This is a genomic window from Pseudoalteromonas sp. MER144-MNA-CIBAN-0113 (assembly GCF_040308965.1).
GTDB lineage: Bacteria > Pseudomonadota > Gammaproteobacteria > Enterobacterales > Alteromonadaceae > Pseudoalteromonas > Pseudoalteromonas tetraodonis.
Genome location: NZ_JBEOOG010000023.1, coordinates 1 through 54,751, shown reverse-complemented (window position 1 = coordinate 54,751; position 54,751 = coordinate 1). Strand labels below are relative to the sequence as shown.

Below are 54,751 nucleotides of genomic sequence, written 5' to 3'. Positions count from 1 at the left end.
TTGAAAAAACGATTTATAATCGAAACGGTGAATGATCAATTGAAAAACATTTCTTACATTGAACACTCTAGACACCGCAGTATGCATGGCTTTATGCTAAATTTACTTGGTGGATTAATTGCCTATTGCCTAAAAGAGGAAAAGCCGTCATTAGATTTAACATCGCAAGAACTTGAAATTTTAGAGAGTAATAATCTAATGTTGGCTTAACCAGATCTCAGGTTGATTAAAAATAAAAAAACCGCCTAGGCGGTTTTTTATTTTTAAATATATCGTTTAAATTACTTTTTCACTTTTGCGTTAGCAAAGGCGTCAGCAAAGGCATTCCCCATCATCGCATTGCCTGTATCGCGTTTAGGTTTAGGCGCTCGTGCTTGGTTGGTATTATTGCTGCGAGGCTTTTGCGGTGCCGCAGCAGCTGCTTTATTGCTGGTGTCTATGTCGTCATCTAGGCGCATAGTAAAACTAATGCGTTTACGGGCAGCATCGACTTCAACCACTTTTACTTTAACAATGTCACCTGCTTTAACCACTTCGCGTGGGTCTGAAATAAACTTGTTAGTAATAGCTGAAATATGTACGAGTCCATCTTGATGAACACCCACATCAACAAATGCACCAAAATTAGCAACGTTAGAAACCACACCTTCTAAAATCATACCAGGCTTAAGGTCACTAATTTTTTCAACACCGGCTTTAAACTCCGCGGTTTTGAATTCAGGACGTGGATCGCGACCTGGTTTATCAAGCTCGCTAATAATGTCAGTCACGGTTGGTAAGCCAAATTTATCGTCAATATAGTCGTTTGCAGCGAGTTTACTTAAAAATTCACTGTTACCAATTAAGTTATTTACGTCTACCTGATTATGTTCACAAATACGCTTAACGATAGGGTATGCTTCAGGGTGAACTGATGAGTTATCTAGCGGATCGCTGCCATTATTAATGCGTAAAAACCCAGCCGCTTGTTCGAATGCTTTTGGCCCTAAGCGTTCTACTTTTTTCAACTGACTACGTTTTGTAAATGACCCATTCGTGTCACGGTAGTTTACAATGTTTTGAGCCAACGTTTTGTTTAAGCCAGAAACACGTGCAAGCAAAGGCACTGAGGCCATATTTAAATCAACCCCCACACTGTTTACACAGTCTTCTACTACAGAAATTAGGCTTTGCCCAAGTTGGCTTTGTGATACATCGTGTTGATATTGGCCTACACCGATAGACTTAGGCTCTATTTTAACTAGTTCAGCTAATGGATCTTGTAGGCGACGTGCAATAGATACTGCACCGCGTAAAGATACATCTAAATCTGGGAACTCATTAGCGGCAAATTCAGACGCAGAATACACCGAAGCGCCGGCTTCACTGACCATAATTTTATTCAGTTTAAGCTCGGCATTGGCTTTGATAAGTTCGCCAACCAGTTTATCTGATTCGCGAGAAGCAGTGCCGTTACCAATAGCAATAAGCTCAACTTTATGTTGGCGACATAATTGCTCGAGCGTACGCAGTGATTTATCCCAATGATTTTGCGGTGCATGTGGGAAGATTGTTTGTGTAGTGAGCAGTTTTCCTGTGCTATCGACTACCGCAATTTTACAACCAGTACGCAAGCCAGGATCTAAACCAAGTGTCGTGCGAGGGCCTGCAGGCGCTGCCATTAATAAATCTTTTAAATTTTTAGCAAATACGTCAATGGCACCGGTTTCGGCTTTTTCTCGCATTGCGGCTAAAAACTCGTTTTCTAAGTGTAGCCCAAGCTTAATTTTCCATGCCCACTGCACCACAGTTAATAACCATGCACTAGCAGGTTTGTTTTTAATATCTAGGCGGTAATGATCACTGATCATTTGGGCACATAACTGGGCTGGATTTTCAGCACTTGGCTCAGGATTAATCGTTAACTGTAAAATGCCTTCATTACGTGCTCTTAGCATGGCTAATGCACGGTGCGAGGGGACTTTTTTTAACGGCTCTTGATGTTCAAAGTAGTCTCTGTATTTAGCACCTGCTTGTTCTTGCCCATCAATTAACTTACTCTCAATCGCCCCATTTTGACTAATATGGCTTCTAAACTTAGCGAGTAATTTAGCGTCTTCAGCAAAACGCTCCATTAGAATAAATTTGGCACCATCAAGGGCTGATTTTGTATCAATAATGGCTTTATCGGCATTAATATAGTGAGCGGCTTCAGCTTCTGGGTCGAGCATTGGGTCGTTAAATAACGCATTAGCAAGAGGTTCTAAACCGGCCTCAATAGCGATTTGACCTTTAGTGCGACGCTTTGCCTTATAAGGCAAGTATAAATCTTCAAGCTCGGTTTTACTTTGCGCTGCTTTTATATCAGCTGCTAATTCCCCGGTAAGCTTATTTTGAGATTCTATCGTCGATAGAATAAAGCCACGACGCTCTTCAAGTTCACGTAAATAAGACAAACGTTGTTCTAGAAGGCGTAGTTGGGTGTCATCTAATCCACCGGTCACTTCTTTTCTGTAACGGGCAATAAAGGGGACCGTTGCGCCTTCATCAAGTAACTTTGTTGCTGCAACCACTTGTTGCTGCTGTGCATTTAGCTCAGTTGCTAAACGTGCAGAGATATCGCTCATGCAAAAACCTTTTAATACAAAAAATAAGACCAGCTAAGAAGTTAACTGATGCGTCAATGTCTTGAATAATATCACAGGGGAAGGTAATAAAAAGCTCTTAAAGCAAGCTATTTTACTTGCTTTAAGATGCCATTACTGAGGTTGGAACTATACTAATAAAAAGCTGATTTAGTGAGGGTGCTCTATACTTTCGAGTACTTCACTAAATGTGTGCGCTATTGGACTAATATGAACAGGAATTTGCAGCTTACGTGCTATATCGCGTGCTGAAATTAAACCACTTATTTCATTATTAGCCGCAGTGACTAATAAAAACATAGCGCCATGATGTTCCATAGTTTGCAGTGCATCACCAATGCATGAGTAGCTTAAGCTTTTCATACTTACACCCATTAAATTACTTAGCGGTGTCATTAAATAGCGCAAGCTAATTTCACTACGAGGCAAGCCTAAACGCTGTGCTAAAATCATGATTTTTGAGCTTTGTAAATCAGCACTCGCCACTATACCTATTAGCTTTTGCTGCTCATCAGTTACCAAAATAAAATCAGAGCGTTTAGTCGTTAACTGTTTTGACGCTTGTTCAATTGTTGTATCAAACGATGCACGCATCGGGCTTGTATCAGTAAAACTAGTCACCACTTGTGTAGCAGGTGAAGTTAAATCAATGACAGCTTCATTAGTAAATGTATTCGCAATAGTGCCATGAGAAATATCTTGGGTACGGAGTTCTTTAAAGTTAGACATAATATCCACCTAATTAGTTATAAAATTTAATAATGTTTAAAAGCAAGTTATTAAACTAAATAACGGGTGGCGCTCGCGGGTGTGCATGGCTGTAGGGTGTGACTAAAAGGCTGCTTTCATAATGAAAGTAAAACGCTAAAGGAAGTGGTTGAATTTTTCTAAGCGCAATAACACCGACATGAGAGTCTATATCGGTGTCGAGGTTTGCTTGGTCAGGAGAGTCGCAAACAATAAATTCTGCAGGTGTAAAACCAGCATCAATTTGCGTATTTTTGGGTGTTGCATGCAATGTCAAACTTACACTCATAAAGAGTGTAAACAATAGGGCATGTTGTAATATGCGCGCTGTAATGTTTGACATAGTGACGACCTTAATTAACTACTCTCAAATTAATACATCATAACTTGAGTTACTTTAGTTATAGCTTACTCAAATAATATAAACAATAAAAAGTTAATATGATCTGAATCAAAACTAAGCCGTTTTATTTTTGGTAAGAAATATTATTTACATACCATTGCTTAGCACCTTGAGGGGTCATGACCTCAAAACCATCGTCTACTTGTTTTTTTAATAGTGCTCGCGCCATTGGTGAGTCAATAGAAATGTAATCGTTGCGATCATAAATTTCATCGGGACCGACAATTCTAAACTTCTTACACTCCCCAGCCTCGTTTTCTATTTCAACCCAAGCACCAAAAAAAACTTTGCCGTCTTGCACGGGTGAGTAATCAACAATTTTTAAATCGGGGATGCGCTTACGTAGATAGCGCACTCGGCGGTCTATTTGGCGTAATAGACGCTTGTTATACTGATAGTCTGCATTTTCAGAGCGATCACCAAGGCTTGCAGCCCAACTCACAATTTTAGTGACTTCTGGGCGTTTTACATTCCAAAGATGCTCATGTTCTTGCTGAAGTTGTAAATAACCTTCGCGAGTAATTAAGTTTGTTTTCACGCCGTGTTCTTGTTTAATTTTCATGTGTGGCACGGTATTAAAATAAAGACAGCTTGTCGAGATAAAATAGCCACCAATGGGTTTGAAATGTTCAGTAACAATCTAAGCACTTAATTAGTTTTTTATTATTAAGTTTTTCATTTATATTAACGATTAATAAATTATAAAAATAAGCAACAGATTATGGGACAAGAGACAGTAAAAGTATTAGTGGTTGATGACGATAAACGTTTGCGCAGTTTGCTTGAGCGCTATTTAGTAGAGCAAGGATTTATTGTTAGAACAGCCGCAGATTCACAGCAAATGGATAGGCTTATTGAGCGTGAAAACTTTCACTTAATGGTGCTTGATTTAATGCTGCCCGGAGAAGACGGGCTCTCTATTTGCAGACGGTTACGTCAAAAAGAAAACCAAATCCCAATTGTGATGTTGACCGCTAAAGGTGATGAAGTAGACCGCATTATTGGTTTGGAGCTCGGTGCTGACGATTATATTCCTAAACCGTTTAATCCACGTGAGTTACTTGCCCGCATAAAAGCAATTTTACGTCGCCAATCAAAAGAAGTGCCAGGGGCACCTTCAGCAGAAGAGAATTTAATTGAGTTTGGTAAATTTACTTTAAATTTAGCCACACGAGAAATGAGCGAAGGGGATAATACCGTATCGCTCACAAGTGGTGAATTTGCCGTATTAAAAGCGTTGGTATCTCACCCTCGAGAGCCGTTAAGTCGTGATAAATTAATGAACTTGGCAAGAGGTCGTGATTACAGTGCGCTAGAGCGTAGTATTGATGTGCAAGTGTCACGCCTTCGCCGTATGATTGAAGTGGATGCGGCTAACCCGCGTTATATTCAAACTGTATGGGGATTAGGTTATGTGTTTGTTCCTGATGGTGAAAAGTAATAATTATGGGGATGTTTCCACGTAGTGCGTTTGGGCAAACTGTTTTTTTAGTAGCAGCTTTGTTGCTGATTAACCAAATTGTATCCTACGTCACAGTAAGTTTATATGTTGTTAAACCCACCATTGAGCAAGTTAATTTGATGCTTGCTAAGCAAATTAAAACTGTATTTATTGACTGGGAAGATGGTGTTGAAGTAACCGATGAAGTTTCAGAAAAGTTTTTTGCAATAACCGGTATTGAGGTGATGACTCAGCGTGAAGCGATGCGCAATGGCTTAGGGCAAAGTCGTGAGTATTCAGGGCTATCGCGAAGTATGTCAGAGCAGTTGAATGGGTTTTCTCGGGTACGCATTAGTCAAACCGATCCACTTATTTATTGGGTGGAAGCCCCGCAAGCACCGGGCTATTGGGTTAAAGTCCCCTTAACCGGATTTAAAGAAAGTAATCTTGAATTTTTAACTTTTTACTTATCCAGTATAGGCTTTTTAAGTGTATTAGGCGGGTGGTTATTTGCAAGGCATTTGAACCGACCATTAAAAGCACTGCAACAAGCGGCAATAAAAGTAGGCGTTGGTGATTTTAGTACTAAGTTACAAGAACAAGGCTCAAGCGAAGTTATTGAGGTAACGCGCGCTTTTAACCAAATGTCGCGAGGTATAGCAGCCCTTGAAAATGATCGTCGATTACTCATGGCCGGTGTCTCTCACGACTTACGCACACCGCTTACCCGTATTCGGTTAGCCACAGAAATGATGGTTGATGAAGATGATTATTTACGCGAAGGTATTATTTACGATATTGAAGATATGAATGGCATTATTGATCAGTTTATTGAATATTTACGCCATCATAAACGTGAAGAACAAAGCTATGAAGATATCAATGCGTTAGTAGCCGAAGTCGTACAAAGTGAATTAAAGCATCAACGTGTTATTACGTTTGAAAGCAATCCTAACCTAGGTAATATTCCCATAAGCTCAGTGGCTATTAAGCGAGTAGTGACGAATATGATTGAAAATGCACTGCGTTACTCGCAAGGGGATATTGAGGTGCAAAGTTATTTTAATAGCAATAAAAAGTACGTCATTATTGCGGTTAACGATAATGGCCCAGGTATTCCTGAGAGTGAATTAGAATCAGTGTTCGAACCATTTAAGCAAGGTGACGCTGCACGAGGCAGTGAAGGCAGTGGTTTAGGCTTAGCTATTATTAAACGCATTATAGACATGCATAATGGCAAGGTTGTGCTCTCTAATCGCCCTGAAGGTGGTTTAAGTGCGCAAATATATTTACCGGTTAAAGTGGTTAATCAAAACTAAATAAAGCTATCCGCCGTTATATGCGGATAGCTTTAACCATTTTATAGTGCTTTAAAACGAATGGCTGTACCACCACTGGTGGCCAATTTTAGTGTGAGTTTATCATTTGCGGTAACAGTGCGTTTTTCGATTTTTAAATCGTAAGGGTTGTTCTTCCACTCTGCCTTATCACCATCTTTGTAGATTTGCGCTTCAAACTGTTTATCTTTATCTAAGAAGTCGAGTTTAACCTCAATGGTGCGGGCGTTTTCATCAGTTACAGCGCCTAAGTACCAGTCATTACCAGTGTAATGATCGCGTTTACGTTCTTTTCGTGCAAATACAATAAAGTCGCCTACTTCTCCATCAAGCGCAATACTTTGTTGCCAATCGGTCGGTACGTCTTGAATAAATTGAAAAGCATCGGGCTTAGCTAAATAATTTTTAGGTAAATCAGCCGCCATTTGAATTGGGCTGTACATTACAACATAAAGTGCTAATTGCTTTGCAAGTGTTGTTTGCGGGCGATTTGTATCGCCACCTAAGCCATTAAAGCTCATATCAAAAATACCTGGCGTAAAGTCCATTGGGCCTGCCAGCATACGCGTAAAAGCAAGCATTGGAATGTGCTCTGGTGGATTGGGTGGCGTGCCCCATGCGTTAAATTCTTGGCCGCGAGCGCCTTCACGAGCAATCCAATTAGGGTAAGTACGGCGAAGGCCGGTGTCTTTTATTGGCTCATGAGTATTAATACTTATTTTATGTTTTGCAGCTAGCTTAACGTTGTATAAGTACTCATTAACCATAAATTGGCCGTCATGCCACTCAAAACGGGCAATGCCGTTTTCATCAATGCGTTTAATATTGCCACCATCGGCCACATAACCGGTTTTAATTTGGCTTACATTTGATTGCTCGTAAAGCGCAAAAGCGTCTTCCATTTGATTACGATAATTTGTTACGTTACCTGAAGTTTCATGGTGGCCAATTAACTGCACCCCTTTTTGCTTACCGTAGCGGGTAAGCTCCTCAATATCAAAGTCATCATATGCTTGGGTAAAGCTAAATACATCGCCATTAAAAAACCAGTCGCCATCCCAACCAGTGTTCCAACCTTCAACTAATACACCATCAAAGCCGTATTTTGCGGCAAAGTCCATGTAGTATTTAGTATTTTTTGTGGTAGCACCGTGTTTTTCGCCACTACCCCAAGTATTCTCATTGATGTGCATGCCCCACCAAATACCTACGTATTTGCCTGGTTTAACCCAGGACACATCACCGAGCTTATTTGGCTCATTTAGATTTAAAATAATATCTGAATTAACTAAGTCTACCGCATGTTCGCCAATTTGAATGGTGCGCCAAGGCGTATTAAATGCACCGTGCTTTTTGACTGCTATACCATCTGACCATGGCGTTAAATCGGCGCTAAAAGTGCCTGGGCGACGTTGGTTAAGCACCATGCCCGCATAATCGACTAGGGCTGCTTCATGAATACTGACATGCACGCCGTTGCCATTTTTAAAAGTAAAAGGGGTGTGAGCGAGTGCAGCATCTTGTAAGGCTGTGGTGTTGTAGACATATTCGTAACGATTCCAACCGCGAGCAGGTATCCACCATGCAGTGGCTTTATCGGCACCGGCGATGGCAAACTCGGTCAGCTCTTTAGTAATTTCTGTTTTTTTCAAAACCGGCTTGTTTAGGGACTTCATAGCGAAATCCCACACCGCTATCAAAGGCTTTAAATCGCACTGTGTATGTGCCACCGTGGGGTGCGGGTTTATTAAAGGTAACGGCAATTTCATTGTGCTTGTCGACAACGGTTTGACGCTCTCCCCAAGGTTGCTGCCATTGACTATCTGTTTGTGAGCGAGTTACTTCACTAATAACAAAACCTTCATCAAATGGCGCTTGGCTTTTAAATCTAAAACCTAAATGTGACTGCGTAATAACAGGTTTACCGTTAAAGCTAATAGAATAGTAAGGAGATGAAGATTGATCAGATATGGTGATTTTAATTTTTTGATCAGGCGATTCCAGCATGGCTTCTTTTGCAAAAGCGCTGCTTGAAAGTAAAGCAACTAGCAGTAAAGGTAATCTCATTGTGTGTCCTTTATGTCAAATTGTAGACTATGAGCATAAAGTGAAGGTGGGGTTATTACGAGATGACTGCAAACGTATTCAGTGTAATTAAACACATAAAAAAGGGCTCTAGCGAGCCCTGTTTTATATTTATAACTTATTATTTTTTATCAAAAGCGCGTTTCATGTAATTAGGTGTTGCGAGTGCACCGTGATGAATGCCGCCATTGTAGTATTCACTATGCTGTGCAATTGTTGCTGCGCCGTCTTCTCTAAAGCCATTAAATGCCTCAGATTTGCGAGCTAGCGTCACTGACCATAACCCACTTGGGTAAATAGGTTGTGGGAATGGGAGTGTTTGTAAATCGTTAAAACCAACACTTAGCATAGCTTCGCGCATTTCAACCAACAGTGGCATATGCATTAATGGCGATTCACTTTGTTGTACCAGTATTCCACCAGGGCGAAGTGCGTTTAAACAGCTAGTATAAAACGCATGGTTAAATAAACCTTCACCTGGGCCTACCGGATCAGTACCATCAACAATCACTACATCAATAGACTCACCAGCTGCTTCGCGCATGTATTTAATGCCATCGTCAAACATCACAGTAGCACGTGGGTCATTATTTGATTCACATAACTCTGGGAAGTACTTTAACGACATTTGGGTAACCACTTCGTCAATATCTATTTGAGTTACAGTTTCTACGCTTGGGTGCTTGAGCACTTCACGTAACGTACCGCAATCGCCGCCACCAATAATAACTACGTTTTTTGGGTTTGGATGCGCCAGTAATGCTGGGTGGCTGATCATTTCGTGGTAAAAAAAGTTTTCACGGCTACTTACCATAGTACAACCATCAATGATCATTAAATTACCAAAGTCTGTGGTTTCAAACATTTCTACTTTTTGAAAAGGAGACTGTTTTTCATCTAACTTTTTGTTAATACGTAATGAAAATGCGCTGCCATCGCGGTCGCTAATTTCAGTAAACCACTTACTTTGATCTAAATTTGCCATAGTTGTTGTTACACTTTTGGTTGAGTATGAAAAAAAGGAGGCAATTCTGCCAGTGCTTGGCCTATTGCTCAATCAAATTTTACTCTCTTTAGCGAATAAAGTTAGCTATAAAGAGGGGAAAGTTCAATTTTTGTTAGCTTAGCAGATAGTGACGTATTAAAATGCCCCTTTACACCTAATTTAATAAAGAAGAGTTGCCATGACTTGGGGTTTAGAAACAGCACGTGCTACATACAATGTTGCTCATTGGAGCGATGGTTATTTTGATATTAACGCACAAGGTGAGTTGATAGCCTATCCTGATGGCGACCAAACAAAACCTGCCATTTCTTTAAGCCAGCTTACTGAGCAATTTAAGCAGCAAGGGTTAACATTGCCCGTACTGGTGCGCTTTACTGATATTTTAAAAAATCGTGTAGATACGCTCACTAATGCCTTCACTCAAGCGCGTAGCAACCGTGAATATAATGGTAAATACACCTGTGTTTACCCTATAAAAGTAAATCAACAGCGTTCTGTAGTAAGTAAACTATTGGCACACCCAAGTGGCTTAGTCGGGCTTGAAGCCGGTTCTAAGCCTGAACTAATGGCCATTTTAGGGGTGGCGAAAGAGCCTATTACAATTGTATGCAACGGCTACAAAGACAGTGAGTTTTTACGTTTAGCCTGTATTGGTCAAGCAATGGGACACAGCGTTAAAATTGTGGTTGAAAAACTCTCAGAGCTAACCACATTGCTTGAAGAAATTGATAATTTAGGCATTGAACCGGCTATTGGAATTCGTATTCGCTTAAATTCGGTTGGTAAAGGTAAATGGCAAAATACCGGTGGTGAAAAAGGCAAATTTGGCTTAACTGCAGGCCAAGTACTTAGTGCAGTGGAAGTGCTTAAGCAACATAATAAGTTGCATTTAATGCAAATGGTACATTTTCATATTGGCTCACAAATTGCCAATATTCGCGATATTCATCGTGCTTTGCGCGAGTGTGCTCGCCATTTTGCTGAATTAACTCAATACGGTGTACCGCTGAATACGGTTGATGTGGGTGGCGGGCTCGGCGTTGACTACGAAGGTTCAGGTTCGCGAAGTGCTTGCTCAATGAACTACACAGTCGAAGAATATGCGCGTAATGTGGTAAATGCATTTGCCGAGGTGTGCGACCAACATAACTTAGCTCACCCTGCAATTATTACCGAATCTGGCCGTGCTCTTACTGCACATCATGCGGTGCTTATTACCGATGTAATTGATGTTGAAAAAGCGCCAAATCATTTAAACCCAGAACCACCTGTTAAAAACAGTGCCTTAGTATTGGATGAAATGTGGCAGTGTTTACAACGTTTGAACCCGCGTATGGCATTAGAGATTTATCATGATGCAATGCATTTATTTAGTGAAGCACACGATCAATACGTACATGGTTTAGTGAGCATGCTAGAGTGGGCGAAAATAGAGCAGCTTTACTTTACTATTTTACATCGCGTTCGAGCTTCATTAAGCTCTAATGCACGAGCTCACCGCGAAGTGCTGGATGATTTAAACGAAAAACTAGCCGATAAACTGTTTGTGAATTTTTCACTATTTCAGTCGTTACCCGATGTGTGGGGCATTCAGCAGTTATTTCCGGTTATGCCCATCGAAAACCTAACGCAGCCGCTTACTCAGCGCGCTATTATCCAGGACATTACTTGTGATTCTGACGGGCAAATACGTGAGTACGTTGAAGGTGCAGGGATTGAAACCAGTTTACCTATTCCTGAATATACACAAGGTCAGCAGTATCATATTGCGATGTTTATGGTAGGGGCATACCAAGAGATTTTAGGTGACTTACATAACTTATTTGGTGATACCGATTCAGTTCATGTTGAGCTTAATGAGCAAGGATATGTATTAACCAATGCCATTAAAGGTGACAGCGTTAAGGATGTATTAAAATTTGTTGATTATGATAGCGAGTTATTAGCTGATAACTTTGCCACTCAGATTAATAAACTTGATGTATCAGAACACTGTAAAGAAGGGTACCTAGCCGAGCTTAATGCAGGGCTTGAAGGTTACACCTATTTTGAAGATTAATTTAGTTGCATAGTTAAGCGCGGTCATTCGTGGCTGCGCGATGTTTAAAGGAATAGAAGTAATGTCAGTTATTCGCAGTGTATTTAGTATTTTCTTTTACACAATAAACACTCTTTTTTGGTTTGTGCCTATTTTTATTTGTGGCATCGTTAAGCTAATCCCAATCAAGGGGCTTCAAAAATTAATGAGCTGGACAGCCAAGCAATGTGCCTCTATTTGGGTGACATTTAACACCTTAAATCAAACGTTATTAACGCCAACAAAGCTAAATGTAACCGACCTTGAAGAGCTTAAATTAAAAGATTGGTACCTAGTTATTGCGAACCACCAAAGCTGGGTGGATATTTTAGTGTTACAACGAGTGTTCAACCGCAAAATACCTTTTTTAAACTTCTTTTTGAAAAAAGAGCTTATTTATGTGCCTGTTTTAGGTTTATGTTGGTGGGCGCTCGACTTTCCTTTTATGACCCGCACCAGTAAAAGCCAATTAAAAAAGAACCCTAAATTGCGTGGTAAAGATTTAGAAACGACCCGTAAAGCGTGTGAAAAATTTAAAGAAATGCCAGTCAGTGTGGTTAACTTTGTTGAAGGTACGCGTTTTACAGCGCAAAAGCATGCGCGTCAAAATAGTCCGTTTCCTCACTTACTTAAACCTAAGGCGGGTGGTGTGGCGTTTGTAATGCAAGCCATGGGTGAGCAAATTTCTAAGGTGGTAAATGTCACTATTCATTACCCTGAGGGCATTCCTACTTTTATGGATTTTGCAGCCGGTAAAGTAAAACACATTGATGTACATGTTGAAGTCAAAGGCGTTAGTGATGACTTAATTGGTGATTACACTAATGATCCTGACTTTAGAGTACGCTTTCAAAGTGAATTAAATCGCGTGTGGGAAGAAAAAAACCAGACGCTCGTTAATTTCAAACAAAAATAAAAAATGAGCTAACAGTTATGCTAAAAAAATGGTTACCTAATTGGTTAAATGGCTTAATTGTTGGCTGTGTTTTATTTGCTAATTTAATAATATTTGGCGCATTAGTACTTATCCTAGGATTAGTTAAATTAGTTTTGCCCATACCCGTAGTAAGTAAATTATTACACGGTGCGTACAAGGGGTGGTGTAAAGGTAATCGCTTAGGGCTGTGGCTAGGCTGTAATGATATTAAAGTTAATATTAGTGGGGAGGTGAATGCCAATAGTTGGTATTTGCTAATCAGTAATCATATTAGCTGGCTTGATATTGCGGTATTAAGCTCGTTAAATGCATTACCAGCTCCTAAGTTTTTTTTAAAAGATGAGCTTAAGTACGTGCCATTTATAGGCACTGGTGCGTGGGCAATGGGTATGCCCTTTATGAAGCGGGTGAGCAAAGCACAATTGGCAAAAAATCCCAATTTAAAAGGCCTAGATGTCGAGCGTACTAAGCGCAGTTGCCGTAATTTTCGTCATCACCCTACAACCATAGTGAACTTTGTAGAAGGTACGCGTTTTACAGCGCAAAAGCATAAGCATCAACAAAGTCCTTTTCAGCATTTATTAAAGCCTAAAGCTGGTGGAACTGCTTTTGCCTTAGAAGTTTTAAATGAGCAGTTTGACGCTATGCTTAACACCAGTTTAGTGTATAGCGGTAAATCAGATCATGTGTGTCGTAATATTTTAAAAGGCGAGTTGGAGTCTATTAATATTACCATTGAGGTGATGCCAATAAATACACAGATGATTGGCAGTTACCAAACAGATCAAGTATTTAGAGCCGAGTTTCAGCAATACTTAAATAACTTATGGACAATAAAAGATAAGCAATTAAGCGCTATTCATATTCAGCAAGCTAGTACTGAATTAACTCCCAGTAAGGAAATTGAAATACCATGACCAAAACACACCTACAGGAGCTAATTACTCCTTGGTTTGAAAAAGTCCCCGATGCTTTTTTTCTCAGTGCCATCACCGCCTCATCGATAGGCATTCTCTCGCTATTATTTGTTTACTTATTTACTCGCCGCTTAATGTTACCAGGTATTCAAAAGGTGGTGACTAAACTCTCGCCTGAGCGTATTGGTTCATTGTCACCTATGTTGACCAAGCTCAATAAACGAATTGCCTGTTTGCTATGTTGTGTCCTTTTTTTAGCCACATTTGATAGCGTTTATCCCGTTAATGCAATTGCCCAAGAGATCCTTAAAACTATTGGCCAAGCATTATTAATTATTTATATAGGTTTTATTATAAGCAGCATAGTGAGCATTGCTGGCGCTATTTATAACCAATTAGATTTTGCCCGAGAAGTACCTATTCAAGGCTTAATTCAAGTGGTTAAGCTGATCACCTTTATTGTCTGTTCAATATTAATAGTTAGTATTGTGCTTGAAAAGTCGCCTACTTATATACTATCGGGCTTTGGTGCGATTGCAGCGGTAACGCTATTAGTATTTAAAGACACCATATTAGGCTTTGTTGCCAGCATTCAAATTGCTGCTAACCGCTTAGTGACCTATGGTGATTGGATCCAAGTAGACAACTATGGTGCCGATGGCGAAGTGATTGATTTAGGGCTAAATACTGTAAAAGTGCGCAACTGGGACAACACCATAACGACTATACCAACTTATATGCTAGTGGCCGGTTCATTTAAAAACTGGCGTGGTATGCAAGAATCTGGTGGGCGACGTATTAAACGTTCTTTAAACATTGATATGAACAGCATCTTTTTAGTTGATGACGATTTTAAAGCGCAAATAGAAGCGGCTATTCCACTGCAAGAATATATTCGACTAGGCACGCTTCCCGATCCTGTGTCGAACTTAGGGTTGTTTCGTCGCTATGCAGAGGGTTACTTAAAACAGCACAGTAAAATCAATACCTCGCTCACACTTATGGTGCGTGAGCTACAACCACTTAATCATGGCTTACCAATTGAGTTTTACTGCTTTAGTGAAGACAAACGTTGGATATCGTACGAGCACTTACAAGCTGAAATTATGGACCATTTACTAGCTGTATTACCGGTGTTTGGGCTGCGCGCTTATCAAAGCGTCAGTGGGCAGTTAAGCCCAGCTGACGGGGTGAATATGGCGGGCAAACCTAGTATTAAAGTACCCAATAATGCTGTCCAAGGCCAACGCCAATAAAGAGCAATAATAGCCACCAAATAGGTGGCTTTTTCATACGTAGCCACACAAATGCAGTAATCACTAATGCAATATGCCAAACATTGCTTACGGCTGAAGTCCAAATGGGCGAATACAATGCAGCAGCTAAAAAACCAACCACGGCGGCATTAAGCGCAGCAATTGAGCTGGCAAAACGGGGTTTACTAGCTAAATTAATCCAGCTTTTTTGAAAGGCCAACATCAGTAAAAACCCAGGGGTAAATATCAATAATGTAGCTATGATTGCGCCTATTATTGGTTGCGCGGTGTTTAGCTGCGCGCCTAAGTAGGTGGCTATTGTAAACATAGGCCCAGGTATAGCCTGAGCACTGGCGTAAGCCGTTAAAAATTGGTCATCACTTAAGGTTGGAACTCCCGCTTGAAGTACTGGCAACACAACGTGTCCACCACCAAATACCATGGCACCTGCTTGGTAAAAAGGCGCGAATAACGCAGCGTTTTCGCCAAGTGGGATAAAGCTGATGGCAAGTAGTAGTGCAAATAAGCCAAGAGCAATCCAATTGATGTTGGTTTTTTCTCTGCTAACATTTTCTGTAGATTTAGCTAAGTTAAGTAAAGGCCATAAAGCACCGATAATGGCAGCGGTTACTAAAATGGCGATTTGAGTGCCCAACATAGGAAATAAAATCAGTGCTAAAGTACTCATTATTGCCAGAAGTTTAAGTACCGCACTGGTGCAAAAGCTCTTCGCCATACTAAGGGTCGCATCAGCAACAATAACCACGGCAAATAGTTTCAAACCTGCAATAATAGCAAAATAAACAGCATCAAACTGATGTGCACTTATTGCAATTAGCACCATGATCAAAAACGAAGGCAGGGTAAAGCCTATAAACGCAGCGATACCACCGAGTACACCCGCACGTTCTACGCCAATAGCAAAGCTAACCTGACTTGAACCAGGGCCTGGCAGAGCTTGACTTAAGCTAATTAGCTGCGCGTAACGCGCTGTACTTAACCAGCGAAGCGAATCAACAAAGTGGTGCTTAAAGTAACCTAAATGCGCGGCAGGGCCGCCAAAGCTCATGCAGCCAAGCAAAAAAAACTGCCTAAAAATCGCAATTAACATAGTGTCCATCGCCTTTTGATAAATCATAAAATTGTCACAAACAAGTATGACATTATTATGAAACGCTATCACTACTTCCTTATTTGATAGGCAATATCAACGCTTATACGTTATTCTTCATTGTTGGTTCATACATATATTTGCATAATCGCAATAATAAATTCTAAATGAATAGGAAATTACCATGATGTTAACTAAATCACTTTTAAGTGTCACTGTCGTTGCTGTATTACTTTCTGGCTGTGAAATGAATAACACGGGTAAAGGTGCCGCTATTGGTGCAGCCGCGGGTGGTATTTTAGGTAAAGCTACAGGTAATCATAAAGATAAGCGTATTTTTATTGGTGCAGCTATTGGTGCGCTAGCGGGTGCTGCTGTAGGTGATTACATGGATAAACAAGAAGCTGCTTTTCGTGATGAGTTAGCGGGTTCGGGAGTTGAAGTGGTTCGTGAAGGCGATAACTTACGCTTAGTGATGCCCTCTAATATTACGTTTGCGACTGATCAATCTTATATTTCATCGGGCTTTCATGACACTCTAAATGCGATAGCAAGTGTAATGAATAAATACGAAAAAACCTACTTAAGTGTTGAAGGTCACACCGACAGCACGGGCAAAGACAGTTACAACATGACTCTTTCAGAGCAGCGTGCACAAAGTGTAAAAAACTACTTAGTGAACCAGCAAATTATGGCGGCACGAGTAAGCACGAGTGGCTATGGCGAATCACGCCCAATAGCGACTAACGACACAGCGAATGGTCGTGCGCAAAATCGCCGAGTAGAAATTCAAATTGTACCAAACACTCAAGGTTAGCTTTTGTAGTTACAAACCGCGTTTGCGCGCGGTTTGTGTACTTATTTAAAGGGCACTTTTAAATAAGTTAGTTGTCATAAGGAGTTCTTCATAGGGACATGTTTATGACAAATTGGCGTACAGCAATTATTTTATCGGTATGTTTACATGGGTTAGTTTTGTTTTTTTTAACTACCTTAAAAGCCCCTAAAATTAAACAGCCGCAATTAACGCCAATTAAAGCGTATATGGTGAATGTGCCTGCCAAAACTAAAGTAACGCAACAAGCCACTCAGCAAAGCGCTAATAAAAATGTTAATACAGAAATAACCCCAACCAAGCCTGTTAATGCAACCCAATCAAAACCACTAAATGCGACTAATAAAAAAACAAAGGAGACGACTGAGCCGGTAAGTACCACCTCCATAAACACCCACCCTGTAACCGCAACGTCTTATAAAAAGATCGACCTGAAAAAAGGGCTCAATAGTATTTTACAGCAACAAACTGGCTATTCTGATACTGCAAAGAATGACCCTCAGAAAAAGCGCATTACCGTCCCAAAAGAGCATGCAGGGAAGGTGAAGCCGCTATTAAAAATAGAGCAGCAAAATATGCAATTTACCACTTACCGACGAGGTGATAGCTGTTTTAAAAAGGTATCCGTTGGTGCTGGAGTTATGCCAAAAAATGACTTGCCAGATAGTTATATTGTTGGTGCAAAGTGCGATAAAACCAAGCTAACTGAGGCTTACGATACCGCAATGAATAAATGGCTTGATAAAAAGTAGCGACTAAATTGCAATCAATCTAGATTAAACTGTAATTCACATAGCTTTTGATACAAAGGGTTGCTTGCCATTAATTGCTGATGAGTGCCTGTGGCTTTTATTTCGCCATTTTCCATTACCACAATCATATCGGCGTGTTTTACCGTGGCTAGTCTATGGGCAATAATCAGCGTTGTTCTATTTTGCATTAAGTGCTCAAGTGCGGCCTGAACATGATGCTCGCTTTGCGCATCAAGTGCGCTGGTAGCTTCATCGAGTAGCAGTATTTCGGGATCTTTTAAAATGGCGCGGGCAAGTACAATACGCTGCTTTTGCCCACCCGAAAGCCTAACACCTTGCTCACCTAAAAAGCTGTTATAGCCTTGTGGTAACTGTTTTATAAATTCATCAGCATGTGCATGTTTGGCGGCCGCATAAACTTGCTCGTCACTGGCGCTTGGGTTGCCATAGCGAATGTTATGCATGACATCAGAGCTAAATAAAATCGGGTTTTGTGCCACCATGCCCATTTTGTTGCGTAAGGTGTTTAACGACAACTGTTTAATATCTATATTATGAAACTTAATCGCTCCGCTGGCTGGATCGTAAAAGCGCTGCAATAGTTCAAATAAGGTAGTTTTACCCGCACCGGAAGGGCCAACAATAGCCACAGTTTTACCTGTTTCAATATTTAAGCTGATATTATTTAATGCGCTTACATCTGGGCGAGAAGGGTAATTAAAACTAATACCTTCAAGTGAAATTGCACTGTTGCTGGTTGTTGCATGTAACTCATCATCTTGTGGAATTTCGGGGTTTTGTATTTTACTTTCAACGGCGAGCAGTTCGAGCAATCTTGCTGCGGCTCCTGCGGCGCGCTGTAGTTCACCATAAACCTCTGCAACGGTCGCTACCGACATGGCCACCATAATGGCATAAAACACAAAAGCACCGAGTTCACCGCCCGTCATAGTGCCTGCTAACACATCACTACCGCCTACCCAGAGCATGGCACTAATAGCACTAAAGGTAAGAAAAATAACAGCTGCAATTAAAAACGAACGTTGTTTAATTCGGCTTTTAGCCACATTAAAGGCCTTTTCGGTTTCAAGCGCAAAAGCAGATTGTTCTTGATGTTCGTGGCTATAACTTTGTACCACTTTTATGTTTTGAATGATCTCACCCGCGTAGGTGCTTATATCGGCAATAGCATCTTGGCTAGAACTGGCGAGTTTGCGCACCTTTTTACCAAACACTATCATAGGCACCAGTACTAAAGGGACGCAGGCCACAACGACCAAGGTAAGCTTTAAATTAGTAACAAGCAGCATAATTAAACCACCGACTAACATTAGCGCGCTTCGCAGTGCCATAGAAAATGACGAGCCAATAATAGATTGTAATAATGTGGTGTCGGTGGTTAAACGCGACATCAGCTCGCCGCTACGATTTTCTTCAAAGTAACTCGGGTGCAAGGTAACAATACGATTAAACACGGCTTTTCGAATGTCGTTACTGACTCGTTCGCCAATCCACGACATTAAATAAAATCGGCTGAATGTACCCACTGCCAATAAACTGATCAAACCAATTAATACCAACACAGCTTGTTGTAATTGCGCTTGCGAGCCGGCAATAAAGCCATGATCAATCACAAATTTAACGCCTTGCCCTAGCGATAAGTTAACTCCTGCGGTGGCAAGTAACGCCACTAAAGCCCCTAAAACTACCCATTTATAAGGCTTAATAAAATTGAATATAGGGAATAAAGCGCTAAAGGCGGCTTTATCTGAAGCAGGCTTGTCTGTAGGCATAGTAGATTCTTATTGATGATTAAGGTATAGATATGGCATCAATAGATTAAAAATCAATAGTATTAAAAATCATCAATAAGGAAAAATTATGACAACTAAACAGGTAACAGGCGAGTTTACCGTTTCATTAGCGCCTATAGAGGGGTATGCACACGGGCAGCAAGGCGTTAATTTAGGTCGTATGTCGATTGATAAACAATTTACTGGTGGCCTAACCGCAACTAGCCAAGGTGAAATGCTCAGCGCCATGACCCCCACCCAAGGCAGTGCCGGTTATGTGGCTATTGAACAAGTAATAGGCGAACTTGATGGTTTGCAAGGTGGTTTTGTACTGCAGCATTTTGGCACCATGGATAAAGGCCAAGATAGCTTGATTTTAAAAGTGGTACCCGACTCAGGCACTGATGAGCTCGCAGGATTAACAGGCAGTATGAAAATACGGATTGAGCAAGGGATTCACCATTACGATTTTGAATACATGTTATAAGTTCAACAAGGATTAAAATGCAAAAAGTAATCGAATTCAGAAAGGCCCGTTTTTTGGGTGGGGTAGATATAGTCGCACTAAATGATCGCATACAGGAATTAAACCAAGACGGCTGGAAAGTAATAAACGCAGTGCCATTGACAGGCTTTTATGGGCAAGTGCATGGTTATGCATTACTTATTGAAAATGAAGAAATATAAGGGTTACTAATGGCATTATCATTATGGTTTAGCTTAGCACTGGTATGCATGATGGGCGCAATGTCGCCAGGGCCTAGTTTAGCTGTGGTATTAAAGCATAGCTTAAATGGCGGGATGAAAAATGGCATGTTGGCAGCGCTAAGTCATGGTGTGGGGGTCGGTTTTTATGCCGCGGCGTCGTTACTTGGCCTCGGCGCATTAATGATGCAATTTCCCACTGTGTATCAAGTACTGGTGTATTTAGGCGCCGCGTATTTAGCTTATTTAGGGATTAAAATACTACTTGCAAAGCCAAGCGCTGAAGAGCTCCAAGTGGCTCAGCAAAGTGGTAGCGCTCAACAGGCTTTGCAAGATGGCTTTGCTATCGCATTTTTGAACCCTAAACTCGCTGTATTCTTTTTAGCCTTGTTCTCACAGTTTATTGACCCTGTAAACTTAACTTTTCAGGTTGGTATGATCATGTGTTTAACCGTGTTGTTGATTGATACTGGCTGGTATTTGCTTGTTGCAGCCTTGACAGAGCTTTCAAAAAAGCGTTTTGCTTTTACTAAATCATCCCCTTGGCTTGATAAAATATTAGCGGTGGTTTTTATAGGGTTGGCAATAAGAGTGGTGCTTATGGTGTAGTTTATTCAATTTTAGCAATCCTTACCGCTTACCTTAAAAACTGTTTTAGTAATTTTTAATGCTCCTGTGAAATAACGACGTGTGGCTGACTTTTCCTTTTAGTTGGTCGATATATTTTACGTTATCCACATGATCGCAGCACTTCATGACTAAGTTCCTTTCCTTGCTAGCTATTGCCCTTGCTGGTGCATACGTATTCATCACACTTTATTTACTTTTTGGTTACACTTCATTGGTTTTATTTTATCCACAAATTAAAAATAAACAGCACACAATTATAAAATCAATAGGGTAGGAAACTCATGGGGAAATTCAAACTGAGTGCGTTAATGCTCGCGATGTTTGCAACCTGCAATGCATTGGCTGCGGCTGAAAGTGACGCACCAAACACCGTAAAAAAACCACAACTAGAAGAAGACCTTGAAGTCATTGAAGTGCGTGGCTTTAGTCGTAGTTTAATCCAATCACTTAATCAAAAGCGCTTTACCGATACGGTATCAGAGCAGTTGTCGGCGGATGATTTAGGCGCTTTGCCTGATGTATCTATGGCTGATGCGCTGACACGACTGCCGGGGATCTCTGCGGTACGAACCGGCGGCCAAGCGGCAGAAATCAATATTCGCGGTATGTCCGGTGGCTTTGTATTTTCAACTTTGAATGGTCGCGAGCAAGTATCAACTAGCGGCAGTCGCAGTATTGAGTTTGATCAATACCCGTCTGAGTTGATCAGCTCAGCTGCGGTGTATAAATCACCAAAGGCGTCATTAATTGAAGGCGGCGTGGCAGGTACGGTAGAGCTGCAAACAGCCAGCCCGCTTAATAATGATCAGCAACACAAGTTTGTGGTTAACGCCAGAGGTATGTACAACGACCGAGCGTCAGAGGTGAACGATGCCACTGAGTTTGGCGATCGCATCAGCTTTTCCTATCAAGGTAAGTATCTTGACGATACTTTAGGTGTCGCCCTTGGCTATGCACGGTTATTTCAACCAAGCGTAGCAACACAATTTATTGGCCTGGCCTATAACGATCATAAAGATGTCGACGGTGTTGCTAATGATACTAATGGCCCTGAAGTAAAACCAGAAAACGAATATATCAGCGAAGGCTTTGAGCTCCAGCATTTAGGGGGTGAAGAAACCCGTAACGGTTATATGGCGGCGATTGAGTGGGTGCCGGTGGATAATTTTAAATTAAAAGGAGACGTGTTTTTATCACGCTTTGATACTGAGTCATTTGCCCGTGGTTTACGAGTAAAGTTAGGCGGCCCAACGGCCACTTATACAAACGCTCAGCTAGAGGGTAATTCTGTGGTTGGCGCCTCTGTTAATCGTACTTCAAAAAGCTATACTCGCGTTGAAATTCTGAATGATGATAATCAAGATTTTGATGAAGTAGACAGCTACGGTGTTAACGCCGATTGGCAAGTGACAGAGCGCTTAAACGTTAATGTTGATGTATCGCTGTCACAAGCTAAAAGTAATTTCCGCAATGGCTTATTGTGGGCGCTAGTTGCCGAAGATGCTACAGCGCAAGAGCCGGTGTTAGATAAAAACGTATCTATAAACTACCAACTTAATGGGCTTAATTTACCAGATGTAGGCTTTAATCAAGCCGCTGCATTTAGTGATATCGACCGGGTAATGGTCAGTAAGTACGGTATTTACCCTTATCAAAATGAAGATGAAGTAAAAGCTTATCGCCTTGATTTTAAATATGAGTTGGATAACAGCTGGTTTAGCTCTGTGGAATTTGGTGCGCGTTATTCAGATCGCGAATACAGCAACAATCGTTCGGTGTTTGAATACGGCAATGACGGTGATTTCTCAGCAACTGAGCCGCCACTGCGTTTAACCAATGACATGGTAAATGTTGTTGATTGGGAAGGCAAGTTTAGCTACTTTCCATCCTATTTAGCGATTGATGTAGATAAAGCGCTCAATGCGTGGTTCCCAGAAGGTGCGCCTACACCAGTGACCACCTGGGGTAACGCAGATGGTGTAGTAGATCCACAAGGTTACACCACTAACTACTCGTGGACTATGTTACAAAGTGGTTCGGTATACGAGGAAGTGCTTTCAGCTTACGCCATGCTCAATATTAATACTGAAATTGGCACTATGCCAGTGCTGGGTAATATTGGTATTCGCCGTGTAGATACCGACCAATCGGCCACTATTTTAGAAAACGTTAATGGTGATTTGGCACTGGGTGCGCAAAACATTACCGACAGCATCGGCATCATAAATCAAAATTATTTACCTAATGTACTTGGCACAACGTATACCGATTATCTGCCATCCCTTAATTTAAACTTTCAGCTAACGGATAACACGCAATTACGCTTTGCGGCGGCTAAAGTGATGTCGCGTCCACCGATTAATCGCCTAGCAGGAGATGCCAGTGCGCAGGCTGATGAAACCACCGGTAAAATAAATGGCTCAAGTACTAACAATCCATTTTTAAAACCATTTTATGCTGATCAATACGATATCTCTTATGAGCATTATTTTGATGAATCAGATGGTGCGCTAGTGATCGCAGGTTTTTATAAAAACATTGATTCGTTTATCGATACCATCGCCATTGAAGGGTTTGACTTTAAAGGTAACGGTTTTAACGTTCCAGACTATATAGAAAACCCCGTCAGCGGCGAGCAAGTTGCCACAACTAACGGCACTTACACAACGGCGGTAAATAACGCCAATGGTGGTTATATTCGCGGTATTGAACTTGCCTATACGCAAGTATTTTCGTTTTTGCCCGCGCCGTTTGATGGCCTCGGTTTTAACGGGAGCTACTCATACACCGAAAGCGAAGTTGAATCTATCACTAGCTTAGGTGGTGAAACGGTTACACAAGGCTTACCTGGTTTGTCTAAAAACGTGTTAAACGGCACTTTGTTTTATAGCCTAGATAACTTTGAGACCCGCCTTAACGTGCGCTATCGCTCAGACTTTGTGTCAGAGCAAGTGGCTATTAATGAACAAGTGGTAAATTTTGACGCCGAGACCGTGGTCGATTTTCAAACCTCTTACCAATTTACAGACTCATTTGGCATGTTGCTACAGGTTAATAACCTCACCGATGAACCCACTCAAAGCTACTTTGGTAATGAAAGTATTACTGGGACTACCCAGTACTTTGGACGTCAGGTTTATTTAGGTTTTACCTATAGCCATTAATGCAAATTGGAGCATACATAATGAATATAATAACTAAAATGACTCATTTGCTATTCGCAGTGAGCTTAACACTACTGTTTGGCTGTGGTGGCTCAGGCAGTAGCGATGTCAAAGCAGGTCAAGCCTTGTTGACTTGCGATGTACCACAAGTGCCTAACTCAGCAGGCACTCAATGCGTTGACCCAGAGCCTATCTCTTGCGACGCACCGTTATTTCCAGATGCAAATAATGAAAGCTGTATCAATGGCTATAACCCTGACTTACCAGACCCAGTTGTATTTGCAGGCGAAGGCGAGGCTATTTTATTTTATAAGCGCCCTGAAAATGAAGGGTACGAAGGCTACCGCTTACATTCATGGAATACCGACGGCTGTGATGCTTATGCGCCACCGTTTGATGCAACAGATTGGGCTGATGGCCACGAATACGACGGTATTGATCCAAATTATGGTGCTTATTGGATTGTGGCACTAAAAGACGGTTACACCGAGTGTGCTAATTTTATTATTCATATTGGCACAGAAGCCTCAGGCAAAGCACATGGTGATGCGGATTTAACCATGCCACTGATGCAAGACGATGAGCGTTTTGTGCGTATGAATTTCACCTTTGACGGTGAGCCATCTGTATTTGAATACCCAGTTGTAAGCCTTGGTGAGCGCCCAGTTGCAATTGACGGTGCATCAGCTCACTGGATTGATTTAAATACTGTACTGTATAAGCCAAGTAATAAGCTTACACAAATCATTAAGCTGCATTCATCTGCTGCCGCCGAATTGGTTGTTGATGTTGATACAGGCTTAAATGGTAAAACCGTTGAATTAACGACAACGAGTTTAACCGATGCACAGGCAGCGAAAGTACCGCACTTAACAGATTGGACTGCCTATCAAGGTAATTGGGATGGCGAAACCGCCAAGCAACTCATTAAGCAGCAGTTAGCCGTTGCAGGCTACGATGCTGATGGCAAGCTACTTGAAGCAAGTTTTGTGCAAACCGCCAAAGCGTTGGATGCGCTGTACACCCAAGGTGAAAGTGACGCGAACGAAGCCATGCTAGGCGTGCATTATAATAACAATGCAATTGATGTTTCAGTGTGGGCACCAACCGCTAGCAATATGATGCTTAATGTATTTGACGCCGATAAAGCACAAGTGCATAGCACCGCCATGACGTTAGACAACAATACCGGTATTTGGTCGGTGAGCTTAGATAGTAAATACGACCGTCATTATTACCGCTTTGCGTTTGATGTTTACCACCCTACTACTCAAGCGATTGAAAGTTTATGGAGCACTGACCCTTACTCACTGAATGTATCTAGTAATGGCCTGTATTCGCAGTTGATCAATTTAAATGATGACGACACTAAACCAGAGGGCTGGGACGAGCGCATTGTGCCAACAATTACTAACCCTGAGGATGCCACTATCTATGAAGGTCATGTGCGTGATTTTAGTGTTCGTGATACGTCAGTAAGCGCAGCAAACAGAGGTAAATACTTAGCATTTACTGAGCTTGAAAGCATCCCTATGCAGCACCTTAAGCAACTAGCTGACAAAGGTTTAACGCATTTTCACTTACTACCAGTCACTGACATTGGCACCATTGAGGAAGATGCGGATAAGCGCGTTGAAATCACTGACACCCTAGGTAAGTTATGTGAGCGAATAGACGATACCGCCGATGCTTGTAAAATCGAAGATAAAAACAGCATCATTGCTGATTTAATGCAAAGCTACTTCCCGGGTTCTGATGATGCTCAAGCACTTGCCAGCGCGATGCGTGATTTAGACGGCTTTAACTGGGGTTACGACCCGCATCACTTTATTGCTCCTGAAGGCTCGTATGCTTCAAGCAGCGAGGGCATTGCTCGGGTTAAAGAGACACGCGCCATGGTGCAATCACTGCAAGAAGTCGGTCTTCGTGTGGTTCTTGATGTGGTATACAACCACACAACCTCATCAGGCATTTGGGAAAAGTCAGTGTTTGATAAACTCGTGCCTGGTTATTACCACAGATACAATGAAGTATCAGGCACGATAGAGCGCTCAACCTGTTGTGAAAACACAGCAACTGAACATGTGATGATGGACAAGTTTGTTAGCGATTCACTGGTCATACTTGCTCGCGACTTTGGTTATGACAGTTTCCGTTTTGATGTAATGGGCCACATACCTAAATCCTCAATTTTAGCAGCGCGTGAAGCGGTGCAAGCTGTTGACCCTGACAACTACTTTTATGGCGAAGGCTGGGATTTTGGTGAAGTGGCTAATAACCGATTGTTCACTCAAGCTAAGCAAGCTGATATGGCAGGCTCTGAAGTTGGCACATTCAATGACCGCATCCGTGAGGCTGTGCGCGGTGGGGCTATGTTTAGCAATAACCCGACCGATGGTAATTTAGCAGACCAAGATACTCTGCGTTTATCACTGGCGGGTAATTTACAAAACTATATCCTGAAAGACTTTAAAGGTAATTCGGCAAAAGGTAATAGCTTTAGCTGGAATACGCAGCCGACGGCTTATGCTTTAGACCCAGCAGACACCATTAACTACGTATCAAAGCATGATAGAGAAACACTGTGGGATCAGTTGCAATATAAGCATGCATCAAGCATGAGTATTGAGCAACGTGTGCGTGCGCACAACATGGCGTTGTCTATTCCACTTATGAGCCAAGGCATTCCGTTTATGCAACTGGGTGCTGATTTACTGCGTTCTAAGTCAATGGATCGTGATAGTTATAATGCCGGTGATTGGTTTAATGCTGTTGATTTAACCAAAGAGAATAATAACTGGAACATTGGTCTACCTAACGCAGAGAAGAACCAAGAAAAATGGTCTGAAATAATGCCTATTTCAGCTAATGCAGATGCACAGGCGATGCCACAAGACATTGCCTATGCAGGTGATGTATTCCAAGAGTTCTTAGCTATCCGTAGCGCAAGCCCGTTATTTAGATTAACCACTGAGCAAGATGTTATTGACCGTGTAGGTTTTCACAATGTTGGTAAAAACCAGCAACATGGTTTGATTGTAATGAGTATTGATGACGGTCAAGGTTTTGCAGATTTAGATAACCAAATTGACGCGCTCGTAGTAGTAATTAATGCCACTGAGCAAGCGCTTTCACATACAGTACCAACCGCTGCTGGGTTTGAATTACATCCTATTCTTAAAAATGGTGTAGATAGTACCATGGCGGGTGTGAGTTTTAGTGAAAACGAAACCGACGGCACGTTCACTGTGCCTGCTTACACTATGGCTGTGTTTGTTAAACCACAAGGCGAGAGCCAAGGCGCTGGCTTGAGTGCTGATGCAACTGTTGGTGCGCCAGATATCGTCCCTTATGGCAGCACTGAGGTGTATCTTCGTGGTGATTTAAATGAGTGGGGGCTCTCTGATCAATTTGAATATGTTGGCAGTAGCGAGTATCAAATTATGAAGGCGCTGACAGCTGGGGAGAGCTTTGGTTTCAAAGTTGCTTCAGAGAGTTGGGAACTCGTGAATTTTGGTGCTAATTCAGAGCAAGAGGCTGTTGTTCAATTGGGAGTAGAAAAACAACTTAGTTTTAATGGAGCTAATATTAGCTTTACGGCAGACACCGCAGATAACTATTTGTTCTCGTTTAATGCTTCAGATAAAGAAAACCCAACTCTGACAGTGACAAAAATAGGGCCATTTGGAAATGTGTCGTTGTATTTACGTGGCAGTTTAAATGAGGCAGAAAGTTTGTGGGGGACAGACGATCAATTCACATACACAGGTGATGGTTTATATACTTTTTCTAAACAGCTAAGTGCACAAAGTGATGCATATGAGTTTAAAGTTGCTACCAGTGATTGGAGCACTGTCAATTTAGGAGCTGGTGGAGATAGCTCAGAAGTAATATTAGGGAGTGAAACACCTTTAGCGGCTTCTAATAATAACTTGAGCTTGTTAATTGAAACCGAAGGAGAGTATCGCTTTGTGGTTAATGCAAATGATCTCGAAGCGCCTTTTATTATTGTCGACTTGCAATAAGCTTTCACTAAGATAGCCGAAGCCGAGTTTTATACTCGGCTTTTTTATTATAGTTGCATTCAGCCACAATATTCCCTAGGTTAATAGAATAAATATCAAGGAGGTAATGAATGTCTGAGTTAGCCCTGAAAACCGCCAGTTTTAACCCTAAAGTAAAATCTTACTGGATCACGCTAGGAGTAATTACTTGTTTAGTGTGTTTGGTTGGGATCCCATTAATCCCAATTGTAGCGTTAATAATTTGGATCGTGGCTGGGCGTATGCTTGCGGCTATGTCAGCTAACTTATTAGAGCGTAAGCTAGTAGTAAAACGCGGTGTGTTTTTTAAAGAAGAAAAGTCCATCCCACTTGAAAAAATAACTGACGTCGGGTTAAGCCAAGGCCCGTTGATGCGTTTATTTGGTTTAAGCTTTGAAACCGCAGGTCAGTCTGGTCATGGCGCATTAGTATCGTTACTAGGGGTAGTTGATGCCAGTGAGTTTCGCGAGGCCATCTTAACGCAAAAAGACAATCTAGCCGAAACAAAGCCAAGCAAGGCTAAAGCTGATGAACCACAAAGCCAAGTCGAATTACTCCGAGCTCTCACCTACAGCGTAAAAAACATCGAGCAAATGCTAGTTACACTTCTGGAAGAGAAAAAATGATTAGGTCATATAGGGAGCTAAAGGGAATATGGTTAAGTAAGGATTGCTTTTGGCTTGTTTATTTGTAGGCGCCATCCGATGACGCCTACAACATGCTAACCCTAAGTATCTCCATTATTAGTGCTCGAAATATACGAGGACATTGATGATGACAGATTTCTATCTAAAGCATTTTTTAAGCATTGGGAGACTGATGGCGCTGATATTTTATAGTGATTTAATGCAATACCGTCTAAATAAGTTAAATAAGGGTTTACCGATAAACTGAACGCACCTAACTCTTTTATCCACTTCGCTAAAAAAATAACACGGTATTGCCCGTCGCTTCCATTGTTAAGATTAACTTCTAAATTTAAATTCTTACTCACCTCACTCCACAGACTCTGATACAAGGTCTCACCAACTATGATCGGTTTTGATGTAAAAAAGCTATCAGGATTTTTAATATTATTTTCAACTTTATGATTTACCCAGTTTTGAATTCGAGATGATGTATATTCTTCAAATACAGCCTTTACTGCATTATTTACATGGGAGGGGCAGTTGTTTTGTCTATCTAGATGAGAAGACTGACTTATTTGATAAAGTGGCATTAGGCTTAGTTCAGTTTGAAGTGTGTGTTTAAATGTTGAGAAATGCTCATCAATTGCTTTTTTTTTTAGATATAGCAATAAGATCATTTTTATTTAATATCGTAGCTTCTATATATTTATCTGACTCATTTCTACTATGATTTCCCACAAAAAATGCAAAGTGGTTGTTACCAGAGACATCCATCATAATAACTTTATGCAGATTTGAATCACATGTTTGATCAGCAATAGCAGCTTTTTGATCAGAGGGTGTAGTGTGGCATTGAGCTAATGGTACATTGCTTTTTGCTAGTTCAGAGGCTCTGTCATAATTACAATCTTCACATACCATTAAGGTAATGCTGTCATCAGCATTTACAGAGTGAGCAATACCGAGTAAAAATAGTAATAAAGCGGCAGCTTTTTTCATAAAGTCTTCCTTAGACGGGTGTTCCTTTTTCATACATTAGCGTTGAAGTTTATTAATTTCAATCTTTGATTTTAATTGAACATAGTGTTCCTTTAAATTTGGATTATGTTATTTAAGCTCGGCGATCGGTTGATCGCCGAGTGATTTAATTTTTGGCCTTTAAAATGCCTGACAAACAGCTTCTGCTTTACAGGTAATAACTGTGACGTTTTCATAACCTACGCGGGTCAGCGCTTCAGCGCTTAATGTTGCGCGCGCACCACTAGCGCAATGTAAATAAATAGGACGGGCTGCGTCTTTTTCTATTTCCATGAGCTTCATTTCAAGTAGCCCGCGAGGAATGTTTATAGCGCCTATAGCTGCTTTGGTGGCATGTTCAGCGGGTTCTCGTACATCAATCAACAATCCTTTATTTTGCTCAAGCTCTTTCTTTGCTTGTTCGGCATCAATACGGCGCTGATTAGGAGTAATTATTTTTAGTAAATCGGGAATAGGGGTAAGCATGGTGTTTATTCCTTAAAGCCAAGTTTGCGTAATAGAGTGACCATTGGGCACCAGCTAGTAAAAGCTGATTGAATTAAATTTACTGCGATAAAAGCTGTAAAGTAAATCCACTTAGGATCGTGATAAGTTTGCAATAAAAGCGACACAATAATCATTATGCCAGCGATTAGTCTGAGTGCGTTATTTAGCTTCATTATAGTAGGCCAGTTATTTAGTTCAGTACAGTCACTATATTAGGTTTATCTATATTAGTAAAATCTAATATTAGACTTTTCTAATCTAACGTCTTATACTCAGACTCTATTTTAGAATAAGAGCATAGTATGAATATTGACTTTACTGCCATGGCCGGCAATGTAGAACAAGCCGAGCAGCTATTAAAAATTTTAGCCAATAAAAATCGCTTGATGATTTTATGTTCTTTGCAAGATTCAGAAATGAGCGTATCTCAGCTCAATGAAGCCGTGCCATTAGCGCAGTCTGCGTTATCTCAGCACTTAGCAGCGTTGCGTAAAGCAAACATTGTGGCTACGCGCCGCGAGAGCCAAACAATTTATTATCGTGTCATTGATGAAAATGCAGTCGTTCTGCTTGGTACCTTGTATGGGTTATTCTGTAAGGGCTAAGTGCGATGAGCTTAATAGACAATGCGGTAAAAAGTAGTTTAAGTGGTCGCATTCCGATTATTATTTTTGTGATGTCTTTGTTACTTGGGGTATTTGCACTAAATCAAACACCTCGAGAAGAAGAGCCGCAAATTACTGTGCCCATGCTCGATATTTATGTATCAGCACCTAACGTTGAGGCGCCTGAAGTCGCTAGGTTAGTAACACAACCGCTCGAGAAGTTACTGGCTCAGCTGGTGGGGGTTGAGCATATTTACTCAACCACACAAACTAACAGTACAGTGGTTACGCTGCGTTTTGAAGTAGGGCACAACCGCGAACAAGCTATTTTAGATACCTATGCAAAATTAAATAGTTATCAGCATACAATGGCATCGGTGATCAAAAGTTGGCAAATACGGCCCGTTGAAGTGGATGATGTACCTATTGTTATGCTGGGGCTATACAGTAAAGACCCACAACTTTATGGTGATTACGAGTTAACCCGCTTTGCTAACGAAATTGCTAATAATTTACAACGCATTGAGCATACCAGTGAAGTTAAAGTAATTTCGGGGCGTACACGCACTCTTACCATTAATTTAAATGCCAGCGCACTGGCTGCCCATCAAACCACGGTAAACGATGTTTTTTACGCATTAAATGTATCAAACCAACTCACTCAAGTAGGGAATGTGGTTGATAATCAGCAGCAAATTGAATTGCAAGCAGGTGATGTTCTACGAAGTCAATCTGCTGTAGAGCAGCTGGTAGTGAATGTTGTTAATGGCAAAAGTGTTTACTTGCTTGATGTTGCAAACGTTATTGATGGCCCAAGTGAAGTTAAGCATTACCAATGGCTTGCTCAATCGGCAAACCAGCAGCATTTACCAATGGTAACACTAAGCGTTGCAAAACAAACCGGCACGAACGCTGTTGCCGTCGCCAACGATGTTCATCAAATGATGACGCAGCTAACACGCACGCTATTACCCACTGAGGTGAGCTATGCAGTATTAAGAGATTATGGCCAAACTGCCGATGAAAAAGTAAATAACCTCACTTCAAGTTTAGTCTTTGCGGTCTTTACTGTGGTGATATTTGTGGGGGTGTTTTTAGGTTGGCGTCCTGCCGTGGTGGTTGGGCTGGCGGTTCCTATTTGTTATGGCATTACACTCTCATTAGATTTTGCATTTGGTTACACCATTAACCGGGTGACCTTATTTGCGCTTATTTTATCTTTGGGTTTACTGGTAGATGACCCAATCACAGGTATTGATAATATTAGCCGCTTTTTGAATAAAAAAGGCGATAAAAAACAGCAGATTGTTGGCGCAATGAGCGAAATTCGAAGTGCCTTACTTATGTCTACGCTCACTATTATGGTGGCGTTTATTCCACTGGCGTTTATCACCGGAATGATGGGGCCGTACATGGCACCTATGGCATTTAATGTGCCGGTTAGCGTGATGGTTTCTACCATTGTTGCATTTTTTGTAACCCCTTGGCTTGCGATGAAGTTACTCAAGCCTGATAACGAACAACCCTCCGAGCTTGCTCCTAAAGTTGGTGCATATCAAAGAATATTAAGCCCATTATTGGTTTCTAAGGGGCGAGTAAAACTTGTTTTGTGGCTAACCCTAGCATTATTTATTATCAGCGCCATGTTACCCGTGATGCGTTTGGTGCCTTTAAAGCTACTCCCTTTTGATAATAAAAATGAGCTGCAAGTACTGATAGATATGCCAGAGGGGACTAATCTGGAGCGCACAGCTGCATTTACTAAACAAATCCAAACACTCACATGGCAATTAAACGAAGTAAGTGAAATAGCGGCCTATGTTGGCCAACCCTCTAGTATGGATTTTAATGGTATGGTGCGCGGTTATTATCGCCGTGATGCAGCGAATCTCGCCGAGCTGAGGGTATTGTTAGTGGATAAGTCTGAGCGCGATCATCAATCGCATGGAGTAGTTATGCGGCTACGCGAACAACTTGCTCCTTTAGCAAAAAATGGCATTGTAATAAAAGTGGTTGAAGTACCACCAGGGCCGCCGGTACTGAGTACCTTAGTTGCTGAGGTTTACCGAGATGCTTTTGTTGATGAGCAAACACATTCTCACGCTGCCTTGCGGTTAGCTGCGCGTTTACAACAAGAGCCTCATGTAGTTGAAGTCGATACCTCAATGGTGGCACCCTCGCCATTACAACGTTTTGTTACCAATAAAACCAAGGCCGCACTCAGTGCGGTTTCAACTCAAAATATTGCACAAACACTCAGTATTGCCTCTCAAGGTGAAAACGTGGGTGCACTTTATGTGAGCAATGAAACAGAGCCCGTTGATATTAAATTACAGCTACCGTACAGCGAGCGAAATCAGCTTTCGCAATTACTTGCACTTCAGGTTAGGGGCGACAGAGATTTAGCTAAAACCAGTAACGAGTTTGGTTTAAGCAGTGCGCCAAGGCCGTTAGTATCGCTTTCAGAACTCGGTGAATTTACACAACATCATGTTGCTAAAACGATTGTTCGTAAAGATCAGCGCGACGTGATTTATGTTATGGCTGAGCTTAATGGGCGCACACCAGCGGAAGTGATTGCTGATGTGAATGCTGATTTAAATGTATCAAACGATGAGTTTGTTAAAACATCGTGGGTAGGTCGTCACTTTTTTAATAATGGCGGAACAGCCCCATGGCAACTACCACAAGGAACCCATGTCAGCTTTAGCGGCGAGGGGGAATGGCGCATAACCATTGATGTATTTAGAGATATGGGCATTGCCTTTGCGTTTGCGCTCAGTGCTATATTTATAATTTTACGGGTACAAACACAGTCGGCGAGTTTATCGCTGATTATCATGTCGGCTATTCCATTAACTGTGATTGGTATTATGCCTGGGTTTTGGTTACTCAATCAATTTGGTGAACGCACCATAGCGGGGGCTCCTGAGCCGGTATTATTTACCGCTACTGCGATGATAGGCATGATTGCCCTTGCAGGTATTGTCGTTCGTAACTCACTTATTTTAGTCGAATTTATTAACCAAGCACGTGCTCAGGGGATGGCAATAAAAGAGGCACTTATTGCTGCAGGGACGGTACGAATGCGCCCAGTATTATTAACCGCCGGAACTACTTTGTTAGGTAACTTAGTGATCACACTTGACCCAGTATTTAGCGGGCTCGCGATTGCGATTATTTTTGGCATTGTGGCGTCTACATTATTTTCATTATTTGTAGTACCGCTTGTTTATTATTTAGTGTTTGCAAGCACAGAGGATGAAGCGCATGCAGGGTAAATCAAAACTTATAGGCACATTGGCCGCGTTATTTGTCATTATTATGGCTGTGTTTTATATGGCAGGCAGCTTTTCTGACAAGCAAGCTGCTGGCTTAAAAGAATCACAAATAACGAGCTATCAAGGTGAGCGAGTAACGGTAACGCTGCAAAGTATTGCAGGCACTGAGCAGGTACCAGGTAGTGTAATAGCAAAACAAAATACGCAAATTTCATCGCATGTTATGGCGCAGGTTGAGCAGTTAAAAGTACGTGCTGGCGATAAAGTCGCTAAGGGCGATTTACTTATTATGCTCAAGCAAGATGATTTTAAAGCGGCGTTAGCGCAAAGCAGCGCAAATATTAATGCGGTGCAAGCGTCGTTAACGCAAGCTAAAAAGCAACTAGCCAGAATGATTGATTTAAATGCGCAAGGATTAGTATCTGTTAGTGAATTAGATGACGCCAAAGCAAAGTTTGAAAACTTAACCGCTAATTTAGCGGTTGCTAAGCAACAGCAAATGCAAGCTCAGGTATCGCTTAATTATACGCGTATTACTGCCCCTATTTCGGGCGTGGTCGTTGAGCGCCTAACTGAACCTGGCGATACTGCAACACCCGGTAAACCGCTGATTACTTTGTATAACCCATTACAGTTACAGCTTGAATTTAATGTACGTGAACAACAAGCAGTAAAATTAAGAGTCGGGGATAGTTTAAATGTGGTATTACCTTCTCTAGATATAACAACACCCGCAACGGTGAGCGAAATTGTACCAGTGGCAGATAACGCGGCGCGCAGCTTGCTTATTCGTTTAGAAGCCGATGCGCAACTTGGTTTAATGCCAGGCCTTTATGCTCAACTACAGTTACCAATAAAAAGTACCCAAGGTGTATTAATTGATCCACGTTGGGTGCATGAGTTTGGTCAGCTCAATATGGTGTATGTACTTGAAAACGAAACGCTGGTTAAACGTTTCGTGCGTTTAGGCAGTATTATAAATAACCAGCAACAGGTAATAGCAGGCCTAAAAGAGGGTGATGTACTTGCTGTTGATTACATGCCAAGTCAAAGCGATTAAATAAAACTCGCAATTTCATCAATCGACTTTTTATCTAGGGCGTGCAGCGGCACTGTTGCATGCTCATCTGGGTAACCAGTAATAAGTAACTTATAAGGGCGTTCGTTGTCTTTATCACGTCCACAAATATCGGTTAGAAAACTCATCGGTTTTGGTGTGTGGGTAAGTGTTGCAAGGCCTGCGTGGTGCAAGGCTTGAATTAAAAAGCCAGTGGCAAGGCCTACCGATTCATGCACATAGTAATTCGTGTTTTTATCGTCCGTATTTACACCCCCCCTTTTTTTGACTAAACACCGCGATTAACCATGGCGCGTGCTCTAAATAGGGTTTGTTAGCATCGGTGCCTAAGGGTTTTAGTGCATCTAACCATTCTTCACCCGCTCTGCCTTCATAAAAAGAGCGTTCTAATTTCTCGGCTGCTTCACGAATTTTCTTTTTAACATCACTACTATTAATGGCTACAAAATGCCAAGGCTGGTGGTTTGCACCACTAGGCGCTGTACCTGCTGCTTTAATGCAGGTTTCGATGATTTCTTTTGGCACCTGGCGGTTACTAAAGCTGCGAATACTATGACGGCGCTGGCTCGTTTGTAAAAACTCCTTTGCGCGCGAGAGCATTGCCTCTGGCGGGTATTCTATAAAATCGGTTAATGGTTGGCTTTTGTGATCTTGCATGGCTGTTCGCTTCTTATTTTTAGAGTGTTTTGTTTTTATACCGAGAGGCTCATTTCTAAGCAAGTGTTATTAGAATGAATTTCTGTTTATTTATTGTTACAAAGTTAACTAGTTACTAACTTATGTTCCTGTTTTTAATGTGGTATAAAGCAGCATAAAAATAATACTTACAATTCAAGGAAGTAAAAAATGCTATCAATAACAGGGTTATCAAAAACCTACGACAACGGCGTACATGCACTTCAAGGTGTTGATTTATCAATTGGTAAAGGTATGTTCGGATTACTTGGGCCAAATGGTGCGGGTAAATCGTCGTTAATGCGAACTATTTCTACATTGCAGTCAGCTGATCAGGGCTCTATTACTTTTGATGGCATTGATGTGTTTAAAGACCCACAAGCATTGCGTCAGCGTTTAGGCTATTTACCACAAGATTTTGGTGTATATCCGCGTGTTAACGCTTACGATTTACTCGATCATATGGCTGTTTTAAAAGGTATTCACAACAAAGCAGAACGTAAAGAGTCGGTGGAAGGCTTACTTGCACATACTAATTTATATCAACATCGCTCAAAAGCCGTTAGTGGTTTTTCGGGGGGTATGCGCCAGCGTTTTGGTATTGCACAAGCATTATTGGGCGACCCTGATTTACTAATTGTTGATGAGCCAACTGCAGGTTTAGATCCTGAGGAGCGAAATCGTTTTCATAACTTGTTAGTAAGCTTAGGCGAGCAAAAAGTAGTTATATTATCGACCCACATTGTTGAAGATGTAGCAGAGCTTTGCCCAAACATGGCTGTACTGGCTGGCGGTAAAATACTATTAGAGGGTAACCCAATTGCCCTTACCGATAAACTGCAAGGGCAAATTTGGCGCAAGGCCATGAGCCAAGAAGAAGCGCAAGAGCTTGAATCACAACTGCCTGTTATTTCAAAACGCTTATTTGCTGGGCAAACCATATTACATGTATTAGCAGAGCAAGCACCCGAAGGCTTTGAAACGAGTAACGCAAACCTAGAAGATGTGTATTTTTCTGCGTTGCTTAATCATCGTAACAGCCAAGTAGCATAAGGGGGCGCTATGTTTTTTAATATGCTCGCGTTTGAACTGCGCTATTTTGTGCGCCAACCTTCGTTTTATGTGACGTCATTAATCTTCTTTTTTATGGCGTTTTTTATAAGCTCTAGTAGTAAGCTTCCGTTAGGCGGGGCTAATGTTCATATGAACTCGCCTTATACCATTATGGTTTTAACGGTTACCTTTTGTACGCTTGCTATGTTTTTAGTGGTTAACTTTGTTGCCAGCTCAGCTATTCGCAACAGTGAGAGCAAAATGGATGAGTTGGTGTTTAGTAAGCCGGTTAACCCTCTTGCTTATCAATCTGGGCGTTTTTTTGGTGCTTACTTAGTGGTGCTAGTTGTTTTTTTAACGGTGCCGCTGGGTGTGTTTTTTGGATCGCAATTTGGTTTATTGGTTGGCTGGCTCGATAGTGAGCTAGTAGGCCCTAATAAGTTAATATATTACACAGCCCCTTTTTTATATTTAGCAATACCCAGCTTGTTAGTACTTTCGGCTATTTTTAATAGTGTGGCTGTGTATTTTAAAACCATGATGGCGGTATATGTTACAGCTGTAGTGATTTTTATAACCTATCAAATAGCGGGCATCTACTTTGATGACTTAGCATTTAGAGATATTGTTGTATACGCCGATCCATTTGGGTCAGGTTCGTTAATTGACTTAACCCGTTATTGGACTGTAAGTGATAAAAATACCGAAGTGTTAACGCTCTCGGGCGATTTTTTGATTAACCGTATTTTGTGGATAGCAATAAGCTTAGCGATGTTTTTTGGCCTAGGGAAGTTAGGTAATCGCGTAGTAACTAAAAAACAAAAAAAACAATTTGCTGTATCTACGTTTGTAAAAAATAAACAAGCAGCACTTATTAGCAAGGCTAAAAATTACAAATCAAAAGGGATCAATACGCAATCGCAACTAGTAATGCGCAGCTTATTTGAACTTAAGCAGGTTATATTAAGTGCGCCTTTTATGATTTTAGCCGGTGTAAGTATTACTATGTTGCTTGTGCCACTCTTTGCTCCTATTGGCGCGTATGGCACAACGGATTGGCCACTGACACAAAATATGGTGAGCATCATTCAAAACACCTCTAGCTTATTTATGTTTATCATTATTGCTTATTACAGCGCAGAGCTGGTTTGGCGGGAGCGCCACAGTGGTATGGGCGATATTGTTGACAGTTTCCCAGTTCATAACAGTGTGTTTTGGGTATCTAAAATTATTGCGTTAATCACTGCGGTGTGTGGTCTTTATTTAGTAGGTATGATGTTTACCATTGCAGTACAACTATTTAAGGGGCAATTTAATCTAGAGCTTGGCCAGTACTTATTTAGGTTAGGTTACCTTACGTTACTGCCTTTAATTATGATGGCTATTTTGGCGTTCTTTTTGCAAATAATTAGCCCTAATAAATATATAGGTATGGGGTTATTTATTCTGTATTACATTGCCCAAATGGTAATGGGTGCTTACGGATTTGAGCATCACATGTATCACTTTTCGCAAAGTAGTAGCGTACCGTATTCTGATATAAACGGTTACGGACACTTTTTACAAGGTGCGCATTGGTACACCTTATATTGGGGCGCATTAAGTGTATTTTTGGCTATTGTTGGGTTTGCTTTATGGCATCGCGGCCCGTCGCAAACATTGCGCACTCGCTTATCTTTAATACGTTACAACATGTCTTTAAAAGGTCAAATTGCTGCCGCTATAAGTTTATTGGTATTTGTGGGAGCAGGTTATAACATTCATCACAACACCCGTGTGCTCAACGAGTTTGTAGCAAGTGATGATAACGAAACTCTACAAGTAAGCTATGAACAAGAGTTTTCACAATACAAAGATTTGCCACTCCCTGTAATAACCGATGTTAATTTACACATTGATATTTACCCTAAAAAGCGTGCATTAACCGCCGTTGCAAAAATTAAGTTTACTAATACCGCTAACGAGCCAATAGCCCGTGTGTTAATTAACGAGCCTAACCACGCTAAAAGCTGGGATGTAAAAATGGCCGGCGGTAAAATAGTAGAGCGTTTACCTGAGTTTGATATGGTATGGTTTGAGTTTGAACAACCGCTAATGCCTAATGAAGTTCGCGAAGGTGAGCTTTCAGTTTCCCGAGAGCATAACGGTTTTGTTGATAGGTATTCAGATACTCAGCTGGTGTATAACGGTACATTTATAAATAATAGAGAGTTATTACCGAATTTTGGTTATCAAAGGTATTTTCAAATTGCGGATAAGTATGAGCGTCGTAAGCACGATTTACCCGAACTTGAACGTGCGCATAAACTAGAAGACAGCCGCTATTATACGCAAAATGAGTTTGGTCCTGATAATGGGTTTATAAGCTATAAAGCAACGGTAACTACCGATGAGTCGCAATTTGCAATTACACCTGGTTACTTAAAAAGTGAGAGTGTAAAAGACGGGCGCCGTACTTTTGTTTATGAAATGGATGCCCCTATTTTAAACTTTTATTCTGTGCTTTCGGCTGAACTTGAAAGCAAAAAGATTGAGCATAACGGTGTAAATATTGAAGTGTACTACCACAAAGATCATGCATGGAATGTTGACCGTATGATTGAGTCGGTACAAGACTCAATAGATTACTATACCCAAGCATTTGGCCCGTATCAGCATAAGCAGTTACGTATTTTTGAGTTTCCAAAATATCGCTCATTTGCGCAAAGTTTTGCCAATACAGTGCCTTACTCAGAAAGTATTGGTTTTGTTACAGATTTAAGGGATGAGAGTAAAATTGACCTCCCTTATTATGTAACCGCACATGAAGTGGCGCACCAATGGTGGGGACATCAAGTATCAGGGGCTAATGTAGAGGGCAGTGCCGTTATATCAGAAACGCTCTCCCAATACAGTGCGCTTATGGTGTTAAAAAAACGCTTTGGCGCCGAGAAGCTACGTAAGTTTTTAAAATACGAGCTAGACAAATACTTAATGGGTCGTACAGGGGAAGCGTTTGAAGAAATGCCGCTGTATAAAACGCAGGCTCAGCAGTATCTTCACTACAATAAAGGCTCTGTTGTGATGATGGCGCTATATGATCGCTTAGGTGAAAAACGCTTAAATGCAGCACTTAAAGCATTTTTGAATGAGTTTAAATACCAATCAACGCCATACCCCACCACACTCGATTTACTCAGTTATTTAAAACGAGATGCAACAAAAGCAGAGCAACGCTTTATTGATGATCAGTTTAAGTATATAACACTTTATGAGCTTGAAATGAAAGAGGTATCGATTACAGGTAGCACTGATAGCGAGGGTTTTTACACGGTAACACTGAGCGTTGAAGCAACGAAACAGCGTGCCGATGGCCAAGGTGAAGAAACCGAACAACCACTTGATGAAATGATTGATATTGCATTATTCAATGATGATCCTGAAAACCTTCTAGCTGAAGACTTTGTGATTTATTCACAAAAACATCAAATAGTGTCTGGTGCAAACACCATCGAACTTAAAGTAAAAGAAAAACCCATGTACGCTGGGATAGACCCTTACATTAAGCTTGTAGATAAAGACAATAAAAATAATTTAGCTAAGTTTTAACGCTAAGTGATTTAAAGGCCGCATTTCGTGCGGCCTTTTGTTTTAGCGAATTGGTATAAAAAGCTTATTTGAAACAGAGAATATAATGCCAATACACAATAATGCTTATTTAAGCGAGTTAGCATAACGCGGAAATATTTAACGGCAGCTAGGTAGTCGTTGATTGACCGAGGCGGGTAATATAGTAGGGCGCTTTAGTAGCTAATCCTAGAGAGGATTACGAGCATTTTTAAACCGCTCTAAACGAGAAAGGGCCTTGCGGCCCTTAGTGTTGCAGCAAGTAACACATTCTTTTTATAAGCTAAAGTCGACAGCGTAGGCTACATAAGCTTTTACATCTGAGCCGTCCATGTCGTTATCTGATAGGCCAAAAGTAAAACCATCTTTAGACACCGAAATACCATAATCAATAATATTGTCATCACCGATGAAATCGCCTGAGTAATGACCTATATGTAGCGCCATTTCTGTGCCATTACTACCAACAGCAAAGCTGTAATCGGCGTTTAAATACAATGAATCACCAAAATCAGTACCGTCACCATTGGCAGCAGAAGTTGCAAGTACGGCTGCACCAAATGTAAAACCTTGCACACTAATGCTACCGTAAACTTCAGAAAAATCTGCATCTGCACCTGATGCCGCATCAGGGTACGCATAATAGATATACCCTACGTCATAACTTACGTTTTCATTAATAGCGCCGCCAAAACCTGCGTATAAGTCTAGTTCGTAGGTCATTTCATCAGCCCAAGACGCATTTGACGCCCACGTACCCGCATAAAAGCCAGATTCATTAGCGTAATCAATACCGCCAGATACAGCTGCATCGCCCCCAGTTTGCTCTTGTCCGCGCCATAAGTAGTTTGAAGTGGCTGCTGCATTTGCTGTTACTTCAGCAAATGCAGTAGTTGATGTCATTCCTGTTAATGCCAATGCACTGATCAATATTGTTTTTTGTAGTTTTAGCATGTCTCATTTCCCATTGTATGATTTTGCACGCCAAGGCTTTTTATTATGAACGACTACAACCTTTTGTTTGGCGGCATTTTATTATGTTACTAATGGGGTATTTGCACTGTGTGTGCCAAATTAAAATTATTCGTTTATAAATTATTTTTATTATTTAAAACAATGTATTGAAAATAATATGAGGTAGGGATAGAAAAGTAATTATTTAGCAGGTTCACTTTGCTGGTGCAAAAAATAGCCTAGCCGCACCATCAAAGCGCTGCTAGGCTATTTTATTTTTCTTGTGGGTTAATTAACCAAAAATGGCACGCATTAGGGTAATTGTTTCGTTTACACCACGGCCTTTTTGTACTTCGCTAATAATAGAGTCACGTTTAGCACGAATATGCTCTGGAACATCATCAGCAGCAAGTGCGCGGTCCACTAATATTTCAGCCGATTCTTTGCCGCGGCGTGGCGCTTTACTGCTGCTCGAAGTGCTACGTGTAGGTTTATTTAGTAGCTTAATGTAGTTAGAGTTATCTGCAGTATTAGTATCTGCATAATAAAAAAAGCAAGGTATTAGCGCTTTTATATCCACTAACTTAGTTTCTAGTTCATTACCTGCATTGGCCATTTTAAACCATGACATAGCGTGAATGCTTTGTACTACATCTTGCCAGTAACGCTCAAAGTCACGGTTATTTAATTTGGTGATACCAAGTGCGGAGCAAAGTGCATCTAAGCGACTGTTACTAATCGGTGTAAATACATCAGGGCGGCGCATTGCTAATAAGCGGGTGGCAGGCGCCAGAGTTGGTTTTTCATCACTACCATTAAATGCACTCAAGTAAGCAATTACAAATTGTTGGTAATTACCTAGCGCTACATCACCCTCAAGTGGAATGTTGCTAAGGGCATCGTCGAATGCACCTGGCAAATCAGCCAGCATCTGGTGAAAACCTTTGGCGCTTTTGGTAGAGGCAAACCATTCTACATCAAAGTTATAAGTACTCGGATCGAGTGATGCCATATGCTTACCGCTAAAAGCGAGTAAGTCTTCAGGGATCATATCTTTTAACGGCTTTTCACGCAGGCCTGCAATATAAGTAGTTAAACGTAGCTGCTCATCAAGTGCCACCAGTTCTTTATGTTGCTCTACAAACATACTCACTACTGGCCAAGGCGCGACACGTAGTGTTTTTAACTGCAAAAAGCTAATTGCTGAAATTAATAAATCATGAAGTTTCTTTAAAGTTGGTAACTGATTGGTTTCAAGTAAATCATGATTGATACGGTCACGGCTAGCATGTAGTAATTCGTAACACCAACCTAAGAAGTCTTCAGGATGATTTTCTATTTTCACCGCCATCAGATTTAAGCTGATCTCAGAAGCCTGTTTTAAAATATTTTGATAAATCTGGCCTTCTTGTTCGCCTAATGCCATTTGTGAAGGTGAAATGAGCAGTTTTTTCATGCCTGATGGTACTCCGGTTAGATACATTTTTCATGTTGTTCAATTTTAGCGCAAAACGCCCTAAAACAACAGGGCTGTGCATCATACCGAAGAATAGAAGGGATGCAATCAAGATAGTTCTGAAAATCTCAAGATTGCATCATTGCTGTATTAATCGTGCTCATCGAGTATAAATAGACTCTCAACCGAGGTATTAAAGTGCAGTGCTATTTTCAACGCAATGATCACCGACGGTGTAAAGCGCGATGTTTCGACCGTACTAATGGTTTTGCGCGAAACATTAATCGCATCGGCTAGTTCTTGCTGCGATAGCCCCGCGGCTTTGCGAAATTCTGCTATATGGTTTTGCACATTAACTCCTAATCACGACTTTGCCAAAGGATGGAAATACCGTACACCAAACTCATAACAGCTAAGTAAAAAGTAGCCATCATACTATGCGATACTTGTAACGCGAGACTGTCAGAGCATAAATATATTGTGCCCATGCTAAATAACAGTGCTAGTACAACATGTTTATAGGCAATCGTATCTATGGTGTTTAAATACTCATCTTTATAAGTCAGGCGGTAACTTAATTTCCATGTAAAACCGCCTCTGATCACAAACATAAAGAATGAGCCAAGAAAAGCTGCACTTCCTAAAAACAACAACGGTACTGATGTGTGATTAAGTATGGGGTAACCACTGATAATTAGTAAAGTTACACCCATGAATATGGAAAACCATGCGTTTTGCGCCATAAATTTTTCTTCGGTTTTAATATCTTGTTGTTTCATAATATCCATCCTGTGAAAGTTTTAATTTGTGTTTTTGTAACCTACAGGTATCAATGTAACCTTGAGGTATCATTTGGTCAAGTTATTTTTGTAACCTAAAGGTATCAAAATGTTTCAAGGTGAATTTATATTGCAGGTGTAACAGCGAGGAAATGGCTTTTTTATAGCTATAGCAATGATTTTAATGCTAACTCCCGCTATGATAAGAGTATTATTTGCACATTTGAAAGGACCATCATGAAAACCTTATTTAAAGTTATTGGCGTTATACTGTTATTGCTTGTTGCTTTAATCGTTGCAGCGCCGTTTTTAATCCCTACCGATGCAATCTTTAACAAAGTTTCGCAACAGGTAGAGCAAACCACAGGGCGAGCTCTGACCATTAAAGGTGACAAAACCTTATCTGTTTTTCCGTCATTAAAACTTGAGCTTGAAGATGTGCACTTTGCCAATATGAAAACGGGCTCACGCGCTGATATGGCAAGCATGCAGCAACTGGCAATTCATATTCCGTGGTTTTCGCTATTTGGTGGTGAACTGAAACTAGAAAAGTTTGTCATTAATGAACCAAATATTCTGCTAGAAACCGATAAAAGCGGCAAAGCAAACTGGCAGTTATTTGATGCTGTGGCCAAGCAACCAGAGCAACAAACTCAAGCGGGAGAGGCAGTCAAACTACCTGAAAACTTTGATATTCAATTAGGTGAAGTCGCTATTTATGGCGGGTCATTTACTTATTTAGATGGTCAAACGGGTGCTAAACAACAAATTAGCGATTTAGAACTGGCTATATTACTGCCTTCACTGCGTAAACAGCTTGAAGTAACCGGTGCTATTACTTATATGCAAGAGCGATTTGAGCTTGATGTAAAACTTAATACACCAGCAAAAGCGATTGAAGGCGCCACATTTAATGTAAAACAAACGCTTAACTCACGTTTAGTAGATCTAATGTTTGATGGCAGCATAGCCAAACAAGGCCAAGACATTAAAGGACTTTTAACACTTAACGGTGATTCGGTTAAAAATATTGCTAACTGGCAAGGAGTTGACTTAAACGCTAAAAACAATGCGTTTAACGCCTTTAGCATCAATGCCGAAATGCACTTACTCGGTGAAGAGTTTAACTTAACTGAATTAGTAGCAACGCTCGATGCACTCGAGATTAAAGGTAAAAGTAAGTTAAATTTAGGCAGTCGCTTAGCTGTTAATGCTGATATTGACTTAGGCATGCTTGATTTAAATCCTTACTTACCTGAAACCGTAGCTAAAAAAGAAGTCCCTGCAAAAGACGACTCTAAGCGTGCAGAGCCAATAGCGTGGGATGATACTAAAATTGATTTAAGTGGCTTGAATGCATTAGATGCAAATGTGATTGTCCGTTCAAGTGGCTTAAAAGCGAACGATATTAAACTCGGCGCAAACCAGTTTACTGTGGCACTAAAAAATAGCGTTGCTAAATTAAGTTTAGACAGCTTTGCGGCTTATGAAGGAACAGGTAAAGGGGTGGTGACTATCAATGCTCAAAATACCCCTTATAAAATAGCAACCAACTTCGATTTAGATAAAATAGACGCACAGCCATTACTTAGCGATGCTGCAGGCTTTGATAAGTTAATGGGCAAAGGGTCGTTAAATTGGAATTTAACTACAACTGGGCAAAGCCAAAAAACGTTTATAAACGCGCTCAATGGTAAATTAGGGTTTAAGTTCGCAGATGGTGCGGTTAAAGGGGCGAACGTAGCGGAAATGGTGCGTAAGGGTAAAGAGCTAGTTAAAGGCAACTTTAATGCCGTGTCTGAGGGACTAGATACAGGATTTGAAGAATCTGAGAAAACTGATTTCTCTGCGCTTTCGGGTAGTTTTAACTTTACCAATGGCGTAGGCAAAAATACTGATTTATCGTTGATCAGCCCTTTAATACGCATTTCAGGTGAAGGAGACGTTGATTTGCCGCAAACTCTGGTTAATTACCGCCTAGTAACAGGTCTCGTTGACTCTATTGAAGGTCAAGGTACTACTGATGATAGCACTGGCTTTAAAATTCCACTGAGGATAAAAGGCCCATTCCATGATGTTGGTATAAAATTAGATATAGGCAGTCCGGCTAAAGATGAAGCAAAAGAAAAAGCTAAAGACAAAATTAAAGACAAATTAAAAGGTTTGTTTGGCTAATTTTAATTACTGATATAAAACAAAGCATCGCTACGGTGCCTTGTTTGTTTTGTAACCACCTGTAATTTAGATAGATAGCATAAATAACCAGTTTCTAATTTAGCCTCCGCATTAAATTAATTAAAAAATAACCTACCACTCCCCCCTCAATGCTGATACAATTGCCCGCCCTTAAGAGACATCTAGTATGTTTTTTGAGTGGAATTCAATCGAAATGTCTTGATTTTAAACAAATTTAAGACAAGTTGTAATTACTACACCGGAGGTCATTAACATGATCCAAATGCAAACTCAGCTGGAAGTTGCTGATAACAGCGGCGCTCGCAAAGTGCAGTGTATAAAAGTCCTTGGTGGTTCACACCGTCGCTATGCAGCGATTGGCGATATCATTAAAGTTTCTGTAAAAGAAGCGATTCCTCGCGGTAAAGTGAAGAAAGGTGATGTTAAAAACGCGGTAGTTGTGCGTACCAAAAAAGGCGTTCGTCGTCCAGACGGTTCATTGATCCGTTTCGACAGCAATGCGGCTGTTATCTTAAATGATAACTTGCAGCCTATTGGTACTCGTATTTTCGGCCCTGTGACTCGCGAACTTCGTAATGAAAAGTTCATGAAAATCGTTTCACTAGCCCCAGAAGTACTGTAAGGAGTCTATCATGGCAGCAAAAATCCGTCGTGATGACGAAGTAATCGTACTAGCAGGTAAAGACAAAGGTAAGCGCGGCAAAGTGCTTTCAGTTGTAACCGAGTCTGGTCGAGTATTTGTCGAAGGCATTAACTTAATCAAGAAACACCAAAAGCCGGTTCCACAGTTGAACCAAGCTGGCGGTATTGTTGAGAAAGAAGCGTCTATCGACGTATCAAACGTTGCGATCTACAACTCGGAAACGAGCAAAGCAGATCGTGTAGGTTTCAAGATTGAAGATGGTAAGAAATTACGTATCTTTAAATCTACTGGTAAAACTATCTAATAGTTGGAGTAGAATGATGGCGAAACTGCATGAAGTATATAAAGACAAAGTAGTTGCTGAACTTCAAGAGAAGTTTGGTTTCAGCTCTGTCATGCAAGTCCCTCAGATCGAAAAGATCACATTAAACATGGGTGTGGGCGAAGCCTTAGCTGACAAGAAGATTTTAGATAACGCTGTTGCGGATCTAGAAGCTATCTCTGGTCAGAAACCTTTAATCACTAAAGCACGCAAATCTGTTGCTGGCTTCAAAGTGCGTGAAGGTTACCCGATTGGTTGTAAAGTAACCCTACGCGGCGAGCGTATGTGGGACTTTTTTGAGCGTTTGGTTTCAATCGCTATCCCACGTATCCGTGACTTCCGTGGTGTAAGTGCTAAGTCTTTTGATGGACGCGGTAACTACAGCATGGGCGTACGTGAACAAATCATCTTCCCAGAAATTGATTATGATAAAGTAGACCGTGTACGCGGTATGGATATCACAATCACTACATCTGCGAAATCAGATGAGGAAGGCCGTGCGTTGTTAGAAGCGTTTAACTTCCCATTCAAGAAATAAGGGTAGGGTTATGGCAAAGAATTCTATGAAAGCGCGCGAAGCAAAGCGCACTAAACTAGTTGCTCAGTACGCTGAAAAGCGTGCAGCACTAAAAGCTATCATCAGTGATGTTAATACATCTGAAGATGATCGTTGGGACGCGGTACTTAAGCTACAAGCTTTACCTCGTGATTCTAGCCCTGCACGTCAACGTAATCGTTGTAACATTACGGGCCGCCCACATGGTTTCCTTCGCAAATTCGGCATGAGCCGTATTAAAGTTCGCGAAGCAGCTATGCGCGGTGAAATTCCTGGCCTTAAAAAGGCTAGCTGGTAATAGAATCATGGGAGTAAGACTATGAGCTTGCAAGATCCTATCGCGGATTTATTTACACGAATCCGTAACGGTCAGTCAGCGAAGAAAGTATCTGTAACGATGCCTAATTCGAAACTGAAAGTAGCATTAGCTAATGTATTAAAAAATGAAGGTTACATCGCAGACTTCTCAGTAAGTGGTGATGTAAAACCTGAGCTTTCTATCGAGTTAAAGTACTTCGAAGGCAAAGCTGTTATTGAAAATATCCAGCGTGTAAGTCGCCCTGGTCTACGTATCTATAAGAGACGTGACGAATTACCAAAGGTAATGGGTGGTTTAGGTATCGCTATCGTATCAACTTCTAAAGGCCTAATGACAGACCGCGCAGCACGTAGTGCAGGCGTTGGTGGTGAAATCATTGGTTTTGTAGCTTAATCGGAGGGGAACTATGTCTCGCATAGCAAAGGCACCAATAAACGTTCCTGCCGGTGTAGAAGTTACATTAAAAGGCCAGGAAGTCACAGTTAAAGGCAAAAACGGTGAACTTACTCGTACTATCAACGATGCAGTTGAAGTACAAGTTAACGACAACGTTATTACAACTTTACCTCGTGAAGGCGTAGCCAATGCATGGGCACAAGCAGGTACTGCTCGCGCTCTAATCAACAACATGGTTGTTGGTACGCATGAAGGTTACGAGAAGAAACTTCAGTTAGTAGGTGTTGGTTACCGTGCTGCAGCTAAGGGCAAAGTTTTAGACTTAACTCTTGGTTTCTCGCACCCAGTTAATTTCGCAGTTCCTGAAGGAATTACGATTGAAACTCCAAGCCAAACAGAAGTTCTAGTTAAGGGCGTAGATAAGCAGTTAGTTGGTCAAACAGCTGCTAACATTCGTGCATACCGTAAACCTGAGCCTTATAAAGGTAAAGGTGTTCGTTATTCAGATGAGAATGTACGCCGTAAAGAGGCTAAGAAGAAGTAAGGTAAGACGATGGATAAAAAAACAGCTCGTCTACGTCGTGCTAAACGCACTCGTAGAAATTATATTGAACAAGGCACAACGCGTCTTGTTATCCACCGCACGCCACGTCACATTTACGCTCAAGTTGTAAACGCTGAGGGTAATGTACTGGCTGCTGCTTCTACTGTTGAGAAAGCTATTAGCGAAACAGTTAAAGGCACAGGCAACGTTGCAGCTGCACAAGCAGTTGGTAAAGCGGTTGCTGAACGTGCGGCTGACAAAGGCATCGAAAAGATTGCTTTTGATCGCAGTGGCTTTAAATATCACGGCCGTGTGAAGGCGCTAGCTGATGCTGCGCGTGAAGCCGGTTTGCAATTCTAGGAGTAGACAATGGCTAACGTAGAAGCAAAGCAACAACAGCCTGATTTAGCTGAAAAGCTAATCGCGGTGAACCGTGTGTCTAAAGTAGTTAAAGGTGGTCGTATCTTTAGCTTTACTGCACTAACTGTAGTTGGTGATGGCGCAGGTAAAGTAGGTTTCGGTTATGGTAAAGCACGTGAAGTTCCAGCTGCTATTCAAAAAGCAATGGAAAAAGCACGTCGTAACATGATCAACGTAGACCTAAATGGCAACACATTACAGCATCCTGTTAAAGGACGTCATGCTGGCTCACAAGTGTTTATGAAACCAGCATCTGAAGGTACTGGTATCATTGCAGGTGGTGCTATGCGTGCAGTACTTGAAGTGACTGGTGTTCAGAACGTACTTTCTAAATGTTACGGTTCTACTAACCCGATCAACGTTGTACGTGCAACGATCTCAGCTCTTGAGAACATGAATTCTCCTCAGTCGATCGCTGCAAAACGTGGTCTTCGAGTAGATGAGATTTTGGGGTAAACCATGGCTAATAAAACTGTAAAAGTAACACAAGTAAAAAGCTCTATCGGTCGTTTACCGAAGCATAAAGCTACATTACGCGGTCTTGGTTTACGTCGTATCAATCACACTGTTGAGTTAGAAGACACTGCATGTGTACGTGGTATGATTAACCAGGTTTATTACATGGTTAAGGTAGAGGGGTAATTCGATGCATTTGAATACACTTTCACCTGCTGCAGGTTCAAAAACTGCTCCAAAACGTGTTGGTCGTGGTATCGGTTCTGGTCTTGGTAAGACTGGTGGCCGTGGTCACAAAGGTCAAAAATCACGTTCTGGCGGTAAAGTACGCGTTGGTTTCGAAGGCGGTCAAATGCCTATGCAACGTCGTCTACCTAAGTTCGGTTTCACTTCTCGCAAATCATTAGTATCTGCAGAAATTAACCTATACGAAATCGCTAAAGTTGAAGGCGATGTGGTAGACCTAAGCGCGTTACAAGCAGCTGGTCTAGTTAAAAAGAACGTTCAGTTCGTTAAAGTTGTTAAATCTGGCGAAGTTTCACGCGCTGTTACCGTTAAAGGCCTTAAGGCTACTAAAGGTGCACGCGAAGCTATCGAAGCTGCCGGAGGCAAGGTAGAAGACTAAGGAAGTACTAATGGCTAAACCAGGTCAAGATACACAAAGTGCACAAGGTGGACTTTCGGAATTGAAGCGCCGATTACTCTTCGTATTGGGTGCTATCATAATTTACCGTCTAGGTTCATTTGTGCCGATCCCTGGGATTGACGCCGCTGTACTTGCCGATTTCTTCGAGCAACAAAAGGGCACCATTGTTGAGATGTTCAACATGTTTAGCGGTGGTGCGCTTGAGCGAGCTTCAGTGTTAGCACTGGGTATCATGCCGTATATCTCGGCTTCGATTATTACGCAACTATTAACGCATATGTATCCGCCGTTTATAGAGCTTAAGAAAGAAGGTGAGCAAGGGCGTAAAAAGATAAGCCAGTACACACGCTACGGCACGCTTGTGCTTGCTACTATCCAATCAATCGGTATTGCCACAAGCTTACCGGGCATGATGAACGGGTTAGTTGTTAACCCAGGTATGGGATTCTACTTCACCGCTGTGGTGAGTTTAGTAACCGGTACTATGTTCCTTATGTGGTTGGGCGAACAGATAACAGAGCGCGGTATCGGTAACGGTATCTCAGTTCTAATATTTGTTGGTATTGTAGCTAACCTGCCGTCTGCTATTGGTTCGACAGCCGAAATGGCGCGCCAAGGTGATTTGAATGTTTTTGTACTGTTGATGGTTGCGGTTATAGTATTCGCTGTTACTTATCTTGTTGTATTCTTTGAACGTGGTCAACGACGTATCGTTGTTAACTACGCCAAACGTCAACAAGGTCGTCAAGTATTTGCTGCTCAAAGCACGCATTTACCTCTGAAAGTAAATATGGCGGGTGTTATTCCACCAATCTTCGCTAGCAGTATAATTCTGTTCCCTGGTACAATTGCAAGCTGGTTCGGCCAGGGTGAAGGTCCGGTTGCTGATGTGCTACAAGCAATTGCTACAACGTTGACTCCAGGTCAGCCTTTGTATGCAATGGTTTTAGCTGCGGCTATCATCTTCTTCTGCTTTTTCTACACAGCGTTGGTTTTTAACCCGCGTGAAACGGCAGACAACCTGAAAAAATCTGGCGCATTTATCCCAGGTATTCGTCCAGGTGAGCAGACATCTAAATACATTGATAAAGTGATGACACGCCTGACATTGGCAGGTGCTTTGTATATAACCTTTATCTGTCTGGTGCCCGAATTCATGACTATGGCATGGCAAACGCCATTCTATTTCGGCGGTACATCAATTTTGATTATCGTTGTAGTAATCATGGACTTTATGGCACAAGTACAGACGCATCTGATGTCACATCAGTATGATTCTGTGCTGAAAAAAGCGAACCTTAAAGGCTACGGTCGATAAGGTCAGTTTACGGAGTTGAGCAATGAAAGTACGTGCTTCCGTTAAGAAAATATGCCGTAACTGTAAAGTTATTAAACGTGCTGGTGTAGTACGCGTAATTTGCAGTGAGCCTAAGCATAAGCAAAGGCAAGGCTAAGTAAACAGTCGTGCAGGCTGAGGTTTCTCGGCCTGTGTTTTTAGTTGTGATTTGGTCTTCGTTTGAGTATCCTTACGGGCTTTTCAAACAGATGATTACCAAATTCAAATATAGGAGATGTGTTAGTGGCCCGTATCGCTGGCATTAACGTCCCTGATCATAAACATGCAGTTATTGGTTTAACAGCTATTTATGGCATAGGTAAGACTCGCTCTAAGGCTATCTTAGAAGCGACTGGTATCGCCGAGACCACAAAAATCGGTGAACTTTCAGACGAAACACTTGACGTATTGCGTGAAGCAGTTGGCAAGTACACTGTAGAAGGTGACCTTCGTCGTGAAGTTACTTTGAATATCAAGCGCCTTATGGACCTTGGTTGTTTCCGTGGCCTACGTCACCGTCGCTCTTTACCACTTCGTGGTCAAAGAACAAAGACTAACGCGCGTACCCGTAAGGGTCCTCGTAAGCCTATTAAGCGATAAGGGGATAGTAAAATGGCTAAGACACCAATTCGTCGTAAAAAGGTTAAAAAGCAAGTTGCTGATGGTATGGCTCATGTTCATGCGTCTTTCAACAACACTATTGTAACGATTACCGACCGTCAAGGTAATGCACTATCATGGGCTACTGCCGGTGGTTCAGGTTTCCGTGGTTCACGTAAATCTACTCCATTTGCTGCTCAGGTTGCTGCAGAGCGTGCAGGTACTGCTGCTCAAGAATACGGTTTAAAAAATCTAGAAGTTTTCATCAAAGGTCCAGGTCCAGGTCGTGAATCTGCTGTACGTGCTTTGAATGCTGCTGGTTACCGTATCACCAACATTACTGACGTGACGCCAATACCACACAATGGTTGTCGTCCACCGAAGAAACGTCGCGTTTAACAATAGGTTAGGAGAAATAACATGGCAAGATATTTGGGCCCTAAGCTCAAGCTGAGTCGTCGTGAAGGTACTGACCTGTTCCTTAAGAGCGGCGTAAGAGCTATCGACTCTAAGTGTAAACTTGAGACTGCACCTGGTCAGCACGGCGCTCGTAAAGGACGCTTATCTGATTACGGTTTACAATTACGTGAAAAGCAAAAAGTACGTCGTATCTACGGTGTATTAGAAAAGCAATTCCGTAACTACTACAAAGAAGCTGCTCGCCTTAAAGGTAATACAGGTGAAAACTTGTTACAGCTTTTAGAGCAACGTTTAGACAATGTTGTATATCGCATGGGTTTTGCTAGCACACGCGCTGAAGCACGTCAGTTAGTAAGCCACAAAGCGATTCTAGTTAATGGTCGTGTTGTGAACATTCCTTCATACGTAATTACTCCAGAAGATACTGTTGTAATCCGTGAGAAGTCTAAGACACAAGCACGTATCATCGCTGCTCTAGAGTTGGCTGAGCAACGTGAAAAGCCGACTTGGGTTGAAGTTGACGGTAAGAAATTGGAAGGTAGCTTCAAGCGCCTACCTGAGCGTTCAGATCTGTCTGCGGACATTAATGAACAACTAATCGTCGAACTTTACTCTAAGTAAAGTTAAGAGTTAAGAGAGGATAAAATGCAGGGTTCTGTTACAGAATTTCTAAAACCAAGGTTAGTCGATATCGACGCTATAAACCCAACGCGTTCTAAAGTAGTTTTAGAACCACTCGAGCGTGGCTTTGGTCACACTTTGGGTAATGCCTTACGCCGTATACTGTTATCATCTATGCCTGGATGTGCAGTAACTGAAGTTGAAATCGACGGTGTATTGCATGAGTACAGCGCGAAAGAAGGCGTACAAGAAGACATCATTGAAATACTACTAAACCTTAAAGGTCTAGCGGTAACGTTAGAAGGCAAAGATGAAGTTTTTCTGACCCTGACTAAATCTGGTGTAGGCCCTGTGACTGCGGCAGATATTCAGCACGATGGCGATGTAACAATTGCTAACCCAGATCATGTTATTTGTAATTTAACTACAAATAACAGCGAGATCAGCATGCGTATTCGTGTTGAGCGTGGTCGTGGTTATGTGCCGGCATCTAGTCGTTTATCCTCTGATGACGATGAGCGTCCAATTGGTCGATTGCTGCTTGATGCATCATTCAGTCCAGTTGAACGTATTGCGTACTCGGTTGAATCAGCCCGTGTTGAGCAACGTACAGACTTAGACAAGTTAATCATTGATATGGAAACAAACGGTACTTTAGATCCTGAAGAAGCGATCCGCCGTGCGTCTACTATCTTAGCTGAGCAACTAGATGCATTCGTAGATTTACGCGATGTAACTGAGCCAGAAGAGAAAGAAGAGAAGCCAGAATTCGATCCTATTCTACTTCGTCCAGTTGATGATCTTGAACTAACAGTACGTTCAGCAAACTGTTTGAAAGCCGAGCAAATTCAATATATCGGTGATTTAGTTCAGCGCACTGAAGTTGAGCTTCTTAAAACGCCTAATTTAGGTAAGAAGTCTCTAACTGAAATAAAAGACGTGCTAGCTTCACGTGGTCTTTCTCTAGGTATGCGCCTAGAAAATTGGCCGCCTGCAAGCCTAGCTGAATAATCTAAATCACTATATTAGTTTAGTTAGAAGGATAGGGTCATGCGCCATCGTAAGAGTGGTCGTCAATTAAACCGTAACAGTAGCCATCGTAAAGCGATGTTCAGCAATATGGCAGGTTCTTTGGTGAAACATGAAATCATCAAAACTACTTTGCCTAAAGCGAAAGAGTTACGCCGTGTAATTGAACCTTTAATCACACTGGCTAAGACTGACAGCGTAGCAAATCGCCGTTTAGCATTTGCCCGCACGCGTGATAATGAAGTAGTTGGTAAATTGTTCAGCGAAATCGGTCCTCGTAATACAGACCGTCCAGGTGGTTACACTCGTATTCTTAAGTGTGGCTTCCGTGCTGGTGATAATGCACCAATGGCTTATATTGAACTAGTTGGTCGCCCAGCGGCGAGCGAAGAAGTTCAAGAAGACGCACAGTCTGCAGAGTAAGTCTTTAAAGAGACACCAAAAAGCCGAGCTTATGCTCGGCTTTTTAATATCTAAAATTTATCACACAGTAATAAGGTCGCGACAAGTCCTCCCCAATTTTTTTATCAATAATAAACAACAGCCCCATATCAATAAAGGCAGTCTATTTGCTACTAACAGAAATATAGTTCGCTTATTTAAATACTTTCTTCATGTTACCCCTAACCTATATATTCTATTTAGCTACGATTGGTACAATTAAGCTAATTAACCTGAATCTCGTTTAAGAAAATTGAACTAAATGCCTGTTCCGAGATCCGATCTTTCGACCAAGAACGATTG

At 41.4% G+C, this 54,751-nt stretch carries 53 protein-coding genes and 2 pseudogenes; 38 read left to right on the top strand and 17 right to left on the bottom strand.

What is annotated here, in order from left to right; translation table 11 throughout:
* The coding region (locus AAEY57_RS08390; protein ID WP_350607439.1) for a transposase at positions 1–210 on the top strand (210 nt) is incomplete at its 5' end.
* A 71-nt stretch (positions 211–281) separates the two neighbouring features.
* Here the strand turns inward: AAEY57_RS08390 and AAEY57_RS08385 are convergent.
* The 4 genes from AAEY57_RS08385 to greB all read right to left on the bottom strand — a co-directional run bounded on the left by AAEY57_RS08385 (position 282) and on the right by greB (position 4,312).
* Positions 282–2,606, bottom strand: coding sequence for a Tex family protein (locus tag AAEY57_RS08385; protein ID WP_350607436.1), 2,325 nt, complete (start codon positions 2,604–2,606; stop codon positions 282–284).
* A gap of 168 nt (positions 2,607–2,774) precedes the next feature.
* On the bottom strand, positions 2,775–3,353 hold the full coding sequence (locus tag AAEY57_RS08380; protein ID WP_016900087.1) for a CBS domain-containing protein: 579 nt from the start codon (positions 3,351–3,353) through the stop codon (positions 2,775–2,777).
* A gap of 55 nt (positions 3,354–3,408) precedes the next feature.
* Positions 3,409–3,714 carry a hypothetical protein gene (locus AAEY57_RS08375; protein ID WP_350607433.1) on the bottom strand — a complete coding sequence of 102 codons (306 nt, stop codon included), beginning with the start codon at positions 3,712–3,714 and terminating at the stop codon, positions 3,409–3,411.
* A gap of 124 nt (positions 3,715–3,838) precedes the next feature.
* On the bottom strand, positions 3,839–4,312 hold the full coding sequence (greB, locus tag AAEY57_RS08370; RefSeq protein WP_350607442.1) for a transcription elongation factor GreB: 474 nt from the start codon (positions 4,310–4,312) through the stop codon (positions 3,839–3,841).
* 183 nt (positions 4,313–4,495) lie between these two features.
* Here greB and ompR point away from each other — a divergent pair, with 183 nt between their 5' ends.
* A complete protein-coding gene (gene ompR / locus AAEY57_RS08365) occupies positions 4,496–5,215 on the top strand; it encodes an osmolarity response regulator transcription factor OmpR (RefSeq protein ID WP_016899332.1) in 720 nt (239 codons plus the stop codon).
* A 5-nt stretch (positions 5,216–5,220) separates the two neighbouring features.
* Positions 5,221–6,534 (top strand): two-component system sensor histidine kinase EnvZ, encoded by a 1,314-nt coding sequence (gene envZ / locus AAEY57_RS08360; RefSeq protein WP_016899331.1) that lies wholly within the window; start codon positions 5,221–5,223, stop codon positions 6,532–6,534.
* Between the two features lie 41 nt (positions 6,535–6,575).
* Here envZ and AAEY57_RS08355 read toward each other — a convergent pair.
* Positions 6,576–8,619 (bottom strand): annotated as a pseudogene (locus AAEY57_RS08355) (glycoside hydrolase family 97 protein).
* 139 nt (positions 8,620–8,758) lie between these two features.
* Positions 8,759–9,622 carry a polyamine aminopropyltransferase gene (speE, locus tag AAEY57_RS08350; protein WP_013466096.1) on the bottom strand — a complete coding sequence of 288 codons (864 nt, stop codon included), beginning with the start codon at positions 9,620–9,622 and terminating at the stop codon, positions 8,759–8,761.
* 199 nt (positions 9,623–9,821) lie between these two features.
* Here speE and speA point away from each other — a divergent pair, with 199 nt between their 5' ends.
* The 4 genes from speA (at position 9,822) to AAEY57_RS08330 (ending at position 14,830) form a co-directional block, all read left to right on the top strand.
* A complete protein-coding gene (gene speA, locus AAEY57_RS08345) occupies positions 9,822–11,702 on the top strand; it encodes a biosynthetic arginine decarboxylase (RefSeq protein WP_076919621.1) in 1,881 nt (626 codons plus the stop codon).
* Positions 11,703–11,763: 61 nt separating this feature from the next.
* The gene (yihG, locus tag AAEY57_RS08340; protein WP_008466705.1) at positions 11,764–12,636 is read left to right on the top strand and encodes a 1-acylglycerol-3-phosphate O-acyltransferase, YihG family; all 873 of its coding nucleotides are present in this window, start codon (positions 11,764–11,766) and stop codon (positions 12,634–12,636) included.
* 17 nt (positions 12,637–12,653) lie between these two features.
* On the top strand, positions 12,654–13,574 hold the full coding sequence (gene yihG, locus AAEY57_RS08335) for a 1-acylglycerol-3-phosphate O-acyltransferase, YihG family (protein WP_350607427.1): 921 nt from the start codon (positions 12,654–12,656) through the stop codon (positions 13,572–13,574).
* Positions 13,571–14,830 (top strand): mechanosensitive ion channel family protein, encoded by a 1,260-nt coding sequence (locus tag AAEY57_RS08330; protein WP_008466713.1) that lies wholly within the window; start codon positions 13,571–13,573, stop codon positions 14,828–14,830. The genes yihG (AAEY57_RS08335) and AAEY57_RS08330 overlap by 4 nt, the downstream gene beginning before the upstream one ends.
* Here AAEY57_RS08330 and chrA read toward each other — a convergent pair.
* The gene (gene chrA, locus AAEY57_RS08325; RefSeq protein WP_350607424.1) at positions 14,790–15,941 is read right to left on the bottom strand and encodes a chromate efflux transporter; all 1,152 of its coding nucleotides are present in this window, start codon (positions 15,939–15,941) and stop codon (positions 14,790–14,792) included. The genes AAEY57_RS08330 and chrA overlap by 41 nt on opposite strands.
* A 184-nt stretch (positions 15,942–16,125) precedes the next feature.
* Between chrA and AAEY57_RS08320 the strand changes: the two genes are divergently transcribed.
* Both AAEY57_RS08320 and AAEY57_RS08315 read left to right on the top strand, forming a co-directional pair.
* On the top strand, positions 16,126–16,758 hold the full coding sequence (locus AAEY57_RS08320) for a YiaD family glycine zipper/OmpA-like lipoprotein (protein WP_016899327.1): 633 nt from the start codon (positions 16,126–16,128) through the stop codon (positions 16,756–16,758).
* A 104-nt stretch (positions 16,759–16,862) separates the two neighbouring features.
* Positions 16,863–17,528, top strand: a complete 666-nt coding sequence (locus AAEY57_RS08315; RefSeq protein ID WP_036957095.1) for a hypothetical protein — start codon at positions 16,863–16,865, stop codon at positions 17,526–17,528.
* A gap of 14 nt (positions 17,529–17,542) precedes the next feature.
* On the opposite strand, the gene AAEY57_RS08310 is transcribed toward AAEY57_RS08315, so the two are convergent.
* Positions 17,543–19,321, bottom strand: a complete 1,779-nt coding sequence (locus AAEY57_RS08310; protein ID WP_036957096.1) for an ABC transporter transmembrane domain-containing protein — start codon at positions 19,319–19,321, stop codon at positions 17,543–17,545.
* Between the two features lie 88 nt (positions 19,322–19,409).
* Here AAEY57_RS08310 and AAEY57_RS08305 point away from each other — a divergent pair, with 88 nt between their 5' ends.
* The 6 genes from AAEY57_RS08305 (at position 19,410) to AAEY57_RS08280 (ending at position 28,489) form a co-directional block, all read left to right on the top strand.
* Positions 19,410–19,808, top strand: a complete 399-nt coding sequence (locus AAEY57_RS08305; RefSeq protein WP_013466088.1) for a DUF3224 domain-containing protein — start codon at positions 19,410–19,412, stop codon at positions 19,806–19,808.
* 17 nt (positions 19,809–19,825) lie between these two features.
* Entirely contained in the window at positions 19,826–20,008 is a 183-nt protein-coding gene (locus tag AAEY57_RS08300) for a hypothetical protein (protein WP_008109493.1), read from the top strand.
* Between the two features lie 9 nt (positions 20,009–20,017).
* Positions 20,018–20,635: a LysE family translocator gene (locus AAEY57_RS08295; RefSeq protein ID WP_350607420.1), complete on the top strand. Its 618-nt coding sequence runs from the start codon at positions 20,018–20,020 to the stop codon at positions 20,633–20,635.
* Between the two features lie 302 nt (positions 20,636–20,937).
* Complete coding sequence (locus AAEY57_RS08290; RefSeq protein WP_350607418.1) at positions 20,938–23,820, top strand: TonB-dependent receptor; 2,883 nt, start codon at positions 20,938–20,940, stop codon at positions 23,818–23,820.
* 20 nt (positions 23,821–23,840) lie between these two features.
* On the top strand, positions 23,841–27,845 hold the full coding sequence (locus tag AAEY57_RS08285; protein ID WP_350607415.1) for an alpha-1,6-glucosidase domain-containing protein: 4,005 nt from the start codon (positions 23,841–23,843) through the stop codon (positions 27,843–27,845).
* A gap of 110 nt (positions 27,846–27,955) precedes the next feature.
* Entirely contained in the window at positions 27,956–28,489 is a 534-nt protein-coding gene (locus tag AAEY57_RS08280) for a PH domain-containing protein (protein ID WP_076922737.1), read from the top strand.
* Between the two features lie 101 nt (positions 28,490–28,590).
* Here AAEY57_RS08280 and AAEY57_RS08275 read toward each other — a convergent pair whose 3' ends face one another.
* The 4 genes from AAEY57_RS08275 to AAEY57_RS08260 all read right to left on the bottom strand — a co-directional run bounded on the left by AAEY57_RS08275 (position 28,591) and on the right by AAEY57_RS08260 (position 30,189).
* Positions 28,591–29,169, bottom strand: coding sequence for a hypothetical protein (locus tag AAEY57_RS08275; RefSeq protein WP_350607412.1), 579 nt, complete (start codon positions 29,167–29,169; stop codon positions 28,591–28,593).
* Entirely contained in the window at positions 29,132–29,491 is a 360-nt protein-coding gene (locus tag AAEY57_RS08270) for a hypothetical protein (RefSeq protein WP_254843679.1), read from the bottom strand. Before AAEY57_RS08270 ends, AAEY57_RS08275 begins: the two co-directional genes overlap by 38 nt.
* A 159-nt stretch (positions 29,492–29,650) precedes the next feature.
* Positions 29,651–29,995, bottom strand: coding sequence for a rhodanese-like domain-containing protein (locus AAEY57_RS08265; RefSeq protein ID WP_076922736.1), 345 nt, complete (start codon positions 29,993–29,995; stop codon positions 29,651–29,653).
* A gap of 5 nt (positions 29,996–30,000) precedes the next feature.
* Complete coding sequence (locus AAEY57_RS08260; RefSeq protein WP_350607408.1) at positions 30,001–30,189, bottom strand: YgaP family membrane protein; 189 nt, start codon at positions 30,187–30,189, stop codon at positions 30,001–30,003.
* A gap of 129 nt (positions 30,190–30,318) precedes the next feature.
* On the opposite strand from AAEY57_RS08260, the gene AAEY57_RS08255 reads away from it, so the two are divergent.
* The 3 genes from AAEY57_RS08255 to AAEY57_RS08245 are packed head-to-tail and all read left to right on the top strand — an operon-like array spanning position 30,319 to position 34,962.
* Complete coding sequence (locus AAEY57_RS08255; RefSeq protein WP_010392476.1) at positions 30,319–30,621, top strand: ArsR/SmtB family transcription factor; 303 nt, start codon at positions 30,319–30,321, stop codon at positions 30,619–30,621.
* Between the two features lie 5 nt (positions 30,622–30,626).
* Entirely contained in the window at positions 30,627–33,902 is a 3,276-nt protein-coding gene (locus AAEY57_RS08250) for an efflux RND transporter permease subunit (RefSeq protein WP_350607405.1), read from the top strand.
* Positions 33,892–34,962 carry an efflux RND transporter periplasmic adaptor subunit gene (locus AAEY57_RS08245; RefSeq protein ID WP_350607402.1) on the top strand — a complete coding sequence of 357 codons (1,071 nt, stop codon included), beginning with the start codon at positions 33,892–33,894 and terminating at the stop codon, positions 34,960–34,962. The genes AAEY57_RS08250 and AAEY57_RS08245 overlap by 11 nt, the downstream gene beginning before the upstream one ends.
* Here the strand turns inward: AAEY57_RS08245 and AAEY57_RS08240 are convergent.
* A pseudogene (locus AAEY57_RS08240) lies at positions 34,959–35,637 on the bottom strand (nitroreductase family protein). The gene AAEY57_RS08245 and the pseudogene AAEY57_RS08240 overlap by 4 nt on opposite strands.
* A 189-nt stretch (positions 35,638–35,826) precedes the next feature.
* Between AAEY57_RS08240 and AAEY57_RS08235 the strand changes: the two are divergent.
* Positions 35,827–36,708, top strand: coding sequence for an ABC transporter ATP-binding protein (locus AAEY57_RS08235; protein ID WP_010392484.1), 882 nt, complete (start codon positions 35,827–35,829; stop codon positions 36,706–36,708).
* Positions 36,709–36,717: 9 nt separating this feature from the next.
* Positions 36,718–40,296, top strand: coding sequence for an ABC transporter permease/M1 family aminopeptidase (locus AAEY57_RS08230; protein ID WP_350607399.1), 3,579 nt, complete (start codon positions 36,718–36,720; stop codon positions 40,294–40,296).
* 294 nt (positions 40,297–40,590) lie between these two features.
* Here AAEY57_RS08230 and AAEY57_RS08225 read toward each other — a convergent pair whose 3' ends face one another.
* From AAEY57_RS08225 to AAEY57_RS08210, 4 genes are all read right to left on the bottom strand, one after another.
* Entirely contained in the window at positions 40,591–41,268 is a 678-nt protein-coding gene (locus tag AAEY57_RS08225; RefSeq protein ID WP_350607396.1) for a TorF family putative porin, read from the bottom strand.
* A gap of 292 nt (positions 41,269–41,560) precedes the next feature.
* On the bottom strand, positions 41,561–42,724 hold the full coding sequence (locus tag AAEY57_RS08220) for a hypothetical protein (RefSeq protein ID WP_350607393.1): 1,164 nt from the start codon (positions 42,722–42,724) through the stop codon (positions 41,561–41,563).
* Between the two features lie 150 nt (positions 42,725–42,874).
* Entirely contained in the window at positions 42,875–43,075 is a 201-nt protein-coding gene (locus AAEY57_RS08215) for a helix-turn-helix transcriptional regulator (RefSeq protein ID WP_016710191.1), read from the bottom strand.
* 8 nt (positions 43,076–43,083) lie between these two features.
* A complete protein-coding gene (locus AAEY57_RS08210) occupies positions 43,084–43,503 on the bottom strand; it encodes a hypothetical protein (protein ID WP_016710192.1) in 420 nt (139 codons plus the stop codon).
* A 237-nt stretch (positions 43,504–43,740) separates the two neighbouring features.
* Here AAEY57_RS08210 and AAEY57_RS08205 point away from each other — a divergent pair, with 237 nt between their 5' ends.
* The 18 genes from AAEY57_RS08205 to rplQ all read left to right on the top strand — a co-directional run bounded on the left by AAEY57_RS08205 (position 43,741) and on the right by rplQ (position 54,430).
* Entirely contained in the window at positions 43,741–45,678 is a 1,938-nt protein-coding gene (locus AAEY57_RS08205) for an AsmA family protein (RefSeq protein ID WP_350607390.1), read from the top strand.
* 274 nt (positions 45,679–45,952) lie between these two features.
* Positions 45,953–46,321 carry a 50S ribosomal protein L14 gene (gene rplN / locus AAEY57_RS08200; protein WP_008115397.1) on the top strand — a complete coding sequence of 123 codons (369 nt, stop codon included), beginning with the start codon at positions 45,953–45,955 and terminating at the stop codon, positions 46,319–46,321.
* 10 nt (positions 46,322–46,331) lie between these two features.
* On the top strand, positions 46,332–46,646 hold the full coding sequence (gene rplX / locus AAEY57_RS08195; RefSeq protein ID WP_004589210.1) for a 50S ribosomal protein L24: 315 nt from the start codon (positions 46,332–46,334) through the stop codon (positions 46,644–46,646).
* Positions 46,647–46,662: 16 nt separating this feature from the next.
* Positions 46,663–47,202 (top strand): 50S ribosomal protein L5, encoded by a 540-nt coding sequence (rplE, locus tag AAEY57_RS08190; protein WP_010392500.1) that lies wholly within the window; start codon positions 46,663–46,665, stop codon positions 47,200–47,202.
* Between the two features lie 10 nt (positions 47,203–47,212).
* The gene (rpsN, locus tag AAEY57_RS08185; protein ID WP_006794245.1) at positions 47,213–47,518 is read left to right on the top strand and encodes a 30S ribosomal protein S14; all 306 of its coding nucleotides are present in this window, start codon (positions 47,213–47,215) and stop codon (positions 47,516–47,518) included.
* A gap of 21 nt (positions 47,519–47,539) precedes the next feature.
* Positions 47,540–47,932: a 30S ribosomal protein S8 gene (rpsH, locus tag AAEY57_RS08180; RefSeq protein WP_350607388.1), complete on the top strand. Its 393-nt coding sequence runs from the start codon at positions 47,540–47,542 to the stop codon at positions 47,930–47,932.
* Between the two features lie 13 nt (positions 47,933–47,945).
* Positions 47,946–48,479 carry a 50S ribosomal protein L6 gene (gene rplF, locus AAEY57_RS08175; RefSeq protein WP_138561320.1) on the top strand — a complete coding sequence of 178 codons (534 nt, stop codon included), beginning with the start codon at positions 47,946–47,948 and terminating at the stop codon, positions 48,477–48,479.
* 9 nt (positions 48,480–48,488) lie between these two features.
* The gene (gene rplR / locus AAEY57_RS08170; RefSeq protein ID WP_008115388.1) at positions 48,489–48,839 is read left to right on the top strand and encodes a 50S ribosomal protein L18; all 351 of its coding nucleotides are present in this window, start codon (positions 48,489–48,491) and stop codon (positions 48,837–48,839) included.
* A 9-nt stretch (positions 48,840–48,848) separates the two neighbouring features.
* Positions 48,849–49,355: a 30S ribosomal protein S5 gene (rpsE, locus tag AAEY57_RS08165; RefSeq protein ID WP_008115387.1), complete on the top strand. Its 507-nt coding sequence runs from the start codon at positions 48,849–48,851 to the stop codon at positions 49,353–49,355.
* A gap of 3 nt (positions 49,356–49,358) precedes the next feature.
* Entirely contained in the window at positions 49,359–49,541 is a 183-nt protein-coding gene (gene rpmD / locus AAEY57_RS08160) for a 50S ribosomal protein L30 (protein WP_008115384.1), read from the top strand.
* Positions 49,542–49,545: 4 nt separating this feature from the next.
* Positions 49,546–49,980 (top strand): 50S ribosomal protein L15, encoded by a 435-nt coding sequence (gene rplO / locus AAEY57_RS08155; RefSeq protein ID WP_013466073.1) that lies wholly within the window; start codon positions 49,546–49,548, stop codon positions 49,978–49,980.
* Positions 49,981–49,990: 10 nt separating this feature from the next.
* Positions 49,991–51,319 (top strand): preprotein translocase subunit SecY, encoded by a 1,329-nt coding sequence (secY, locus tag AAEY57_RS08150; protein WP_008115380.1) that lies wholly within the window; start codon positions 49,991–49,993, stop codon positions 51,317–51,319.
* 22 nt (positions 51,320–51,341) lie between these two features.
* Positions 51,342–51,455 (top strand): 50S ribosomal protein L36, encoded by a 114-nt coding sequence (gene rpmJ, locus AAEY57_RS08145; protein ID WP_002959476.1) that lies wholly within the window; start codon positions 51,342–51,344, stop codon positions 51,453–51,455.
* A gap of 125 nt (positions 51,456–51,580) precedes the next feature.
* A complete protein-coding gene (gene rpsM / locus AAEY57_RS08140) occupies positions 51,581–51,937 on the top strand; it encodes a 30S ribosomal protein S13 (protein WP_008115377.1) in 357 nt (118 codons plus the stop codon).
* 12 nt (positions 51,938–51,949) lie between these two features.
* Positions 51,950–52,336, top strand: coding sequence for a 30S ribosomal protein S11 (rpsK, locus tag AAEY57_RS08135; protein WP_002959471.1), 387 nt, complete (start codon positions 51,950–51,952; stop codon positions 52,334–52,336).
* A 21-nt stretch (positions 52,337–52,357) separates the two neighbouring features.
* Entirely contained in the window at positions 52,358–52,978 is a 621-nt protein-coding gene (rpsD, locus tag AAEY57_RS08130; RefSeq protein ID WP_002959461.1) for a 30S ribosomal protein S4, read from the top strand.
* 24 nt (positions 52,979–53,002) lie between these two features.
* On the top strand, positions 53,003–53,989 hold the full coding sequence (locus AAEY57_RS08125; RefSeq protein ID WP_008115371.1) for a DNA-directed RNA polymerase subunit alpha: 987 nt from the start codon (positions 53,003–53,005) through the stop codon (positions 53,987–53,989).
* A 39-nt stretch (positions 53,990–54,028) separates the two neighbouring features.
* Positions 54,029–54,430, top strand: a complete 402-nt coding sequence (gene rplQ / locus AAEY57_RS08120) for a 50S ribosomal protein L17 (protein ID WP_013466072.1) — start codon at positions 54,029–54,031, stop codon at positions 54,428–54,430.
* Positions 54,431–54,751 lie beyond the last annotated feature (321 nt).

Coding starts and splice junctions, on each gene's coding strand:
- AAEY57_RS08330 (WP_008466713.1), top strand. CDS start 13,571: ATGACCAAAACACACCTACAGGAGCTAATTACTCCTTGGTTTGAAAAA.
- rplQ (WP_013466072.1), top strand. CDS start 54,029: ATGCGCCATCGTAAGAGTGGTCGTCAATTAAACCGTAACAGTAGCCAT.
- AAEY57_RS08295 (WP_350607420.1), top strand. CDS start 20,018: ATGGCATTATCATTATGGTTTAGCTTAGCACTGGTATGCATGATGGGC.
- AAEY57_RS08210 (WP_016710192.1), bottom strand. CDS start 43,503: ATGAAACAACAAGATATTAAAACCGAAGAAAAATTTATGGCGCAAAAC.
- rpmD (WP_008115384.1), top strand. CDS start 49,359: ATGGCTAATAAAACTGTAAAAGTAACACAAGTAAAAAGCTCTATCGGT.
- rplR (WP_008115388.1), top strand. CDS start 48,489: ATGGATAAAAAAACAGCTCGTCTACGTCGTGCTAAACGCACTCGTAGA.
- rpmJ (WP_002959476.1), top strand. CDS start 51,342: ATGAAAGTACGTGCTTCCGTTAAGAAAATATGCCGTAACTGTAAAGTT.
- AAEY57_RS08225 (WP_350607396.1), bottom strand. CDS start 41,268: ATGCTAAAACTACAAAAAACAATATTGATCAGTGCATTGGCATTAACA.
- AAEY57_RS08385 (WP_350607436.1), bottom strand. CDS start 2,606: ATGAGCGATATCTCTGCACGTTTAGCAACTGAGCTAAATGCACAGCAG.
- AAEY57_RS08245 (WP_350607402.1), top strand. CDS start 33,892: ATGCAGGGTAAATCAAAACTTATAGGCACATTGGCCGCGTTATTTGTC.
- chrA (WP_350607424.1), bottom strand. CDS start 15,941: ATGTTAATTGCGATTTTTAGGCAGTTTTTTTTGCTTGGCTGCATGAGC.
- AAEY57_RS08250 (WP_350607405.1), top strand. CDS start 30,627: ATGAGCTTAATAGACAATGCGGTAAAAAGTAGTTTAAGTGGTCGCATT.
- AAEY57_RS08375 (WP_350607433.1), bottom strand. CDS start 3,714: ATGTCAAACATTACAGCGCGCATATTACAACATGCCCTATTGTTTACA.
- AAEY57_RS08205 (WP_350607390.1), top strand. CDS start 43,741: ATGAAAACCTTATTTAAAGTTATTGGCGTTATACTGTTATTGCTTGTT.
- ompR (WP_016899332.1), top strand. CDS start 4,496: ATGGGACAAGAGACAGTAAAAGTATTAGTGGTTGATGACGATAAACGT.
- speA (WP_076919621.1), top strand. CDS start 9,822: ATGACTTGGGGTTTAGAAACAGCACGTGCTACATACAATGTTGCTCAT.
- AAEY57_RS08235 (WP_010392484.1), top strand. CDS start 35,827: ATGCTATCAATAACAGGGTTATCAAAAACCTACGACAACGGCGTACAT.
- rplF (WP_138561320.1), top strand. CDS start 47,946: ATGTCTCGCATAGCAAAGGCACCAATAAACGTTCCTGCCGGTGTAGAA.
- rplE (WP_010392500.1), top strand. CDS start 46,663: ATGGCGAAACTGCATGAAGTATATAAAGACAAAGTAGTTGCTGAACTT.
- AAEY57_RS08285 (WP_350607415.1), top strand. CDS start 23,841: ATGAATATAATAACTAAAATGACTCATTTGCTATTCGCAGTGAGCTTA.
- rpsN (WP_006794245.1), top strand. CDS start 47,213: ATGGCAAAGAATTCTATGAAAGCGCGCGAAGCAAAGCGCACTAAACTA.
- rplN (WP_008115397.1), top strand. CDS start 45,953: ATGATCCAAATGCAAACTCAGCTGGAAGTTGCTGATAACAGCGGCGCT.
- secY (WP_008115380.1), top strand. CDS start 49,991: ATGGCTAAACCAGGTCAAGATACACAAAGTGCACAAGGTGGACTTTCG.
- AAEY57_RS08290 (WP_350607418.1), top strand. CDS start 20,938: ATGGGGAAATTCAAACTGAGTGCGTTAATGCTCGCGATGTTTGCAACC.
- AAEY57_RS08380 (WP_016900087.1), bottom strand. CDS start 3,353: ATGTCTAACTTTAAAGAACTCCGTACCCAAGATATTTCTCATGGCACT.
- AAEY57_RS08300 (WP_008109493.1), top strand. CDS start 19,826: ATGCAAAAAGTAATCGAATTCAGAAAGGCCCGTTTTTTGGGTGGGGTA.
- AAEY57_RS08220 (WP_350607393.1), bottom strand. CDS start 42,724: ATGAAAAAACTGCTCATTTCACCTTCACAAATGGCATTAGGCGAACAA.
- envZ (WP_016899331.1), top strand. CDS start 5,221: ATGGGGATGTTTCCACGTAGTGCGTTTGGGCAAACTGTTTTTTTAGTA.
- AAEY57_RS08270 (WP_254843679.1), bottom strand. CDS start 29,491: ATGAAAAAAGCTGCCGCTTTATTACTATTTTTACTCGGTATTGCTCAC.
- speE (WP_013466096.1), bottom strand. CDS start 9,622: ATGGCAAATTTAGATCAAAGTAAGTGGTTTACTGAAATTAGCGACCGC.
- AAEY57_RS08305 (WP_013466088.1), top strand. CDS start 19,410: ATGACAACTAAACAGGTAACAGGCGAGTTTACCGTTTCATTAGCGCCT.
- AAEY57_RS08275 (WP_350607412.1), bottom strand. CDS start 29,169: ATGATCTTATTGCTATATCTAAAAAAAAAAGCAATTGATGAGCATTTC.
- rpsH (WP_350607388.1), top strand. CDS start 47,540: ATGAGCTTGCAAGATCCTATCGCGGATTTATTTACACGAATCCGTAAC.
- rpsD (WP_002959461.1), top strand. CDS start 52,358: ATGGCAAGATATTTGGGCCCTAAGCTCAAGCTGAGTCGTCGTGAAGGT.
- AAEY57_RS08315 (WP_036957095.1), top strand. CDS start 16,863: ATGACAAATTGGCGTACAGCAATTATTTTATCGGTATGTTTACATGGG.
- AAEY57_RS08125 (WP_008115371.1), top strand. CDS start 53,003: ATGCAGGGTTCTGTTACAGAATTTCTAAAACCAAGGTTAGTCGATATC.
- AAEY57_RS08265 (WP_076922736.1), bottom strand. CDS start 29,995: ATGCTTACCCCTATTCCCGATTTACTAAAAATAATTACTCCTAATCAG.
- yihG (WP_350607427.1), top strand. CDS start 12,654: ATGCTAAAAAAATGGTTACCTAATTGGTTAAATGGCTTAATTGTTGGC.
- AAEY57_RS08320 (WP_016899327.1), top strand. CDS start 16,126: ATGATGTTAACTAAATCACTTTTAAGTGTCACTGTCGTTGCTGTATTA.
- AAEY57_RS08310 (WP_036957096.1), bottom strand. CDS start 19,321: ATGCCTACAGACAAGCCTGCTTCAGATAAAGCCGCCTTTAGCGCTTTA.
- AAEY57_RS08255 (WP_010392476.1), top strand. CDS start 30,319: ATGAATATTGACTTTACTGCCATGGCCGGCAATGTAGAACAAGCCGAG.
- AAEY57_RS08260 (WP_350607408.1), bottom strand. CDS start 30,189: ATGAAGCTAAATAACGCACTCAGACTAATCGCTGGCATAATGATTATT.
- yihG (WP_008466705.1), top strand. CDS start 11,764: ATGTCAGTTATTCGCAGTGTATTTAGTATTTTCTTTTACACAATAAAC.
- rpsK (WP_002959471.1), top strand. CDS start 51,950: ATGGCTAAGACACCAATTCGTCGTAAAAAGGTTAAAAAGCAAGTTGCT.
- rpsE (WP_008115387.1), top strand. CDS start 48,849: ATGGCTAACGTAGAAGCAAAGCAACAACAGCCTGATTTAGCTGAAAAG.
- AAEY57_RS08230 (WP_350607399.1), top strand. CDS start 36,718: ATGTTTTTTAATATGCTCGCGTTTGAACTGCGCTATTTTGTGCGCCAA.
- rplO (WP_013466073.1), top strand. CDS start 49,546: ATGCATTTGAATACACTTTCACCTGCTGCAGGTTCAAAAACTGCTCCA.
- rplX (WP_004589210.1), top strand. CDS start 46,332: ATGGCAGCAAAAATCCGTCGTGATGACGAAGTAATCGTACTAGCAGGT.
- AAEY57_RS08280 (WP_076922737.1), top strand. CDS start 27,956: ATGTCTGAGTTAGCCCTGAAAACCGCCAGTTTTAACCCTAAAGTAAAA.